Below are 44,573 nucleotides of genomic sequence, written 5' to 3'. Positions count from 1 at the left end.
GCCACACTGCCCGGTGCCACACTGCCCGGTGCCACACTGCCCGGTGCCACACTGCCCGGTGCCACACTGCCCGGTGCCACACTGCCCGGTGCCGGCCATCGTCCGAACGGGGAGAAGGTTCGGACGTTTGGCGGTGCGGCCGTCCCCGGAGGAGCGGCCCCGCAGGCGTCTGCCCAGCCACGGACCGAGGAAGGCCGCGGCCCAGCGCAGCTCACCGTGGACGGCATGCCATCCCGCGGGCGGAGGGCTCTCCGGCGGCAGGGAGTGTGTCCAGGAGTCGTCGCTGCCGGGCAGGGCAAGGGCGTGCGCGACCGCGGCGGCGATCCGCTGGTGGCCGAGCGGGCCGGCGTGGAGCCGGTCCTGGGACCACAGGCGGGGATCGGTGACCACCGGGTGGTGGCTGGTCTCGGCGACGATGACCCCGTGATCGCGGGCCGCGTGGCGGATCCGATGGTTGAGTGCGGTGATGCGGGAGCCGAGCGGGCGGGCGATGGGGATGATCCGCGTCATGTCGGGGAAGGTGAGCGTGGCGACCCGCGCGCCCTGCGCGGTGAGGGCGGCGAACATCGCCTCCAGATGTCCGGCGACCTCGTCGGCGTCGAACCGCGGCCGCATCAGGTCGTTGACCCCGGCGACCACCGTGGCCAGGTCGGGCTGGAGGGCGAGGGCGGGTGCGAGTTGCTCGGCGTGGACCTGTCCGGCCAGGCGTCCTCGTACGGCGAGGTTGGCGTACCGCAGGTCGGGGCTGTGCCGTACGAGCTGTTCGGCGAGCCGGTCGGCCCAGCCTCGCAGCCCGACGATGTCGTCGCCGTCGCCGAGGCCCTCGGTCTGGCTGTCGCCCAGGGCGACGTAGCGGAGGTAGTGCCGGTCAGTTCCGGACATGGGCGCCTTGCCTCTCTCGCAGGACGGCGGCCGCGCGTTCGCACCAGTCGCGGTTGCCGTGCTCGAAGGCGAGGCCGCGCAGGCAGGTGAGATAGGGACCGATGCGCTCGCCGTGGCGCAGGAACTCCTCTTCGGTGCGGTCGCCCCGCATGGTGTGCAGCAGCCTGCCGAACAGGTCGATCTTGGCCTGCGCGAAGGCGGAGCGCTCGGTCAGCCGCGCGATCAGCGTCTCGGTGTCGACGTGGTCCGCGGCCTGGACCTTGACGAGCAGGTCGTCGCGGATGAAGGAGGGCTTGGCGGCAAGGGCGGTGAAGTGCTCCAGCTCGGCCAGGCCGGCGTCGGTGACCCGGAACAGCCGCTTGTTGGGCCGGTTGTCCTGGACCACCTCCCGGCCCGTGACCAGCCCGTCCTGCTCCAGCCGGGTCAGCTCGGCGTACAACTGCTGCGGCTGGGCGTGCCAGAAGTTCGCCACACCCAGGTCGAACGCCTTGGTCAGCTGGTACCCGCTCAACTCCTCGTCGAGCAGCGCCGCCAGCACGGCATGCCGCAAGGCCATCGGATCGCCTCCCCCAGTGTCTATCAGCACCTTCTCAGATACTCATGATTCTGAATAGCCATATTCATGAGTACCAAGATGCCAAGACGATCACCTGCCCCGTCGAGGACCGTAAGGACTTCGGCACTTCAACGCGACCTGCCTGCCGGCCGGCCGGCGCCGCCGACGCCACGCGATGAGGCGGCCGGGGCCGGGTGGTGGCCGGAGCCTGACGCCGGAGTCCGCGGATGCGGGGGCAAGGGGCCGCGTTTTCGTTTCTCATGGAATCTCGGTGACCTCACGGTCGGACCGGGGAGCCCTCAGCGTGGGTCGATCGGCGTCAGCGCCCCGGCTGACGCCTCCACCACCTCGGCGGCGTCGAGGCACAGATCCTCGCGGAACCTCGGACCGATGATCTGCACGGCCTGCGGCAGGGCGCCGGCGGTCCCGACCGGCACGGCGACCGAGGGCAGCCCGAGAAGGTTGACCGCCACGGTCATGCGCATCGTGTCCGGCCAATCGGCCAGCCACCGGGGGTCGAGATCCGATCCGACCCGGAAGGCCGGACGCGTGCGGATCGGCGCGAGCACCAGCGGAGTGCGGCTCATCCACGCGCTCCACAGGCGCGCGATGGACGCCCGTTCCATCATCGGGTCGAACGCCTGCTCGCCCGCCGCTCGGGTCCAGATCGGCTCGTACACCTCCCAGAAGCGCACGAAGCCGGGAGACGCGATCGTCTCGACAGGAGGTTGCTCCCGATGCACCCGCCCGTGATTCGACATGATCTGCGTGTAGATCTCACTCGCGCGGGCGAGTGCCGGGGCCCGGCCCTCCTCGACGAGGTAGCCCGCGTCGGCCAGGATCGCGGCCGCGCGCGTCAGCGCGGCGGCCACTTCAGGGGCCGTCTCCGCTCCGTCGAGATAGGTCACCACGCAGACCCGGACCGGCGCCGGCAGGGGCGGACCGTGCAGGGCCACCGGCGCGTGCCAGGGGTCCCCGCCGGGCCGCCCGCACATGTGGCCGAACGCCAGGCGCAGATCCCTGACGTGCCGGGCGATCGGACCGTGGACGCCGAGCAACTGGAAGGCGAAGGGGGTCGGCCCCGACACCCGCTCCCCCACCTGGGCCACCCTGCCCAGCGAGGGTTTCAACGCGCTGACGCCACAACACTGGGCGGGCCAGCGCAACGAGCCCGCGCCGTCGTTCCCGATTCCGAGCGGGGACATCCCCGTCGCCACCGCGGCCGCCTCTCCGCCACTCGAGCCGCCCGGCGTGTGCTCGGCCGACCAGGGGTTGACCGTCGGGCCGTGCAGCGCGTTGTCGGTGTGCCAGCGCATGCCGAACTCGGGCATGTTCGTCCGCCCGATCGGGATCGCTCCCGCCGACCGCAACTCGGCGATGGGGGGCGCGTCCGCCGGCGCCCGCGCCTCCCGCAGCGCGACGATCCCCATCGTCGTCGCCGACCCCTCGACGTCGATGTTCTCCTTGATCGTCATCGGCACGCCACACAGGGGGCCGACCGCCTCACCCCGTGCGCGCGCCTCGTCGGCCGCGGCCGCCGCGGCGAGCGACTCCTCCCCCGACGTGACCGTGATCGCGTTCACCCGGGGGTTCACATCGTCGATCCGGCGTAGGTGCGCCTCGATCACCTCCCTGCACGACGCCTCCCCACGGCGGATGAGGTCCGCCAGATCCCACGCGCCCAATGCCCACAGCTCCGTCAACACGCCCTCCTCGGTGGCCGTGCCGGGAAATCTAGAAGCGAACGCCGGAAAAGAGCAGTCTTGTCTTCTTCGGGGGCGTCAGCCGTCCACCGCGAACCCCCGGATTCCCACCGGTCGGCGGGGACTCGGAACCATCGCGGTCACACCATGGCGATGCCGGGCCCGAGGCTCCACACTGTGGGAGTGACAGACCATCTGAAACGAATCAAGCTCGACATACCCGACGGACTCGAGTACGCGCCCGTCCACGACATGCACGGCCACGTGGTGACGGTCTTCGAGTCCACGGAGATCGACGGTCACCGTTCATTGAAGATCGGGAGCAGGACCCTTCAGCTCCGGAAAGTGGGAGTCGACAAGGAAGCGGAGATCGAGGTCTTCCGGGCCCAGTCCATTTCGGAGGCGTCCTACTGACGCCTCTCCCCTCAGTCGACCGGGAGTGAGGCGCCAAGGCGGTCGAGCGCGTCGCGCGCCCCTGCCGTCCAGAGCGGTGAGCCGGCCTTGTCCGCGATCGTCGACGCCTGCCGGTAATGGTCCGCGGCGTCGTCGCGGCGTCCGAGAGCCACGGCGAGATCGCCGAGGTGGAGCGCCACGGGGCCGAGGGTGAGCAGCCCGCTGCCCGCTCCGGCCAGTTCTCCGCCGGCAGGCCGCAGCCGGGCGTAGGCGTCCTCCATCGCCGGCCGGTCGCCGACGCCGATCGCTGTCAGGGCGGCAAGGCAGGTGCGCGCCTCGTAGAGCAGGTCGCGTGGCGAGTCGGGGATCGCCTTCGCGGCCGCTTCCGCTTCGTCGCGGCGGCCCGCAGCGAGCAGCGTCACAGGGCGGGCCCATCGCGCGTACGGGCCCCAGTCCGCCTCCTCGTCCGTCTCAGGTCGCCCGCCTTTCTGGATGCGCAGGCACAGCAGGGCCATGGGGAGGATGCCGTGCTCCACTCCCGGCATCCCGCTGCCGGCGAGGGCGGCGCTCGCGGCCCGGTAGGCGGCCTCCGCCTCGGCCGAGTGGCCGCCGACGGCCAGTCGCAGGGCGGCGTACCACCGGGTGAACACGCCCACGAGCGGGATGTCATATCTCTCGGCGAGACGGTCCACGGCGGCGGTGTGCGTGTCGGCCACGGCGAACTCGGCGAGCGCCGAGTGGGCCTGCACGAGGATGAGGTGGCCGAGCACCTCGAAGCTCACCAGGTGGTGCCGGGTGGCCAGATCGACCAGTTCGGCGCCGATCCGTGCGCGTTGCGGGGCCATTCCCGCCCGTTGGAAGGCCTGCATGAAGCGGCCGTTGAGGGCGAAGGCGAGCAGGGACGGATCTCCCAGCCGGCGGGCGATCGTCTCGGCCTCCCGCGCCGCCCGGCTTCCGCGGTCGGTGGGGATGCCCCGCAGTTCCAGGGCGAGCGTGCTCAGCAGGCGGCCGCGCTGTGCCTCCTGGCCCTCCGGGAGTGCGGTCAGCGTCCGTTCGATCGCATGGACGATCTGCCGGGCGAGGTCCTCGTCGTCGTTGCGGGTCCAGATCGCGGGCACGTCGAACGCACTGATCACCTCGGCGGTCACCTGCGGGTCGCCCAGTTCCTCCGCTGCGGCGATCGCCTCGGCGCGGTGCCGCCGGGCACTTTCCAGACCGCCGGTCACGGCCTGTGCCCTCACCATGCCCATGACCGCCTCCAGCCGGCCGCGCACGTCGCTCTGCCCGGCCCGGTCGTGGGCGGCGACGGCCTGGCTCCACAGTCGCGCCGCTTCGTGCGGGGCGAATCTCCGCTCGGCCTCGAGAGCCGCCGCGCGGGCGTAGCCGGCAGCCCTCACGGCGGTGAGCCGGCTCTCGGCGCGGCCGAAGTGATGCGCCAGGGAGGTGACGTCGCCGGGGTGCAGTCGTTCGAGCGTCTCGGCCACGGCCGCGTGCCAGCGAGCGCGGCGCGGCCTGGAGATGTCGTCGTAGAGCGTGTCGTGCACCAGCGCGTGGGCGAACCGCAGCCGGCCTGGTTCCCGTTCGGTCAGGAAGCCCGCGAGCAGCGCGGACTCCAGGGCGTCAAGGAGGAGGCCCTCGTCCTCCACCAGGGCGGCCAGCACGTCCACGTCGATGTCCCCGCCGATCACGGCTGCCTGCCGCAGCACTCCCTGTGCCGGTCGCGGCAACCGCGCCAGGCGATGGCGGATGACGTCCCGCACGCCGGGGGGAACGGCGTCGAGCGCCGCGCGTCCCTCGGCGTCGACCAGCCGCGCGAGTTCGCGGACGAAGAACGGGTTGCCGCCGCTTCGCCGGTGGATCACCTGCGTGGTCCGGGCGTCCACGTCTCGCCGGATGACGGCACGGACGAGTTCGTCCGTGGCCGCCTCGGGCAGGCCGCCCACATAGACCCGGAGCGGTTCCACGCGGGCGAATCGGGCGAGCGCCTCGGTCAGACCGGAAGAGATCTCGGTGGCCCGGTAGGTCCCGACGAGAAGCACCGGCCCGGCGGCGGATTCCGCGACCAGGGTGGTGAGCAGGTCCAAGGTCTCCTCGCCCGCCCGGTGCAGGTCGTCGAAGACCAGCAGCACCGGCCCCCGCTTCGCCACTTCGCCCAGGTGGGAGGCGGCCGCGTGGTGCGCACGGAACCTGGCCACAGCCCGGTCCGCGGACGTCGCGGATTCCGCGCCGGGACCGGGGCCTTCCGGCGAAACAGCCGGTGCGGGCTCGGTCCCGGCCAGGTCGCTGAAGATCTGGATCCACGGCCAGGCGCCGGGCGCCCCGTCGTGCTCGGGGCTGCGCCCCCACGCCGTCGTCCAGCCCCGCGCCGCCAACGTTTCCGACAGCGCCTCGGCGAGCGCGGTCTTCCCCGCGCCGGCGTCGCCGGAGATCAGGGCCAGCCCGAACCCGCCCTGCTCCGCGGCGGCCGCGGCCGCCGTCTCCAGACGCGTCAGCTCCTGCACGCGGCCGACGAAGGGCCGTCCGGCAGGTTCTGCGGTCGTCGTGTACGGCACCGCGACGTGCCGCGGGCCGGTGTCTTCCGCCCGGACAGGCGCGGTGAGGTGGGGTGCCTGGGCGAGGATGTCGCGCTCCAGCCGCCGCAGTCCGGGGCCGGGATCCACACCCAGCTCACCGGCCAGCACCTCCCTGGCCCGGCGCAGGACGGCGAGGGCATCGCCCTGCCGGCCCGACCGGTACAGCGAAAGCGCCAGCAGATTCCAGGCGTCCTCGCGCAACGGGTGATCCGCGGTGTGCGCCTCCATGTCGGGCACCGCCTCGGCGGGACGCCCCAGCGCGAGCAGAGCCTCAGCCCTCCGTTCCACCGCCAGCAGCCGCAGACCGTCCAGACGGGTGATCTCTCCGCGCGCCCACCCCTCCTCGGCGAACTCCGCGTACGCCGGACCCCGCCACAGGGTGAGCGCCTCCTCCAGACCGGTCAGCGCCTCCCCGGCCCGTCCCGCCGGCAACGACGAGCCCGCCTCGCTCACCATCGCCTCGAACCGCCAGGCGTCCACCGATTCCGGGGCCGCCCGCAACGCGTAGCCGGGTGGCGCCGTCACCAGGAGCCGGGCGGGCCGCCGGGGAGGCCGGTCGGGTTCCAGCGCCCGGCGCAGGGCCGAGACGAACGTCTGGATCGCCCCGACCGCCCCATCGGGGGGCAGATCCCACAGGTCGCCGACGAGCCGGTCGACCGGGACGACTCTGCCCTTGGCGACCAGCAGTCGCGCCAGCACCGCCCGGTGCCGGGGCCCCTTCAAGGGAATCGGCCCGTGCCCGTCCGAAGCCTCCAGCGGACCCAGCACGCCGAAGGTCACCGGTGATGCCCCCGTCTCCCCGGTCATGTCGCCCAATGTATCCGGGCGTCTCACGTGCGATCGGGTCCGGCGGACCTCCTCAGTCGCCGCTCAGTCTCCGCTCAGTCGCCGCTGATCGGCTGCTGAGCGCCGGCGCGCACGCTGGTTCCACGACCGGCGCACCGGCGCCGGCCCAGTGAAGGGACCTCGCGTGGAACCCAGGATCGACGGATTCGACTACCAGCGCGTCACCGTCGCCGACGGCGTGTCGCTCAACGTCGCCGCGGGCGGATCCGGCAGCCCCGTCGTGCTGTTGCACGGCTTCCCCCAGACCCACCTGATGTGGCGGCACGTCGCCGCCGACCTGGCCGCTGATCACACCGTCATCTGCCCCGACCTGCGCGGCTACGGTGACAGCGACAAGCCGGCCGACCCTGATGGGAACGCCTACTCCAAGCGCACCATGGCCGCCGACGTCGTCGCCCTCGCGCGCTCCTTCGGCCACGAGCGCTTCGCCGTGGCCGGCCACGACCGGGGCGCCCTGGTCGCCATCCGCGCCGGGCTGGACCACCCCGGCGCGATCACCCATCTCGCCTCGCTGGACGTCCTGCCGACGCTGGACATGTGGGACGTGATGCACGGCACCTCCGCCGCCGTCGGCTTCCATCTCTATCTGATGGCCCAGCCGTACGGCCTGCCCGAGCGGATGATCAGCGCGAGCGCGGACGCGTTCTTCGGCCACTTCCTCGACATCTGGACCCGGAATCCGGACGCGATCCCCGCCGACATACGCGCCGCCTATCTGAAGGCGTCCCGTGGAGCCGTCGACTCCATCGTCGCCGACTACCGGGCGTCCGCCGGCGTCGACGTCGAACACGACCAGGCCGACCGTCGGGCCGGGAACGGGCTGAGCATGCCGGTGACCGTCATGCAGCAGGACTGGGGCGCGGTCCTGGGCTTCGACGCCACAGCCCTGTGGGGGGCCTGGGCCCCCCACCTGGAACACATCCCCGTCTCTTCCGGCCACTTCATGGCCGAAGAAGCCCCCGCCGACGTCGTCAAGGCGCTGCGCGATCTCCTGGCCAGGTAGGGACGGCCCGCGCCTTCAGGACCTGACGTCGTTCCAGGCCGTGCTGTTCAGGAAGTAGGTGTCGTAGAGGTCCTGGACCTCCAGCAGGCTCTCCGGCGGCACCTTCCCGTAGGCGATGCGCTCCAGATGCCGGAAGTACTCGAACCGCTCGACGCCCGGGGTGATGACGATGAGGATGTCGGCGTTCTCTCCGGGGGCGGCGGCGAAGGCGTGTGCGAGACCGGGCGGCACGATGACCAGGTCGCCGCGTTCGGCGGTCACGACCTGCTCACCGGACAACAGTTGCGCGGTGCCGTCCAGCATGTAGAACAGCTCGGCGGAGCCGTCGTGGCGGTGCGGCTTGGCGCCGTCGGCGCCGTCCAGCAGGCTGACCCGCTGGGTCGACAGCGCCCCGCCGGTCGAGCTGCTGTCGGCCAGCAGCCGGATGGTGATCGGGGCCTGGCCGATCACTTCGGCCTCTGCGGATCGGACGATGACGGACTCGTCGAACTTCGGCACGATCAGCGACATCTGGGTGACTCCTTGCTTGAGGGGGTTGCGTGCGGAGGACTGCGTCTCTCAGACGGCGAAGAGCAGGGCGGCGCTGATGAGGACGATCACGGCGGTGGCGAAGTGGATGCCGAAGGCGACCGCCTTGGTGCCGCCGTGACGCAGGACGATGAGGGTGTCGCCGAGGGGGACGAGGGCGACGATGAGCATGTACCAGGCTTCGGCGCGGGCACTCACGAAGGCGAGCAGGGCGAGGCCGAGCAGGCCGTAGGTCAAGTCGCGCAGGCCCTTGATGGTGAGGTAGGCGGCGTCGCCGTCCTCCTTGGCGGACACCCCGTAGCCGGCGGCCGAGGCACGGGGCACCACCAGGAACCGGACCCCGATGAAGATGATGAAGAGGTTGAGCAGGATGGCCAGTCCGTACGCGGTGGGGGTGAGCACGACGTTCTCCTTGCTAGCAGCGCTAGGTACAAGAGCGATACTAGCATAGCCTCGACAGATACACTAGCGGCGCTAGACTGACGCCATGTCCATACAGGCGCGCCGGGAGCGCGAGCGAGCTGAGCGTGAGCAGCTGATCGTCACGGCCGCGCGGGAACTGGCCGAATCGGAGGGCTGGGACGCGGTGACCACGCGACGGCTCGCCGAGGAGATCGAGTACAGCCAGCCCGTTCTCTACAGCCACTTCAAGGGCAAGGACGCGATCATGGCCGCGGTCGCCCTGGAAGGCTTCGCCGACCTCGCCGTCGAACTGCGTGCGGCCCGTACGTCGGAGACCGACCCTCGCCGGGCCCTCGCCGCCGTCGGCGCCGCGTACGCCGTGTTCGGCGAGCGGCGGCCCGCACTCTACGACGCGATGTTCACGCACGCCGTCGACCTGCGGTTCGACAATGCCGAGACGCCGCCCGCCCTACGGGAGGCCTTCGGCGAGTTCCTCGAGGCCGTACGGCCCCTGGCGCGAGACGACGACCTGGAGACGCTCACCGAGACCTTCTGGAGCGGGCTGCACGGGCTCCTCACGCTCATGCGCAACGGCAGGCTCAGGCGCGACCACCATGAGCAGCGGCTGGCGCTGCTCCTCAGCCGCTTCTCGGGCTGACCCCGCCGTCCGGCCGCCGTACGGAGACACTCCCCCGTTCCCATCCATGGGGGGAGACGAAGTAAGGTGGTTGGCCAGTGATCGGGACAGGGAGACCACACGTGGCGGGTGACGACGACATCTCCGGGTGATACCGGAAGTGATCGGCCACCGGCGGGCGCGCAGGAGCGTCGCCGCCGTGGCCGCTTCGTCGTTCCATGAATCCCTGTTCCCCTGCTGGGCGTCCCCGGCACGCCCGCATCACACTCGAGGGCCTCTCGCATGTCCGACGCGTTCATCATCTGCTCCAACCTCTCTTTCTCCTGGCCCGATGACACCCCGGTCTTCCAGGACCTGTCCTTCACCGTGGGCGGCGGCCGTACAGGGCTCGTCGCACCGAACGGCGCGGGGAAGAGCACTTTGCTCAAGCTGATCGCCGGCGAGTACCGGCCCGGCGGCGGAACCGCATCCGTCAAGGGGGTGCTCGGCTACCTCCCGCAGAGCCTGCCCCTCGTCGGCGACCTGACCGTCGCGGAGGTCCTCGGGATCGCTCCGGTGATCAGGGCGCTGGACGCCATCGAGTCCGGAGACGCGAGCGAGGAGCATTTCACCACTGTCGGCAACGACTGGGACATCGAGGAGCGCACCCGCGCCCAGTTGGACCGGCTCGGCCTCGGAGACGTCACACTCACCCGGCACCTGCGCACCCTCAGCGGCGGCCAGGTCGTCTCCCTCGGCCTGGCGGCGCAACTGCTGAAGCGGCCCGACGTCCTGCTGCTCGACGAACCGACCAACAACCTCGACCTCGACGCCCGGCGCAAGCTGTACGGCGTGCTGGAGGACTGGAACGGCTGCCTGCTGCTGGTCAGCCACGACCGGGCGCTACTCGACCGCATGGACCGCATCGCCGAACTCGACCGGGGCGAGGTCCGCTCCTACGGCGGGAACTTCACCGCTTATGAGGAGGCCGTGCGCGCCGCGCGGGAGGTGGCCGAGAAGAACGTCCGCAACGCCGAGCAGGAGGTCAAGCGGGAGAAGCGGGAGATGCAGCAGGCCCGCGAGCGGGCCGAGCGCCGGGCCGGCAACGCCGCCCGCAACCTCAAGAGCGCCGGCCTGCCGAAGATCTTCGCCGGGAATATGAAACGGGGCGCCCAAGAGTCGGCGGGCAAGTCGAACGAGACGCATGCCGCGCGGGTCGGTGACGCCAAGGCCCGGCTCGACGAGGCAGGCAGAGCTCTGCGCGAGGAGCAGAAGATATCGCTGGAACTGCCCGCGACCAACGTCCCGGCCGGACGGACGGTCTTCCTCGGCGAACGGATACAGGTCCACTACGGTGACCGGGCCCTGTTCACCGGTGAGGGCGCCGACCTGGTGATCCGGGGGCCCGAGCGGATCGCCCTGACCGGCCCCAACGGTGCCGGCAAGTCGACCCTGCTGCGCGTGATCAACGGTGAGGTGGAGCCGGAGGGCGGCGGCACCAGGCGGGCCGACGGGCGGATCGCCTCCCTGTCCCAACGGCTCGACCTGCTGGACCTCGACCGGACCGTGGCGGAGAACCTGGCCGAGTTCGCGCCCGGGAAGCCGGAGGCGGAGCGGATGAACCTGCTCGCCCGATTCCTGTTCCGGGGCTCCCGCGTTCATCTCCCTGTCGGAGTGCTGTCCGGAGGCGAGCGGCTACGCGCGACCCTGGCCTGCGTCCTGTACGCCGAGCCGGCACCGCAGTTGCTGCTGCTGGACGAACCCACCAACAACCTCGACCTGGTCAGCGTCGGTCAGCTGGAAAGCGCGCTCAACGCCTACGAAGGCGCGTTCGTGGTGGTCAGCCACGACGAGCGGTTCCTCGCGGAGATCAAGGTGGGCCGCTGGCTGCGGCTCGCCGACGGCCGCCTGATGGAGACGGGAGCACCCGGCGGCGGCTGAGGCACGCGCGGACGGCCGCTCGGCGCTTAGAGTGACGCCGTGGCGGACGTCATCACCGTGGACAGGGCTCACTGGCTGGGCTTCAGGTGGCGGGGGCACGGCCTGGACGGCCGTTCCCACACGGACGTGCTCGACGACCTCCTGCTTCTGGGATTCCAGGACAGTCGGCAAGGCGGCGCGAAGCAGTCGCTGATCCAGCGCACGAGCAGAATCGGGTCGACGGGCGTCGCCACGGCGATCTCTCCCGATGGGCCGCTGGTCAGTCTGTGGTCGGTGCGTGGGGCCCCGCACGCGCACCGGGCGGCCCATCTGGACTTCGTCCGCGACGCGCTCGGCCCCCGGGAATCGGACGAGGGCGGCGCCGCCCATGTCGAGGCGGTGGAGGCGGTGGCCGCCGCCCTGAAAGCCGTGGTCACCGCCCCGACGTCGAAGGCGGAGGCCAGCAGCGGGGTGGCCGACCGTGTGCCGGCCGCGCTGGTGGATTGCCCAAGCTGCAAGGCTCGCCATGTTCCTGACGCGTTGTTCCGCGCGGCCGGGCGTCAGGCGCAGATCGTCCTGGGCCCCCAGGAGCAACGGGCGACCATGCTCCACCCGGCTCCGGATCACCCGCAGGAGAGGATCGGCCACCCGCGACTGGCGTTGCTGAACGCCTACCTCCGGGTGAACGGCCCCACCGGCAGGACGCTGTTCCGCGACTGGATCGAGGGCGGCACCGAGGCCGTCGCCGGCCTGTGGCAGGAACTGGGCGGCGGCCTGGTCCGGGTCCAGATCGACGGCCGGCGCTACGACCTGCCCGAGGCCCTCGTGGACGCGGTGCGGACGGCGCCCGAGCCCTCGGGGGTCGTCCTCGTCCCGCCCAACGATCCCTACCTGCGTCAGGTCGACAGGACCTTGCTCGTCCCCGACAGCAGGCGCCGCAAAGAGGTGTGGCGGGCCATCTCGGGCCCGGGAGCGCTCCTGGTCGACGGTGAGGTGGCCGGGACCTGGCGCTACCGCCGCGGCGACCACGAGGTGACCATCACTCCCTTCACCGGTCTGGCACCCGCGCAGCGTGTGAAGGCCGGCAAGAGCGCCGATCTCGTCGCCGAAGCCTCCGGCGACGATCAGCCGGCGGTCACCTGGGCCTGAGCTCCCGTGTGGTCGGTGACGTAGCGGTTCAGGTGACCGGCGCCCTCCAGCATGGCGGCGGCCGTCCGGGTCAGGGCGGCCCGGCGATCGGCGATGGCGGCGCGCAGCGCCTCGCTGCTGCCGGTACGGCGCAGGCCCTCGAGGACGGCCCCGATCTGGGCCAGGCGGTATTGCCCCTGCCGCAACATGCCGACCATGCGGGCGTCCCGTACATCGGCCGGGTCGTAGCGTCGGTATCCGGTGCCGGCCTCGCGCCGCGGCGTCAGCAGACCGGCGGCCTCCCACACCCGCAGCGCCGACGTGCGCACGCCGAGGTGGGCGGCGACCTCTCCGATACGCATGCCGGAGTACGGCGCCGCCGAGGCGTCGGAGGCCTGCCCCGCGACCGCTTCGAGCGCCTCACCCGTCGCCTGGAGTGAAAGGCGCTGCTCATGCAGCACGGCGTGACAGGCGTCGACGAGGGCCAACGCCCGCGGAAGGTCGCCGGAGTGCAGGGCCAGCATGATCGAGCGGGCGGCGTCCCACCCGTATCCCTTCGCCAGCGCCCGATAGGTGAGCAGCGCGTCGCGATGCCGTGCGTCGAACACGCGGTAACCGGCGGAGGTCCGCCCCGTGGGCGGCAGGATGCCCGTGTCGGCGTAGTTGCGGATCTGCTGGGTGGAGACGCCCGCCGCCCGCGCCAGGTCGACCGGGCGCAGCGCCGCACGCGTCATCTCGCCGACAGGGTCGGCACCGCGATTTGAGGGTTGAGCGCCCATGTCCCCACCATATGCGAGTGATCATCATCGGAACTCTAAATAGCCAAGTTCAATGAGACGCTTGAAGGCATGGATGCAGGTGACAACGACCACAGGCCAGGAGACCCCGTCCGTCCACTCCCCCCGAGTCAGGGCGCCGAGCCGGTCATCGAGACCCACGGCTTGCGCATGCGCTACGGGTCCGCCGACGTGCTCCACGGGGTGGACCTCCGCGTGCACCAGGGCGAGGTGGTGGCCCTGCTGGGCCCGAACGGCGCGGGCAAGACGACGACGATCGAGATCCTGGAGGGGTTCCGCCGGCGTTCGGCCGGCGAGGTGCGCGTGCTGGGCGTGGATCCCGACGACGGAGACGAGGCGTGGCGCGCCCGGCTGGGCATCGTGCTGCAGTCCTGGCGCGACCACGGCAAATGGCGGGTCCGCGAGTTGCTGGACCACCTCGGCCGCTACTACACGCCGTACGGCACGCCGCGCCGCGCCCGGCCGTACGACGCCGGCGAACTGCTCGGCCTCGTGGGTCTGACCGACCGTGCGGACGCGGTGGTCGGCACTCTGTCCGGCGGGCAGCGACGCCGGCTCGACGTGGCCATCGGACTGGTGGGCCGGCCGGACCTGCTGTTCCTCGACGAGCCGACCGTCGGATTCGATCCGCAGGCCCGGCGCGAGTTCCACGAACTGGTGCAGCGTCTGTCGGATCTGGAGGACACCGCGATCCTGCTCACCACGCACGACCTGGACGAGGCGGAGAAGCTCGCTGACCGGATCGTGATCCTGGCGGGCGGCCGCATCGTGGCCGACGGCAACGCGGCGGAGCTGGCCGGACGGGTCTCCGGCAAGGCCGAGGTCCGCTACAGCAGGGACGGTGAGCACCATGTCGAGTCCGTCGAGGACGCCACCGGCCACGTGCGTGAGCTGTTCGCCACGTACGGCGAGGCGATCGGCGACCTGGAGGTGCGCAGGATCAGCCTGGAGGACGTCTACATGACGCTGGTGCACGAATTCGAGTCCGGACGGCGCACGGAGGCGCCGAGCGAGCTGACGGAGGTCGCCCGATGAGCTCTCGCATGGTCGCCGTCCGCGCGGGCCTGCAGCGCGGCTGGATCGAGTTCCGGCAGAGCACGACCAACGGGCAGGACCTCTGGTCGGTGATGTTCTTCCCGATCATCTCGCTGGTCGTCATGTTCCTCCTGCGGCACAACACGGTGCCGGGGACCGGTTTCTCCCTCGGCTCGCAGTCGATCCCCGGCATCTTGGGGATGAACGTCGTGCTCAACGGGATGGTCGCCCTGGCCCTGTCCCTGACCATGGACCGCGAGGACGGCACGCTGCTGCGCGCCAAGGCGACGCCGAACGGGATGATCGGCTACCTCACCGGCAAGGTGCTCAGCAGGACGGGCACCGCCGTGGTGGGGCTGCTCATCCCGCTGATCCCGGCACTGTTCCTGTTCGACGGGCTGGAGTTGGGCGGCGTGTCGTCGTGGGTGACGCTGGTCTGGGTGCTGGCACTCGGCCTGGTCGCGCTGCTGCCGATCGGGGCCGTCCTCGGCTCGGTGTTCAACACCGCTCAGGGCATGGGCTTCGTCACGCTGCCGATCATGATGCTCATGGGCGTCTCGGGCGTGTTCTACCCGATCAGCGCGTTCCCCGAATGGCTGCAGTGGCTCGCCCAGGTCTTCCCGCTCTACTGGCTGGGCCTGGGACTGCGCTCGGCGATGTTGCCGGAGACGCTGGCCGCCACCGAGGTCGGCGAGTCCTGGCGGCACCTGGAGACGATCGGCGTCCTGGGCCTGTGGGCGATCGCGGGACTCCTGCTCGCGCCGGTCGTGCTGCGCCGGATGGCACGCCGTGAGTCGGGCTCCGCCGTCGCCGTACGCCGGCAGAAGGCGATGCAGCGGACGATGTGAGGGACGAATCCCTAGGAGATGAGCTCGCGTAGCTTGGCCACGGCGTCGTCGGACGGGTTGTCCCTCAGGGAATGGCAGACCAGGATGGTCTGTCCGGGTGCGCTGCTGATCGGCAGGGTCTCGTAGGTGAGCTTCAGGTCGCCCAATTCGGAGTGCCGGAGGCAGACCAGCCCGCGACTGTTGGTCCCGACATCGTGCCGCGCCCACATGCGGCGGAATTCGTCACTGCCGGAAAGCTCCTCGATCAACTCGAGGAGGAAGGGGTCGTCGCTGTGCGGTCCCGCGGAGGCGCGGAAGTGGGCCACCCACTTGCCGACCGCACTGTCCCAGTTCTGGTAGAAATCGGGCTCGTAGAAGGCGTGCCGCAGCAGGTTGTCGGCGTATTCGGGATTGCCGTAGGCACAGATGCTGGCGGCCAGCCGGTTCTTGAAGATCACGTCGAGTCGGCGGTTCAGCACCAACGCCGGGTAGGTCCAGCTCAGCATGAGCTCCATCAGGGCCGGGTTGATCTGGTCGGCGCGGTCGGCGGGTACGACCCTGCGCTTGCGAGGACGTACGAGATCGTGAAGGTGTTCGGTGGCCTCGGGGCAGAGCTGGAAGACCCGCGCCAGAGCTTCCAGCACCTGCTCCGACGGATGGCACTCTCTGCCCTGCTCGAGCCGCATGTAGTAGTCGATGCTGACGCCGGCCAGCTCCGCCACCTCACTGCGGCGCAGTCCCGGCGTCCGGCGGCCGTCGAAGTGGGGCAGCCCGACCTGATCAGGGGTCGTGGCTTGGCGCCGAGCGCGTAAGAATTCCCCCAGAGCGCTCATCCAGACAGGTTAATTATTAATAGGCCAAACCCATGCAAAGCGATCCAAAATTCGTCGCCTCGGCCGGGGATGAGACCGGCTGCACCTCCCCGGAAGGTCGCCCACTGCGGCACTCCCTAACTGAGTGGGCCGGCGATGCGGTAGCCCACACCGGGTGTGGTCGTGATGATCGAGGGGTCGCCGAGTTTGCGGCGCAGGCGGCCGACGGTGACGGTGACGGTGTTGGTGAACGGGTCGGCGTGTTCGTCCCAGACCTGTTCGAGCAGGTCCTCGGTGCTGAGGTGGGCGGGGGCGGCGCGGAGGAGGGCCTCGAGAAGGGCGAATTCCTTGACCGACAGGTCGAGCCGGCGGCCGTCGCGGGTGGCCGTGCGGCGCAGCGGGTCGAGTTCGACGCCTGCCGCGCGCAGGGTCCGGGCGCGGGCGAAGGGCTGGCGGCGGGCCAGCGAGCGGATGCGCACGACCAGTTCAGGAAAGTGGAAGGGCTTGGCGAGGTAGTCGTCGGCCCCCAGGGTCAGGCCGCTGACCCGGTCGCCGGGCGAGCCGGCCGCGGTCAGCATCAAGACCATGACCCGGTCGTCGCGTTCAGTGATCATCTGGCAGAGGGTGTCGCCGTGGATCCCGGGCAGGTCGCGATCGAGGACGACCACGTCGTAGGCGTTGAGGTCGAGTTTGGCCGCGGCCTCCAGGCCGTCGTGCGCCACGTCCACGGCCATGCCCTGATCGCGTAGGCCCTCGACCAGGACGGCGGCGAGGGACCGCGCGTCCTCGACCACCAGCACCCTCACGCCGGGACGCCTGCCTGCGCGGCCGCCGAAGGCAGGGAGACGGTGACCCGGAGCCCGCCTTCTGGCCTGGCACGCAGGTCCAGACCGCCGCCGTGCGCTGTGGCGACGGCCGCCACGATCGACAGTCCGAGCCCGGAGCCGGTGTCGGAGCCGGTCCGGTCCGCGCCGAGCCGCTGGAACGGCTGGGCGAGCAGTGCGAGCTGCTCCTGGTCGAGAACCCGTCCGCCCGTCTCCACGACGAGCCGCGCCGTCGCGCCGTCGGCGGTGGCGGCGACCCGGATCCAGCCGCCGTCGTGGTTGTGGACGATCGCGTTGTCGATCACGTTCTCGACCATGCGGGACACGAGCGTCCGGCTTCCTCGTGTCCAGGCGCCGTCGTGGACGTCGCCGTCGTGGACGGTCAGGCTCCTGCCGGCGATGTCGTCGGCCCGGGTGGCCAAGGCCGTGGAGACCACGCGGCCGAGCGAGATCGTCGCGCGGTCGGACAGATCCCCGTGCTGGGTGCGGGCGAGCACGAGGAAGCCTTCCAGAAGCCGGTCAACCTGGTCGAGCTCGGTGCGGAGCCGGTCGGCGAGCGCGACCGTCTGCGCCGGTACGGGCTCCGGCTTGGCCACGGCCACGTCCAGCGATGCCCGCATGGTCGCCAACGGGGTGCGCAGTTCATGGGAGGCGTTGGCGACGAACCGGCGCTGCGCGGCGAAGGAGCCCTCCAGGCGTTCCAGCAGACCGTCGATGGTGTCGGCGAGGTCCTTCACCTCGTCGGCCGGGCCCGCCACGGCCAGCCGCTCGTGCAGGTTGTCCGCGGAGATCCGCCGCGCGGCCGCGGTGATCGTCCGCAACGGGCGCAACACCCGGCCGGCGACGACCCGGCCCAGCAGGATCGACACGACGGCCATGACGGCGAGCGCCACCGCCGAGCCGATCAGAAGCTGGCGCGACTGCACCGCCTCCATCTCCGAGAGCCGGCTCTGGAGCAGGGCGATGTGCTCCTGGGCGGCCGCGAGCGTGGGCTGCCCGGCCGGGGGGTTCCCTCCGAAGGAGCTGACCCGCGATCCCAGGCTCACGATGTTGGTGATGGCCAGCAGCCCCACGGCGGACAGGAGGAACAGGACGCCGTAGAGGGCGGTGAAGCGCTGCCGTACGGTGCGGCCCGGCGGGCGTCGCGGATTCCTCATCAGTCCTCTCCTGTTCCGTGCTGACCACCAGGATGCCGCCCCTGACCTACGCGTGAGACGAGAACTGCACGCGGAGTGGACCAAACTGCGCACCACGAGAGGCACGGGCGGGCTGCTTCTCGGGATCATTGCGCTGACCCTCGCCGTAAGCGCCGCGGCGGTCGCCTCCGTGTCCTGCCCGGAGGCGGGCTGCGCCTACGACACCACCAGGATCAGCCTCTTCGGAGTCCAGGTGGGCCAGGCGATCGTCGCCGTCCTGGCAGTGCTGGCGATCACCGGCGAGTACGGCACCGGCATGATCCGCACCACCCTGACCGCGATGCCGCGCCGGGTCGCCGTCCTGGCCGCCAAGGCGGCCGTCCTCACCGGCCTGACGCTCGCCGCGGGAACGCTCGCCGTGCTCGCGTCCGTGCTGGCCGGGCGGCTCATCCTGCCCGGCAACGGCTTCACCGCCGCGCACGGTCACCCGCTGATGTCCCTGGCCGACGGCCCCACGCTTCGGGCCGCCGCCGGGTCGGTCCTCTACCTCGCGCTGATCGGCCTGCTCAGCCTCGGCGTCGCGACCGCCGTGCGAGAATCCGCGGCGGCCATCGCGGTCGTGCTCGGTCTGCTCTATCTCTTCCCGATCATCATCACCCTCGTGGTCTCCGGTCAGGACTGGCAGCGCCTCCTCTGGCAGATCTCGCCGACGAACGCCGGGCTCACCATCCAGGCCACCACCCGTCTTTCCAGCCTGCCCCTCAGCCCGTGGGCGGGTCTCGGCGTGCTCGCCGGGTGGGCGGCGGCGGCACTCCTGGGCGGCGGGCTGCTCCTGAGCCGGCGCGACGCGTGAACATCAGGAGCAGAAGTCCGAGATGGTGCGGGTGAGAACGTCGGTGACCTGATGCAGCGAGGCGATGTCGGCCCATTCGGTCGCGGAGTGCGCTCCCCCGCCGTCGACGCCGAAGAGCAGGCAGGGGATTCCGGCGCGGTCCAGGAGAGCGCAGTCGGTCCAGAAGGGTTCGGCGCGGATCACGGGTGGACGCCCGAGGACCGCCTCGGCATGACGGGTCAGCGTGCGCACGATGGGCGCCTCGGGATCGGCTTCGAACGGCTCACGGTGCAGATCACGGTGGAGTCGATAACGGAAGCCGGGGACACCGGCGGACAGGCCGTCGAGGATGGCGGTGAGTTCGGCGTGCACGGTGTCGGCGCTCTCCCCGGGCACCGTGCGGCGCTCGATGGTGATCCGGCACGACGCGGGATACGTGGAGGCCTCCTCGCCTCCGCGGATGACGGAGGCGTGCACGGTGCCCGCTCCGAGGAGAGGATGCGGCGCCCGCGCGAGACGACGGCCCCATTCCTCCAGCGCGACGAGGAAGTGACCCGCCTTGGCGATGGCGTCGACGCCGAGGTCGGGCCGGGAGCCGTGGGCGGCGCGGCCCTGGATCTCCACGTCCAACCAGGCGAAGCCCTTGTGCGCGAGGGTCACCTCGAGGTGGCTCGGCTCGGTGACGACGGCCGCGTCGGCGGTGAACGCCTCCAGCACCTCCTCGGTGCCGGAACTGGCGTGTTCCTCGTCGGCGACGCACGCGAGGATGACGTCTCCGCGCAGCCGGCCCCGCTCGACGGCACGGGCGGCCGCGGTCATCATGGCCGCGATCCCGCCCTTCATGTCGAAGGCGCCCCTGCCGTACATCCTGCCGTCGCGGATCTCCGGCTCGAGCGGATCGCCGTCGTAGGTGCTGAGGCCGACGGTGTCGAGATGACCGTTGAGCATGAGCGAACGGCCTCCCCCCATGCCCCGGGCGACCGCGACCAGGGAGGGGCGTCCCGGCCGCTTCTCCAGGCGGTGCACGTCGAACCCGCGTGGCGCGAGCCATCCGGCGCAGAAGTCGGCGATGCGTGTCTCGCCCGCGCCTCCGGGCACCAGATCGGGGTTGACCGAATCGATGCCGATGAGGCGCGCGAGGAGCGGCACCGGGTCCGGGCTGTTCAGGGACGTCACCTGGGCTCCTTCAGTTCAGACGGTGTGCGGGTTGGCGGCTGCGCCTTCGGTGCTGAGCAGGACCACGATCGTGTGCGGTCCCACGGCCAGAGCGGCCCGGCGCTCGGCGCTCCCGGCACCGGTGAGTGCGGCGCGCACGCCGGCCAGGGACGCGGCGCCGCACGGACCGCAGGACAGGCCGAGGGCTCCGAGGTCGCGGGCCGCGGCAGCACTGCCGGCGTCGGTGACCGCCACCGCGGCGTCCAGGCCGTCACGGAGGTACGGCCAGGCGAGGCTGGAGACCGTGCCGCAGTTCAGGCCCGCCATGGTCGTCGTCCCCGTCTCCACGCTGACCGGCTCGCGCATGGTCAGGCTCGCCAGGACGCAGGCGGCGGTGCCGGGTTCCACCGTCAGCACGGCGGGAGCGGGGAGGGATGCCGGGCGGCCGCGGTAGTGGGTGACGGCGGCCTGGGCCAGTGACCCCACTCCGGCGGGGACGGCCACCAGGCCCGGCGATCCCGCACCGCTCAGCTGCACGTCTATCTCGGAGAAGAGGGTGGAGTAGCCCTCGACGATCCATCCGGGGATCTCCTCGTAGCCGGGCCAGGCCATGTCCTGGACGAGCACGGCGTCCGGCTCGTCCGCGGATCGGGCCGCCTGCCGTACGGCCTCGTCGTAGCTTCCCCGGATCCGCTCTATCAGCGCGCCTTCGGCGCCGATGGCGGCCACGGCCGACTCGTGCACACCGTCGGGGACGAAGACATGTGCGCGGTGCCCCCGCATCCGGGCCGTCCGGGCCACCGCCCGGCCGTGGTTGCCGTCGGTGGCGGTGACCAGCCGGACCCGGGCGCCGGGCGGCCGTTCCGACAGCACCCGGTGGATCGCCCAGGAGGCGCCCAGCGCCTTGAACGCGGGCAGGCCCAGCCGCAGCGACTCGTCCTTGACGAACACCCTCCCGACACCGAGCTCGGCGGCCAGGGACGGAAGCTCGGTGAGCGGGGTGGGCGCATACCCCGGCAGGGACGCGTGGAAGTCGCCCACATCGGCCGGAGCCGGGGCGCAGGTCCAGAGACGGGCCGCGGGACGGGCGAACCACGGAAGGCCGCGCCGCACGCCAGTGGAGGTGATCACACGTTCACGGTGCCCGTACGCCCTGCCGCGCGTCCAGTGATCGGGCGGGACTGTGATCTCCGGGGCCGGCCTCGTCGACGCCCCGGGTCATGCCAGGAGGGTCAGCGCGGTCTCCCACAACCGCTCGGCGTTGGCGGGGTCCAGGGCGAACGGGGCGACACCGCCGCCGAACAACGGCGGACGCTCGTGCACGACCTGCGACTCGGCGCAGTCCTCGAAATAGCGGCCCCCCACACCGGCCAGCAGGGGCGAGGCGGCCACGAGCACCGATGTCGCCGCACCCTGCTCCACGCTCTTGCGGCGCTCGGGCGGCGTCTGCAGGCCGCCGGTGTGCTTCTGCAGGTTCGTGGCGATGGCTCCAGGGTGTACGGCATTGGCCACGATCCCCTCGCCCGACCATCGCCGGGTGGCCTCGACCGCCAGCAGCACGACCGCCGTCTTCGACTCCGCGTACGCCCCGATGGGGTGGTAGAGCCGGAAGCGGTAGTCGAGATCGTCGAAGACCACCGGGGCGTACAGGTGGGCGTTGGAACTGACCGACACGACGCGGGCACCCTCGGCTCGGGCGAGTGCGCCGTGCAGCCCGAGGGTGAGGGCGAAGTGTCCGAGGAAGTTGACCGCGAACTGCATCTCCCGGCCCTGCGGCGTACGGGTGAGCTCCGGCAGTGCCATGATCCCGGCGTTGTTGACGAGCATGTGCAGCGGCCCGTCCCAGGCGCCGGCGAACGCGCGGACCGAGCCGACGTCGGCGAGATCGAGGTGGCCGACGCTGACGGCCGGGTTGCCCGTCGACTCCGAGATCCGGGCGGCGGTCCGCCTGCCCGCGTCGACGTTCCGTACGCCGAGGACGACGTCGGCTCCGGCGGCGGCCAGGGCGCGAGCGGTCTCGATGCCGACGCCCGAAGAGGCGCCGGTGACCAGGGCGCGGGTGCCGGACAGGTCCACGCCTGCCAGGACCTCGTCCGTGGTCGAGGCGAATCCGAAGGGTGTGTGCGAGCTTTCAGTCATGGTGGCGACGATGCCGCGGACCGTCACCATGAGTAAGTCCCCGCCGGCACCGGTACCCGCAGGGACAGGATGCGGCAGGCTCGCCTGATGGCCGTCCATCGGGCGAGCCTGCGGGAGCGCGGGTGCCGATCAGCCGTTCGGCGGGCGCCACATCGGGAACATCGGCGGGCCGTCGGGCAGGATCATCGGCGTCGTCTCGAGGTCGCGGTAGCCGTGGCGCAGGTAGAGCTCACGGCTGCGGGCGTTGCTCGCCTCCAGGTACGCCGCGACACCCGCCTCGTCGAGCCTGGCGTGGTGCTCGGCCAGCAGTCGGCTGCCCAGCCCCTGCCCCTGCCTCTCCGGCAGCACGGCGAGTAACGACAGATAGTGATGCGGGTCGTGCGGATGGTGCTTGGCCATCTCCTCGTCCAGTTGCGCGAGGCGCGACGCGTGCCGGCCGGCGAAGGCCGCCACCCGCTCGGCCTCGTCCGGGATGTCCGGCGGCGGCGCGACGTCGTTGTGGAACCACACGGCGACCGCCGCCATGTCGGCCGTCGCGTAGACCTCGCCGTAGGTGAGGGCGTGCTCGGTGAGCATGGTGAAGAAGGGCGGCAGGACGCGCCGGCGGTCGTCGTCCGGCGGGACGAGCCAGGCCGAGACCTCCAGGTCGTGGAACGAGGTGCCGATGACGGCGCCCACCGCCTCGGCGTCCGTCATCCGGATGATGTCGGTCATCGCGCCACCTCAGGGGTCGCCTCGGCGCCCATGCCGATGTTGGCGTAGACGTCGGGACGCCTGCCGCGCAGAGCCAGCCCCCACACGACGCCGAAGACGACGGCGACGAAGTACACGCCGGGCAGCACCCACCGGAGAAGGGAGTCCGGAGACACGCCCAGCACGGTGTCGAAGTTGACCAGGGCGAGCGCGAGCACGACGACCAGCAGGACCGCCGAGATGGCCGGCGCGATCCGCGTCCGCCAGGCGGTCTCGGTCCCGGGGTTCTTGGCGAAGTACGCGAACACGGCGACGGAGGTGGCCGCGAGCAGCAGCAGGATCCCCAGGCCGCCGAAGGAGCCGACGGTGAAGAAGAGTTGCACGAGCGGGTCCGCGCCGGTGGCGGCGTAGATCGCGATGACGGCCAATCCGACCACGCTCTGGGTGATCGAGCCGATGGCCGGCGCACCGGTCGGCTGGGAGGTGCGGCCGAAGACCGCGGGCAGCACCCTCTCCCGGCCGAGGGCGAAGATGTAGCGCGCGATCGTGTTGTGGAAGGCGATCAGCGCCGCGATGACGCTCGTGACGAACAGGACGGAGCCGATCGTCGCGACGGTCGAGCCCAGGTGCTCACCCGCCAGGCCGAACAGCAGGCCCGGGCCCTGCTCTCGCGAGGCGTCGGCGACCTTGTCCGAGCCGACGGGAACGGTCATCGCCCACGAGGACAGCGCGTACAGCCCGGCGATGATGGCGAGCGCGACGTAGGTCGCGATCGGCACCGTACGCTTGGGGTCCTTGGTCTCCTCGGAGAACACGACCGACGACTCGAAGCCGGAGAAGGCCGCCACGCAGATCGCGACCACGCCGCCGATGCCGGGGACGAACAGACTCGACGGGCTGAAGACGTCGAGGCTGTAGCCGGAGGCGGCCGGGTGCAGCAGGTCGGCGATGTCGAACACCACGATGACGGCGATCTCGGTGACCAGCAGGACCGACAGCACCTTCCCGTTCACGTCGACCCGCATGAGGCCGAGGATCCCGGTCAGCGCCCACAGGACCAGCGCGATCAGCCACCAGTCCGGGGAGATCCCGAACCAGTCGGCGAGCAACGGCTGGGTCGCCGAGCCGATCACACCGTAGAGGCCCACCTGCAGGGCGTTGTAGGCCAGGAGCGCGACCCAGGCGGTGGCCACGCCCACCGGACGGCCGAGCCCCTTCGCGGTGTAGGCGTAGAACGCCCCCGCGTTGACGACATGACGGGCCATCGTCACGTACCCGATGGCGAACACGGCGAGGATCGCACCGAGCAGGATGAAGGCCAGCGGGACGCCGGTCACGCCCGTCGCGGCGTACGCGGTGGTCACCACACCCGCGACGACGGTCAGCGGGGCCGCCGCGGAGATGACGAAGAAGACGACGGACGGTATGCCGAGGCGGTCTCCGGCCAGTGCCGCCGAGACGGCGACCGGCCTTTGCTCTGTTTGGGACATCAGGGAACTCCCGGAGGGGTGGGGGGTGGGTTCACCGGCGGTTTCTGAGTGATCAGTTCCTGGAGCGGAGCCGGAAGGACGGCGATTGAGATCGACACACCGATCCGCGGCCGATCGGCCGGGGATGCAATCGCACCTGTCCCGTCATGTCGCCAAGGATGAGGAAGAACGGATCATCGGCCGACCGACGCCCCGCAAGATCAGCCTCAGTCACGGATGGTGATCGTAAAGCGAATTCGTGCGCATGTCATCAGCGAACGCGGTTCTCGGAAGAAGACGGCGACCGTGCCGTAGCCTCGCGAGAGAAGGCGCTCGGCTCCGACGCGACCGCCTGCGCCGGTCAGCACGGGGAATCGAGGAGCGGATGGACGCGGTGGTGCGGACCTCTGCCGGGCGGGTGCGCGGCGTCACCCGGGACGGCGTCGCCGCCTTCCGGGGAGTCCCCTTCGCGGCCGCGCCGGAAGGGCCGCTGCGCTTCCTGGCGCCCGCTCCCGCGCCGGCATGGGACGGCGTCAGGGACGCCGTCACCTTCGGCGCCGCGCCGCCCCAGTCGCCTGCCATGCCGGGGATGCCGGCGATCTGGCGGCCCGGCGACGGACTCGACTGCCTCACGGTGAACGTCTGGACGCCGGCCCTCGGCGCCGCGGGCCTGCCGGTCATGGTCTGGATCTACGGCGGCGCGTGGTTCTCCGGCTCGGCGAGCCAGCCCGAATACGACGGCGCCCTGCTCGCCGGTGCCGGGGTCGTGATGGTCAGCTTCAACTACCGCGTCGGTTTCGAGGGCTTCGGACTGCTGCCGGGGACCCCGGCCAACCGCGGGCTGCTCGACCAGGTCGCCGCCCTGAAGTGGGTGCAGGCGGAGATCGCGGTCTTCGGCGGCGACCCAGGCAACGTCACCGTCTTCGGCGAGTCCGCGGGCGCGGGCTCGGTGGCCGTGCTCGTCTCCGCGCAGGCCACCCGGGGCCTGTGCCGGCGGGCGATCGCGCAGAGCGTGCCCGCGGGGCCGCTCACGGCGGATGAGGCCGAGCAGGTCACCGGGCTCATGGCGGCCGAGGCCGGGATCGAGCCCACGAGGGAGGGCTTCGCCGGGCTCTCGCCGGAGGGGATCCTGCGGGTCCAGGACGTGCGGCTGCCCGGACGCGACGCGGGCATCCCCCCCTTCGGCCCGGTCATCGACGGCGAACTGGTCGCCGGCCAGCCGTGGGAGGCGATCGGCGACGGCCGCGACGTGGATCTGATCTGCGGGTTCACCCACGAGGAGTTCCAACTGTTCGCCCCGGCCGTCGTCGATCTCGCGGCTGAGGCCGCCTCGCTGGGGCTCGGGCCGGACGCTGCCGGGGCCTACCGCGCGGCCTACCCCGACCTCGGCGAAACCGCACTGTTCTCGGTGATGATGTCCGACGCGCTGTTCCGGATGCCGTCGACCTGGGTGGCCGAGGCGCACGCCCGGGCGGGCGGCCGCACCTGGCTGTACGACTTCGCCTGGCGGAGCCCCGCTTTCGGCGCCTGCCACGCCCTCGACGTGCCGTTCACCTTCGGCGACGGCGAGACCCCGTTGGCCGCTTGGCTCCTGGGCTCACCGCCGCCCGCCGACTTCGCCGTCCTGTCGGAGCAGATCAGGAGGGCCTGGACGGCCTTCGCCGCCACCGGCGACCCGGGGTGGCCGCGCTTCGACCTCGAACGCCGCCGTACCAGGATCTGGGACGTCCCGCCCTCCGACGTCCCCTATCCCCTGGCCGCCTCGGCCGAGATCTGGGGTCGCGATGGACGGTAGTGCCCCCGATCGCCCCCGTCAGTCATCGGCGATCGCCGGGCCGAGCCGTACCTGGGGCGTCTGACCGTCCGAGCCGTCACGGAACGCGGGTCTGGTGCCGATGACGGCGGTGGCGTCCAACTCGCGCGAAGCGGCCACCCGCGGCACCAGGCCGCTGCCCGCGACGGCCTCGGCGGCACGCTGGGCCTGGCGCTCACTCGTCTCCACGAGCAGGTGCCCGCCCGGCGCCAGCCATAACTGCGCCGCGGCGATCACCCGCCGTACGACGTCGAGCCCGTCCGCGCCGCCGTCAAGGGCCATGTGCGGCTCGTGGACGCGGGCCTCGGGCGGCAGCGACCCGATCGCCTCGGTGGGCACGTAGGGCGGGCTGGCGACCAGGACGTCGACGCGGCCCCGCAGAGAGACGGGCAGCGGGTCGTAGAGGTCGCCCTCGTACACCTGGCCGCCGTAGCGGGCGAGGTTGCGGCGGGCGCACAGCACCGCGGCGGAGTCGATGTCGGCGGCGTGCACCTCCGGCCGGTCCAGGGTCGCCGCCAGTGCGGCGGCCATCGCGCCGGAGCCGCAGCACAGGTCGACGACGACGGCGCCCGCAGGGGCGAGGGCCGCGGCCTGGCGGATGAGGAACTCGGTGCGCGGACGGGGCACGAAGACCCCGGGATCCACGGCCACGCGCAGGCCGCAGAACTCCGCCCAGCCGAGGACGTGCTCGAGGGGCAGGCCCGCGACTCGCCGGTCGACCATGGCGACGACGTCGTCCGGTGTCCGGGCCGTGGAGACGATCAGTTCCGCCTCGTCCTCGGCGAAGACGCAGCCGGCGGCTCGAAGCCTGGTGACGATGACGGAAAGCGGAAGGGAGGAAACCGACATTGGGGAGCCTTTCGGGATGCCGACGGGGCTCCCTCGGTCACCTGTCCCAGGATGACCGTGTGTCCGTGGGAGGGAGCACCCGACCTGATACAGCGGTAATGGGTCTCACCTCCTCGGAGCGATCAACGGTGATCAGTGCGATCACGGCCACGCTACCAGAGCCCTCCGAAGCGCCGGATTCCGCCCGGCCTCACCACGGCGGCCGCCGGCATCGCGCGTGCCTGGCCCGCCGGGCGGATTGCGGGTCCGAATCCCGCCGCAACTGCTGGTCCGATGCCCGCCAGGGCCTGACAGCGGGTTCGTCCTAGGTTTGCCGTCATGAAGATCCCCATTCCGACCGGATGGGGTCTGACGAGGGAGAGGAACCCCCATGGATCTGCAGCTTTCCGGCCGCGTGGCGGTCGTCACCGGCGCTTCCAAGGGCATCGGCCTGGCCGTCACCCGCACGCTGCTCGATGAGGGGGTCAGGGTCGTGGCCGCCTCACGCAAGAGCACTCCGGAACTGGAGGCGCTCGGCGACGGCGCGCTGATCCACGTGCCGGTGGACCTGATGGACCCCGAAGCGCCCGGCCAGGTCGTGGCACGCGCCGTCGAGGAGTGGGGCGGACTCGACATCCTGGTGAACAACGCCGGCGGTCCGCCCCCCGGAGTGGCCCTGCCGCGGATGTCGTTCCTCGCCCCCACCGACGACGACTGGCGGGTGATGTTCGAGTTCAACCTGTTCTCGATCGTCCGTGCCGTCCGCGCCGCCATCCCGCCGATGCTCCGCCGCGGCGGGGGCTCGATCGTCAACATCTCGTCGGGGAGCGCCCGGCTGCCCGCCCCGATGAACGTCGACTACAACGCGGCCAAGGCGGCCCTGAACAACCTGACCAAGGCGCTGTCGGAGGAGTTCGCTCCGCAGGGCGTCCGGGTGAACGCCGTCTCCCCCGGGCCCGTCCGGACGGCCTGGTGGACCGAGGAGGGAGGCGCGGCCGACATCATCGCCGCCCAGGCGGGCACCGACCGCGACAACGTGATGGACAGCGTCGCACCGGAGATGATGAAGCTGTCCACCGGGCGCCTCGTCGAGCCGCAGGAGGTCGCCGACGTGATCGCCCTGCTCGTGTCACCGCGTTCGGCGAGCACGACCGGCGCGGACTTCGCCGTCGACGCCGGATTCCTCAAGGAGATCTGACCCGGCGGCGTCATCCCCCGTGCGCCGTCACTACCAGTGGGCGGGACGGGCCAGGGCCTGGGGCAGCTTCGTCGCGGCGTCGCCCCTGGCCGCGTTGAGCTGGGACTGAGTGAGGAAGATGCTGCCCGTCAGATCGGCCCCGCCGAGGTCCGCGTCGCGGAAGTCGGCCCCGATCAGGTCGGCCGCCCTCAGGTCCGCGTTCGTGAGATCGGCCGCGATGAGATAGGCGCCGCGGAGGTTCGCACCGCGCAGATCGGCGCCTGCGAGGTTCGCCCCGATGAGGTCCGCTCCCCTGCGGTTCTTCTTCCGCCCGGGGACGCCGGCCCGGACGAGTTCGCTCGTGCGCAGCAGCAGGGCGTTGACACCGTCCCGGTGCGCGGCCACGTCCAGCTCCGTGAGCTCCTCCGGGAGGCCGAGAGTGAGGCGCTCCGTCTCTTCGAACGCCTTCCGCAGGTCGTCGCGGACGGGCCGGGCGGGAGGCAGGGTCAGCGCCTCGGCCAGATACCAGAGGAGCTCATGAAGCTGCCGCATGACGGGGAAGACGGCGAACATCTGGCGGGCCGTGCCGGGCGCCCCGCGCCAGTCCCGTCCCTCGAAGGTGATCTGGGAGACCTTCTGCCCGGCGCCGAAGCAGTCGAAGACGGTGCAGCCGGAGAAGCCCCTGTGCCGCAGCTCGGAGTGGACGCCGCAGCGGAAGTCGGCCTGCAGGTTGGGGCAGGGGTCTCCCGCCCTCTTGCTGATCGCGAAGTCGGCCGACGCCGCGAACGGCAGCGCGACGCAGCACAGGGCGAAACAGCTTCCGCAGTCGGCCTGCAGGTCACGGCGGACCCGGGCTTCGGGCTTGTCTGACAACGTGCGTGCTCCCCGTTCCCGACACGGTGCTCAAGATGGGACACCATTCTCCCAGCTCCGTGTTCTCCCATGAACGGGGGACGGGCAGGGGCGCCGTGTCCACAACGGCGTCCCTGCCCGGCTGGGGCGCCGTCGCCGGCTTTGGCCGGCGCCCCGGGAGAAGGCGGATATCCGCCGGTCAGAAGCCTCGGGCGAGGCGGTAGTAGGCCTGGTTCCAGCGCAGCTCCTTGGCGAGCGAGCGCGAGGTGGTGTCGGCGTCGATGAGGACCAGTTCCACGCCGAGCATGTCGGACAGATCGGTGAGCTCCTCGGCGCCGACCGCTGCGGACAGCACGGTGTGGTGCGGGCCGCCCGCGGTCAGCCAGGACTCGGTCGAGGTGCGCAGGTCGGGCTGGGGACGCCAGACCGCACGGGCGACGGGCAGGCGCGGCAGCGGCTCCAGCGGCGCGACGACGTCGATCTCGTTGGCCACCAGGCGGAACCGCTCACCCATGTCGGCCAGGCCCACGACCACGGCGGGGCCGGGCGCGGCGTCGAAGACGAGCCGGACCGGGTCCTCCCTGCCGCCGATGCCCAGCGGATGGATCTCGCAGGACGCCGTGCCGCCGGCGATGGACGGGCAGACCTCCAGCATGTGCGCCCCGAGGATGAGCTCCTCGCCCGGCGTCAGGTGGTAGGTGTAGTCCTCCATGAAGGACGTGCCGCCGGGCAGCCCCTCCGCCATCTTCTTCAGCGTGCGCAGCAGCACCGAGGTCTTCCAGTCGCCCTCGCCGCCGAAGCCGTAGCCGTCGGCCATCAGGCGCTGTACGGCCAGGCCCGGAAGCTGCCGCAGCCCGCCCAGGTCCTCGAAGTTCGTGGTGAACGCCTTGAATCCGCCGGCGTCCAGGAAGCCGCGCAGTCCCAGCTCGATGCGGGCGGCGTAGCGCAGGGAGTCGTGCCTGTCTCCCCCGGCGCGCAGCTCCGGCGCGACCTTGTAGAGCTCCTCGTACTCCTTGACCAGCGCCGTCACGTCCGCGTCCGCCGTGGCGTCGACGGCCTCGACGAGCTCGTTGACGCCGTAGGTGTTGACCGAGACGCCGAACGTGATCTGGGCTTCGACCTTGTCGCCTTCGGTGACGGCGACGTCGCGCATGTTGTCGCCGAACCTGGCCAGCTTCAGGGAGGCCACCTCGGCCCGGCCCGCCGCCGCCCGCGCCCAGGTGCCGATCCGCGCCGCCACCGACGGGTCGCTGACGTGGCCGGCGATGGTCTTGCGTGCCACGCCCAGCCTGGTCTGCATGTAGCCGAACTCCCGGTCGCCGTGCGCGGCCTGGTTCAGGTTCATGAAGTCCATGTCGATGGAGCTCCACGGCAGCTCGCGGTTGGCCTGGGTGTGCAGGTGCACCAGAGGCTTGCGCAGCGCGTCGAGCCCGGCGATCCACATCTTGGCGGGCGAGAACGTGTGCATCCAGGCGACCAGGCCGATGACCTCGTCGTCGGAGTTGGCCTCGAGGCAGAGCCTGCGGATCGCGCCCGCGCTGGTGAGCACGGGCATCCAGACCACCTCGACGGGCAGCGCGTCGTTCAGCTCCTCGGCGATCCGCCGGGACTGCTCGGCGACCTGGCGAAGCGTGTCCTCACCGTACAAGCCCTGGCTGCCGGTCAGAAACCAGATCTTCAACGCGAGCTCCTCTGCCCGTAGACGTTCTGATAGCGGTCGTACAGACGATCGACGTCGTCCTGCTTGATCGGCAGAGGCTCACCGAGCTGCCTGGACACGTGCACGGTCCTGGCCACGTCCTCGCACATCACGGCGGCCTTGACCGCCGCCTTCGCCGAGGCGCCGATGGTGAAGACCCCGTGGTTCTGCATGAGCACGGCGGGCGAGCGGTGGCCGGAGAGCACCTTCACGATCCCCTTGCCGATGTCGTCCCCGCCGATGAGCGCGAACGGCCCGATGGGGATCTCGCCGCCGAACTCGTCGGCCATGGCGGTCAGGACGCAGGGGATCGACTCTCCCCGTGCGGCCCAGGCCGACGCGTAGGTGGAGTGGGTGTGCACCACTCCACCGACCTCCGGCATGTGGCGGTACACGTACGCGTGCGCGGCGGTGTCGCTCGACGGGGCGTGCGCGCCCTCCACGACGTTGCCCTCCAGGTCGCAGACGACCATCGACGCCGGGGTGAGGTCGTCGTAGGAGACGCCGCTCGGCTTGATGACGAACAGGTCCTCACCCGGCACGCGGCCGGAGACGTTGCCCGCCGTCCATGCGACGAGGTTGTAGCGCACCAGCTCGGCGTGCAGACCGCAGACGGCCTCCCGGAGCTGCTCGATCATGCCGTGGCCTCGTTTCTGATCGCGCGGAGGCGGTGCAGCAGCCCGCCGTCCGCGAAGTGGTCGTGCAGCCGGCGGTACTCGGCGTACAGCCGGTCGTAGGCGTCGGCCCGGGTGGAGTCGGGGACGTAGGCGTTCTGCGTGCGCTTGCCCATCGCCGCGGCGGCCTCGGTGATGTCGGCGTACGCGCCCGCCGCCACCGCCGCGTGGATGGCCGAGCCCAGGGCGGGCCCCTGCTCCGACCCGATGGCCGACAGCGGACGGCGGAGCACGTCGCTGTAGACCTGCATGAGGAAGGAGTTCTTCAGCAGCCCGCCCGCGACGACGAACTCCCCGACCGGCACTCCTGCCGCCTCGAAGGTCTCCACGATCACACGGGCGCCGAACGCGGTCGACTCGATCAGCGCGCGGTAGACGTCCTCCGGCCTGGTGGCGAGGGTCTGGCCGACGATGACGCCGGACAGGTTGTGGTCCACGAGCACCGAGCGGTTCCCGCCCTGCCAGTCGAGCGCGACGAGCCCGTGCGCGCCGACCGCCTGCCGCTCGGCGAGCGAGGTCAGGTATTCGTGGACGGTCATCCCCGCCTCGGCGGCGCGCTCGGCGTAGAAGCCGGGCACCGACGTCTCGACGAACCAGGCGAAGATGTCGCCGACGGCCGACTGGCCGGCCTCGTATCCCCACAGGCCGGGCACGATCCCGTCGCGCACCACGCCGCACATTCCCGGCACCTCGGCGAGTTCGTCCGAGGGCATGATGTGACACGTCGAGGTGCCCATGATCGCGACCATCTGGCCGGGCCGTACGGCGTCCGCGGCCGCGGCGGTGACGTGCGCGTCGACGTTGCCGACGGAGACCGCGATGCCCTCGGGCAGCTTGGTCCACAGGGCCGCCTCCGCGCTCAGCCGGCCGGCGAGTCCGCCGAGGGGGGCGAGGTCCTGTCCGAGCGTGGCGGGGAAGCCGGCGAAGTCGGGGTTCAGCGCGCTCAGGAAGTCGTCACTGGGGTAGCGGCCGTCCTGGTGGATTCCCTTGTATCCGGCGGTGCAGACGTTGCGGGACTCCACTCCGGTGAGCTGCCAGACGATCCAGTCGGCGGCCTCGATCCAGCGGGCCGCGGCGCGGTAGGTCTCCGGGTCCTCCTCGAGCACCTGCAGCGCCTTGGCGAACTCCCACTCCGACGAGATCTTCCCGCCGTAACGCGGCAACCACGTCTCGCCCCGCTCGGCGGCGACGGCGTTGATGCGGTCGGCCTGCGGCTGGGCGGCGTGGTGCTTCCAGAGCTTCGGCCACGCGTGGGGGCGGCCGGGGTGCAGCTCACTGAGAGGGACGCCGTCGGCGGTGGTCGGCAACATCGTGCAGGCGGTGAAGTCGGTGCCGATGCCGATCACGTCGGAGGCGGGGACCCCCGCGACGGCCAGCGCCTTCGGCACCGCCACACGAAGGACGTCGCGCCAGTCCTCGGGCGACTGGAGCGCCCAGTCGGGTCCGAGCCGGATCGCGGTCCCCGGCAGTCTGTCCTCGATCACTCCATGCGTGTATTCGTGGACGGCGCTGCCCAGTTCGGCGCCGTCGCTCACCCGAACGACGACGGCGCGTCCGGACAAGGTGCCGAAGTCGACACCGATCACGTAGCGGTCGTTGTTATCGCTCACTTCAACTCCAACGGGGGACGGGGGTACGGCCGGCGCTGCTCCGGGAGCGGCGCCAGGTAGCCGGACGGGGGGTCATGCGCCCGGCGGAGCGCTGCTCCCCCGGACGACGAGGTCGGGCGGCACGACGAAACGTTCCAGCACCTCCGCCGCGCCCTCCTCGATCTGCCCGAGGAGCACGTCGATGCTGTGCCGGCCCACGGCCCCGAAGTCCTGCCTGACGGTGGTGAGCGGCGGTGAGAAGAACTCCGACTCCGGGATGTCGTCGAAGCCCACGATGCTGATCTGGTCGGGCACCCGCACGCCTTCCTCGGTGAAGGCGCGAAGGACGCCGAGCGCCATCTGGTCGTTGGCGACGAACACGGCGCTGATCTGATCGGCCATCCCGGCCAGGTGCTTGCCCGCCGTGTAACCCGAGCGCGGGCTCCAGTCTCCGGGGAGGACGTCGGGGATCTTCCTGCCGGCGGCGGTCAGGACGTCTCGCCAGCCCTCGATCCGCCCCTCGGCCTCCAGCCAGTCCTGCGGGCCTCCGATGTGCCAGACGGTCTCGTGCCCGAGTTCGAGCAGGTGGGCCGTGGCGAGCCTGGCGCCTTCCGCCTGGTCGACGCAGACGACCGGCACCCGGCCGGTATGCCCGCCCTCCACCGCCACGATCGGGATGCCGGGCGACAGGTCCTCGAGCGCGCTGGCCGCCGACCTCTGCGGCGCGACCACGACGATGCCGTCGACGCCCTGCTCGATCAGATAGTTGACGGCGTCGCGCATCCCGGCCCGGTCGATCGTGCGCAGGCTGACGATGCTGACGAAGTATCCCGCGTCCCTCGCGGCCTGCTCGATGCCGTAGACGGTGCTGGCCGGGCCGTACAGGATGGTGTCGAAGCTCACCACGCCCAGGGTGCGGGAGTGCCGGGTCACCAGGGCTCGGGCGACCATGTTGCGGCGGTAGCCGAGCCGGTCGATCGCCTCCAGAACACGGGTGCGGGTCTCCGCCCGAACGTTCGGGTGGTCGTTCAGCACCCGAGAGACGGTCTGGTGCGACACACCCGCCGCCTTGGCCACATCGGCCATCACCGGCGGGCGGCCCCCCGTGCTCGATCCCACGCGCACTCCTCTCCTTCTTCCCAGAGAACGACTGTGAGCGTTAACAACCACCAGCGTCAAGAAGACTTTTTATAACGTTCCAGTAACGGCACCCCGTACACGGGTGATTACCCCCTTGTTACGGCGACGTTATCGGCGTCTATTGACAGTGAGAATGTTAGCGATAACACTACCGAACTCAGGGTCAGACGACTGACCGGGGCGGAGCTCTGCCTTCGCGACCTCCTACCGGGCCCGGCCGTCTCCTCGTGCCGCATCAGGCCACCCCCATGCGCAAGGAGAAAAAATGAGATTTCGACGATTGGCGGCGGTGGTCCCCGCCGTGGCCCTTGCTGTGCTCGCCACGGCGTGCGGCTCGAGCGAGAAGACGGCCGACACCGAGGCCACGTCCGGCAACACCGCCGGGGCCCTCGTCGGCGTCACGATGCCGACCAAGTCTTCCGAGCGGTGGATCCACGACGGCGACAACGTCAAGGCGGGGCTGGAGAAGCTCGGCTACAAGGTCGACCTGCAGTACGCGGAGAACGACATCCCGACTCAGGTCAACCAGATCGAGAACCAGATCACCAAGGGCGCCAAGCTTCTGATCATCGCCTCGATCGACGGCACCGCGATCACCACGCAGCTCCAGGAGGCCGCGGACAAGAAGATCCCGGTCATCGCCTACGACCGGTTGATCCGCAACAGCCCGAACGTCGACTACTACGCGACGTTCGACAACTTCAAGGTCGGCGTCCAGCAGGCCACCTCGCTCCTGGTCGGCCTGAAGCTGAAGAACGAGGACGGCACGGACGGCTCCGCGAAGGGGCCCTTCAACATCGAGCTGTTCGGCGGCTCGCCCGACGACAACAACGCGACGTTCTTCTTCAACGGCGCCATGTCGGTGCTCCAGCCCCTGATCGACAGCAAGACGCTCGTCGTGAAGAGCGGCCAGACGGACTTCAAGACCGTCGCCATCCTCCGGTGGGACCCCGCCACGGCGCAAAAGCGCATGGAGGACCTGCTCACCAAGACCTACAGCAGCGGCGGCGCCAAGGTCGACGGTGTCCTGTCCCCCTACGACGGCCTGTCGATCGGCATCCTGTCGGCCCTGAAGAGCAACGGTTACGGAACGGCCGACCAGCCCTACCCGATCGTCACCGGCCAGGACGCCGAGCTCGCCTCGGTCAAGTCGATCATCGCAGGTGAGCAGTACTCCACCATTTACAAGGACACCCGCCAGCTGGCGGACGTTACGGTCAAGATGGCGGATAGCGTACTCAAGGGTGGTAAGCCCGAAGTCAACAACACCAAGGACTACGACAACGGCAACAAGGTCGTCCCGTCGTACCTGCTGGAGCCGGTGATCGTGAACAAGACGAACTACCAGAAGGAAGTCGTCGACACCGGTTACTACACCCAGGCCCAGCTCGGCGGCTGACCCCCGTATGAGGTGCGGCCCTGAAGAAAGGGCCGCACCTCCTCCACAGCTCACCGAGAGGCCATGAGCGAGAATGACCGATGACATCCTGCGGATGCGCGGGATCACCAAGACGTTCCCCGGAGTCAAGGCGCTCCAGGACGTGAACCTGTCCGTGCGGCGGGGTGAGATCCACGCGATCTGCGGGGAGAACGGCGCCGGCAAGTCGACCCTCATGAAGGTCCTGTCCGGGGTCTACCCCCACGGGTCCTACGAGGGCGAGATCTCCTTCGACGGAGAGCCCTGCCGGTTCGCCGACATCCGGGACAGCGAGCACCGCGGGATCGTCATCATCCACCAGGAGCTGGCGCTTTGCCCGCAATTGTCGATCGCGGAGAACATCTTCCTGGGTAACGAGCAGGCCACGCGTGGCCTGATCGACTGGAACCGCACCAACGCCGAGGCCACCGAGCTGCTGAGCCGGGTCGGCCTGCACGAGAACCCGGTGACCACGATCTCCGACATCGGAGTCGGCAAGCAGCAGCTCGTGGAGATCGCCAAGGCGCTGGCCAAGAAGGTGCGGCTGCTCATCCTGGACGAGCCCACGGCCGCGCTGAACGACGAGGACTCCGAGCACCTGCTCGACCTGCTGCGCGGGCTGCGTGACGAGGGGATCACCTGCGTGATCATCTCGCACAAGCTCAACGAGGTCATGGCGATCGCCGACTCGATCACCATCCTGCGGGACGGCCGGTCGATCGAGTCGCTCGACATGGCGACCGACGAGGTCAGCGAGGACCGCATCATCTCCGGGATGGTCGGCCGCGCCCTGGAGAACCGCTTCCCTCCGCACGAGCCGCAGATCGGCGAAGAGGCGCTGCGCATCGAGAACTGGACGGTCTACAGCCCGACCCAGCGCGGCAGGGAGGTCGTCAGCGACGTCAACCTCACCCTGCGCAAGGGCGAGATCGTCGGCCTCGCCGGCCTCATGGGCGCCGGCCGCACCGAACTCGCGATGAGCGTCTTCGGCCGCACCTACGGCACCAACATCTCGGGCCGCCTCTTCAAGGAAGGGCGGCCGATCGAGGCGCGCACCGTGCGCGAGGCGATCAGCAACGGCATCGCCTACGCCACCGAGGACCGCAAGCGGTACGGCCTCAACCTGATCGAGGACATCAAGCGCAACGTCTCCGCGGCCGCGCTGTCGAAGCTCGCCCGCCGGGGCTGGGTCAACGACAACGAGGAATACCGCGTCGCCGACGAGTACCGCGCCAGCATGAACATCAAGGCGCCCAGCGTCTCGAGCGTCACCGGCAAGCTCAGCGGCGGAAACCAGCAGAAGGTCGTCCTGGCAAAGTGGATCTTCACTGACGCGGACGTCCTCATCCTGGACGAGCCGACCCGGGGCATCGACGTCGGCGCCAAGTACGAGATCTACACGATCATCAATCGCCTCGCCGACTCCGGCAAGGCCATCCTCGTCATTTCGTCTGAACTGCCGGAGCTGCTGGGTCTGTGCGACCGGATCTACGCGCTGTCGGCCGGCCGGATCACCGGTGAAGTCCAGCGCAGCGACGCGACGCAGGAACGGATCATGCAGTACATGACGAAGGGACTGGACTAGATCCGATGAGCAGCACCTCCCCCTCTGACGCGGCCCTCGCGCCCGGCGCGAAGGACACGCCCGCACCGGGCACGCCCGGCAGGTCCTCCGGCCTGTCGATCAACGTACGGCAGAGCGGCATCTACATCGCCTTCGCGCTGATCGTGGTGCTGTTCACGATTCTCACCGACGGGGCGCTGCTCCAGCCGCAGAACATCTCGAACATCATCGTTCAGAACTCCTACATCCTGATCCTGTCGATCGGGATGATCCTGATCATCATCGCCGGGCACATCGACCTGTCGGTCGGCTCGGTCGTCGCGGTCACCGGCGCCATCGCCGCCGTGTTGATGGTCAACTATGGAGTGCCCTGGCCACTCGCCCTGCTGATCACGCTGATCGCGGGTGCGCTGATCGGCGCCTGGCAGGGCTACTGGATCGCCTACTTCGGCATCCCGGCCTTCATCGTCACGCTCGCCGGCATGCTGCTGTTCCGCGCGCTCACCCTGACCGTCCTGGGCAACCAGGGCATCGGCCCGTTCCCCGACGCCGTTCGCACACTCTCGAACGGCTTCACCGACGGGTACTTCGGCAACATCGGCCTCGGCCCCCTGGGCGGCGCCGACCTGTTCAGCATCCTGCTCGGCATCGTGGCGGTCGCGGGCATGGCGATCGCCCAGTGGCGCACCCGCGCGGCTCGCCTGGGGTATCGCCAGGCCGTCGACTCGCTCCCGGTGTTCCTGCTCAAGATCGTCCTGGCCGCCGCGGTCATCCTCTTCGTGATCGTGCAGCTCGCCCGGTTCAAGAACCTGCCCTGGGTGCTCGTCCTCCTGGCGGCGCTCGTGCTGGGCTACTCGCTGGTGACCAACCGGGCCGTCTTCGGCCGGCGGATCTACGCCATCGGCGGCAACCTGCAGGCCGCGCTCCTGTCCGGCATCAAGGTCAAGTCGGTCATCTTCTGGATCTTCGTCAACATGGGGGTCCTGTCCGCGATCGCCGGCATCATCTTCGCCGGCCGCCTCAACCAGGCGGGCCCCACCGCGGGCAACTCCTTCGAGCTCGACGCGATCGCGGCGGCGTTCATCGGCGGCGCGGCCGTCCAGGGAGGCGTCGGCAAGGTGGTCGGAGCGGTCACCGGTGGCCTGATCATGGGCGTCATCAACAACGGCATGTCCCTCATCGGCTCACCGAGCGAGCGGGTCATGCTCGTGAAGGGCGCCGTCCTGCTGGCCGCGGTCGCCTTCGACGTGTGGACCAAGCGCCGGGCCGCGTCAGCCTCGCGCTGACCCCGGATACGTCAGCGGCCGGGCCGCATGCGGAGGTGATCACGCCTCCGCATGCGGCCCGGCCGCTTTTCGCCTTTCAGCTTGGGCATCGTCAGGCGGACCTCTGGCCGTGTCCCCGTCCGCCGTCCGGCCGTTCGCGCGGCACCAGGGTCGGGTTGACGTTGTCGAGCACGGTGTCGCGGTCGATCACGACCCGGGCCACGTCGTCCCGGCTCGGCACCTCGTACATCACGTTGAGCAGGATCTCCTCGAGGATCGCGCGGGTCGCCCGCGCACCCGTACGGCGGAGCAGCGCCTGTTCGGCGATGGCGGAGACCGCGTCAGCGGTGAACTCGAGTTCGACGCCGTCGAGGTCGAAGAGCCTCTGATACTGCTTGATCAGCGCGTTGCGCGGCTCGGTGAGGATGCGGGCCAGCGCCGTCCGGTCCAGCGGGCGGAACGTCGACACCACGGGAAGCCGGCCGACGAGCTCGGGGATCAGCCCGAAGGCCAGCAGGTCCTGCGGCATGACCTCGGCGAGGACGTCCCGCTCCTCCGGACCGCGGAGCACCGCGCCGAATCCCGCTCCGGCGCGGGCCGTCCGCCGCTCGATGACCTGCTCGAGGCCCGCGAACGCGCCGCCGAGGATGAACAGCACGTTGGTGGTGTCGATCTGGAGGAACTCCTGGTGCGGGTGCTTGCGGCCGCCTTGCGGAGCGACGCTCGCCGTCGTGCCCTCCAGGATCTTCAACAGCGCCTGCTGGACGCCCTCGCCGGAGACGTCCCGGGTGATCGACGGGTTCTCGCCCTTCTTGGCGATCTTGTCGACCTCGTCGATGTAGACGATGCCCGTCTCGGCCTTCCGGATGTCGTAGTCGGCGGCCTGAATCAGTTTGAGCAGGATGTTCTCGACGTCCTCCCCCACGTAGCCGGCCTCGGTCAGCGCGGTGGCGTCGGCGATCGCGAACGGCACGTCGAGCATCCGGGCGAGCGTCTGGGCGAGGTGGGTCTTGCCGCAGCCGGTCGGCCCGATCAGCAGGATGTTGGACTTGCCCAGCTCGACGGGCTCGCCCCGCGCGCTCTCTCCCGCTCCGGGCCGGATGCGTTTGCAGTGGTTGTACACCGCCACGGACAAGGCCTTCTTGGCGTCCTCCTGGCCGATGACGTACTCGTCGAGGAACGCGTGGATCTCCCGCGGCCTCGGCGGTTCGCGCGGCTCGCCGACAGGGGGTTCGCCGAGTTCCTCCTCGATGAGCTCGTTGCACAGGCCGACGCATTCGTCGCAGATGCAGATCCTGCCGGGGCCCGCGATGAGCTTCCTGACCTGCGTGTGGCCCTTTCCGCAGAAGGTGCACTTCAGCGGATCGGCGTGGTCGGTGCGTGCCACTCGGGGAACGCCTCCTCAGCGATCGTGCGGGGTCAGAGGGTGACGGGGAGCGACGTCAGCCGCCACGTCCCCGGGTCGAGGGCGCGCACGTCATCGGCGGCGCCGACCGGTGCCAGAGCGGGGAAGCGGCGCAGCAGCGACGTGAGCGCGACCTCGGTCTGCACCCGGGCCAGGGACGCTCCGAGGCAGAAGTGCGGGCCGTGTGAGAAGCCCAGATGGCCCGCCGATCCCGCCGCCCGGCCGACGTCGAGCCGGTCGGGGTCGGTGAACGCGCGCGGATCGCGGTTGGCGGAGGCGACCGCCGCGGTCACGGCATCACCCTTCTGGATCCGTGTGCCGTATAACTCGACGTCCTCCCGCGCGAAGCGCGGAATCGCCAGCAACGTGGGACCGCACCAGCGCATGAGCTCCTCGACCGCGCGCGGCATGAGCGCGGGATCCTCGCGCAGCGCGGCGAGCTGAACGGGGTGGCGCAGCAGGGCGTGCACGGCGTTGGCGATGAGGTTGGTCGGGGTCTGACCGGCCAGGACCAGATTCCAGACGAGCGTCACCAACTCGGTCTCGCTGAGACGGTCCCCGTCCTCGGCTTGAGCACGGATGAGGTCCGACAGCAGGTCGTCGGCGGGTTCCTCGCGCCGGCGTGCGATCGCCGCCTTGGCGCCCTCGATGATGCCCGGTACGGCCGAGGCGAAGCTCTGGCCTGAGGCCGCCACGATCGTGGCGCCGTACTCGCGCCAGCGGTGGCGGTCGGGCCCGGGTATGCCGACCAGTTCGCAGATGACGTCCATCGGCAACGACCGCGCGAAGTGCCGCAGCAGGTCCACCACACCGTCCTCGGCGAGGTGGGGCAGGTCGTCGAGCACTGTGTCGACGATCGGCTCGATCCGCGGCCGGAACTCCGCGGCGCGGCGTGCCGTGAACGCGGGGGCGACCAGCCTGCGCAGCCGCAGATGCTCCTCCGCGTTCATCTCCGCCATCGACCGCATGTACGGCAGGCAGTCGCCGGGCACGTCGGGACGGATGAAACTGCTCGCGTTCAGCTCGAACCGGGGGTCGGCCAGCAGCGCACGGGCCTCCTCGTGCCGCGTCACGGCCCACATCCCGCCGAATCCGGGGGCCGACAGACGCGCGATCGGCGAGCGCTCCCTGGCGTTCCCGTACGCGGTGAAGGGATCGCGCATCACCTCGACGTCCGACAGATCGATCTCGGGGACACCGCTCACTGTCTGACTGACACCGGCCATGGACACTCCAGCATTCGAATGGTGTGATCAGATGATCTCATCATGTGAATGGCCACGGTATCTTGCTCCGGAACGAACGGCAACGCCGCGACGAGGGGGATCATGAGCCGGCTCACCAGGGCGGAGACGCAGGAGCGCAACCGCGCCAAGGTGCTGGCCGCCGCGAGGGCCGAGTTCACCGAGCGGGGTTTCCGCGACGCCAAGATCGACCGCATCGCCGAACGGGCCGAGCTCACCCGCGGCGCGGTGTACTCCAACTTCCCCGGCAAGCGGGCCCTCTACTTCGCCGTGCTGGCCGACCTGGCCGAACGTACGCCCGAGCCGTCACATCCCGAGCCCGGCCGCACGGCCAGGCAGGCGCTCGGCGCGTTCGCCCGCGCCTGGGTGACCCGGCTCCCCCTCGCCACGGACGCCGAGCACGGCATGGCCGGGCTCGGCAGGGACCTCATGCCCGAGGTCCTCGCCGACGAACGCGTCCGGCGTCCGTTCGCGCAGCTCATGATGCTCGACGCGATCCTGCTCGGCCTCGCCCTCGAACGGCTGGGCCCGAGGACGCCCGGCGGCCGTCTGGTGCGCACCGCGGAGGTCGCGCTCACGACCCTGCACGGCGCGAGCCAGATGGCCGCCGCCGCGCCCGGTTTCGTGGAGCCCTTCAACGTCGTGCGTGCCTGCGAGCAACTCGCCGACCTCGACCTGGGCGACCGGTGGCCGCCCCCGGCCATGGTCCCGCCCACCCGGGAAACGGACGAGGCGTGGTCGCCGCCCCCCGCGTCCGACATGGTCAGGGACGAACCCGCCCGCCTCACCGGAGACGGCGTGGTGACGGTCCTCGGCCTGCACCGGCTCTCGGCCGTCGAGGATGCGGTCCGCGCCGCGCCGGCGGGGGCGGACGTCACCGCCGTCCTCGTGACGGGCTCGCCCGGCGAGCTGGGGCAGCTGGCCCGGCTCGCCATCGCCGACTTCCGCGTGTGCCTGCACCAGGCGTTCCCGATGGCGGCGTGGCCTCGCGTGCAGGTCGTGTGCGACGAGACGGGCGCCCTCGCCGAGGCGGCGGGCGTCCCCGCGATCAGCGACGGGACCGAGACCGCCGTCCGCGTCGAGGCGGGCCGGATCGTCGCCCGCGCCGAGGGCTTCGGCGCGGGCCACGCGGCGGCGTCGATCACGCGGGGCTAGCTAGCCCGCCAGTTTCTTCATCGACGAGACCGACCAGGTCAGCGTCAGAGCGCCGAGGGCCAGCGTGAGGCCGAAGGCGAGCGGGATCGAGCCGTCGGTGAAGTCGCCGTCGAACAGCGAACGGCCCGCCTCGACCGCGTGGTAGAGCGGGTTGAAGTGGGCGACCGTCTGCATCCAATGCGGAGCCAGCGACATCGGCAACATGATGCCGGTGAGCAGGATCAGCGGCAGCGCGAAGAACTGCATGATCTGGCTCATCCCGTTTTCGTCCCGCAGCGCGAGCGCCAGGCCGTAGGAGAGCCCGGAGGCGAGCAGGCCGGTGGCCGCCATGAGCACGAGCATGACGAGCACGCCAGGAGCGCTGGCCCGCATGCCCATCAGAAAGGCCAGGCCGATCACGAGAAGCGCCTGGACGACCAGCACGAGCATGTCGCGCATGGTGCGGCCGAGCACGATCGCCGGTCGCCAGGCGGGGCTGACCGCCAGCCGTTCGAGGTAGCCGTTGCGAATCTCGTTGATCATGCCGAAGCCCACGAACAACGATCCGAACAGGGCGATCATCATCAGCACACCCGGCGTGAACAGCCGGAGCGTGTCGCCCATCGTGCCGCCGACGGTCGTGTTGGCCACGAGCGGCGCGAACAGCAACAGGTAGAGGATCGGCTGGAGGATGCCGAACAGCGGCCACACCGGATTGCGCAGGGTGAGCTTGAGCTCGTAGCCGAGGAACAACATCGTGTGTCGGAACATGGGGGTCCTATCGGTTCTTGGCCGAGTCCTGAAGTCTCAGTCGGCGTCGCGGAGGGATCGGCCGGTGTGACGGAGGAAGACGTCGTCGAGCGTCGCCCGGTCGAGGGAGATGGACTGGATGCCGAGCCCGCCGGCCTCCAGGGCGCGCAGCAGGTGCGGCAGGTTGTGCTCACCGTCGTCGACGTAGACGCGCAACGTCTCGTCCTCGGTGCGCACCTCCCTCACGTACGGCTCGGCGGACAGGAGCGCCTGGGCCGGCTCGTTCGCGGCGTCTCCCAGCCTGAGCGTGACGACGTCGCCCGCGATCTCCTTCTTCAGGTCGTCGGGCCTGCCCTCGGCGACGACCAGGCCGTGGTCGATGATGACCAGCCGGTCGCAGAGCGCGTCGGCCTCCTCCAGGTAGTGCGTGGTCAGCAACACGCTGGTTCCCTGCTTGCGCAGGGCGCGGACCTCGTCCCAGAGGTTGGCGCGGTTCTGCGGGTCGAGACCGGTGGTCGGCTCGTCGAGGAAGAACAGCGGCGGCCGGTTCACGAGCCCGATGGCGAGGGCGAAGCGACGCTTCTGTCCGCCGGAGAGCGTCTTGATCGGCCGGTCGGCGAACTCGGTCAGGCTGAAGGAGGTGAGCAGTTCCTCACTGCGGGACTCCGCCTGCTTCCGGGACATGCCTCCGAGCCGCGCGGCGAGGACGAGTCCGTCCCGTCCCGGGGCGTTCTCGTCCACGCCGCCGGCCTGGCCGACGTAGCCGATGTTCTCCCGCACCTTGCCGGGCTCCTTGGCCACGTCGTGGCCCGCGACGGTGGCGGTCCCCGCGGTGGGCGGGATGAGTGTGGCGAGCATCCTGATCGTGGTGGTCTTGCCCGCGCCGTTTGGACCGAGCACGGCGAAGATCTGCCCTGCCTCGACCTCCAGGTCGACGCCCCTGACCGCCTCGACCTGCTCGGTCTTGCCGCGACCCCGTTTGGCGGTGAACGTCTTGCGCAACCCGTGCGCTTCGATGATCACTGGTTCCTCTCCGTTCTGAGAGCCCTCATGCCGTCGGCCGTGCCGACGGGCGAAGGGGTGAATGGGCAGTGGCCGGCACCTGTCGTGGGCCCGGGCCGGCCGGCCGAGCCAAGTCTGGAGCCTCCGGCACGGGAAGAGTCAACCGAATTACGGATGATCCGTCGTGGAATCACCGGCCCCGATGGTGGTTCCGAGCATACGATGTGCCCTCAACTTCCCTAACCTTCCCTTATATGCAATCCTGTTGAGGAAGTTAAGGGATAAGGGGATGTAACGGTGCCCGACCAGCTCTATTCGGTGGACCAGGTGGCCGATCTTCTGGGCCTCCACGTGAAGACCGTTCGCGGCTACGTCCGCGACGGGCGCTTGAAGGCGGTCCGCATCGGCAGGCAGTACCGGATCGCCCGCGAGGACCTGGAGGCGTTCACCGGACATCCGGTGCCCAAGCCCGCACGGGAGGACGCGCCGCGTCACCGGCGCACCGAGGTGACCAGCGTCGTGCAGATCGACGCCGTGGACAGGGCCACGATGAACCGCCTGAGCACCTTGGTCACGGCATCCGTCGCCCATCCCCGCGACGGCGAACGAGTGCACGTCGAGATCGTCTATGACGAGGAGAGGGCCGGATTGAAGATCATCCTCCTGGGCGGGCTGGACACCACGGCGGACCTGCTCAAAATCATCGATGTCATCGTGGGAGAGCGGCCATGAACTCCCTGTACACCTCGGC

At 70.6% G+C, this 44,573-nt stretch carries 41 protein-coding genes (1 of these 41 only partly in view); 16 read left to right on the top strand and 25 right to left on the bottom strand.

All coding sequences use genetic code 11. The features are described from left to right. The 3 genes from Pmi06nite_RS24775 to Pmi06nite_RS24765 all read right to left on the bottom strand — a co-directional run. On the bottom strand, window positions 1-882 hold an 882-nt coding region (locus tag Pmi06nite_RS24775; RefSeq protein WP_203955498.1), incomplete at its 3' end, for an SGNH/GDSL hydrolase family protein. Further along, window positions 869-1,438, bottom strand: a complete 570-nt coding sequence (locus Pmi06nite_RS24770; protein WP_203955497.1) for a PadR family transcriptional regulator — start codon at window positions 1,436-1,438, stop codon at window positions 869-871. The genes Pmi06nite_RS24775 and Pmi06nite_RS24770, both read right to left, overlap by 14 nt. A gap of 299 nt (window positions 1,439-1,737) precedes the next feature. Continuing rightward, window positions 1,738-3,141, bottom strand: a complete 1,404-nt coding sequence (locus tag Pmi06nite_RS24765; protein WP_203955496.1) for an amidase — start codon at window positions 3,139-3,141, stop codon at window positions 1,738-1,740. 183 nt (window positions 3,142-3,324) lie between these two features. On the opposite strand from Pmi06nite_RS24765, the gene Pmi06nite_RS24760 reads away from it, so the two are divergent. Continuing rightward, window positions 3,325-3,555, top strand: coding sequence for a hypothetical protein (locus tag Pmi06nite_RS24760; RefSeq protein WP_203955495.1), 231 nt, complete (start codon window positions 3,325-3,327; stop codon window positions 3,553-3,555). An 11-nt stretch (window positions 3,556-3,566) separates the two neighbouring features. On the opposite strand, the gene Pmi06nite_RS24755 is transcribed toward Pmi06nite_RS24760, so the two are convergent. Further along, window positions 3,567-6,914, bottom strand: coding sequence for an ATP-binding protein (locus Pmi06nite_RS24755; RefSeq protein ID WP_203955494.1), 3,348 nt, complete (start codon window positions 6,912-6,914; stop codon window positions 3,567-3,569). A gap of 163 nt (window positions 6,915-7,077) precedes the next feature. On the opposite strand from Pmi06nite_RS24755, the gene Pmi06nite_RS24750 reads away from it, so the two are divergent. After that, entirely contained in the window at window positions 7,078-7,956 is an 879-nt protein-coding gene (locus Pmi06nite_RS24750) for an alpha/beta fold hydrolase (RefSeq protein WP_203955493.1), read from the top strand. A gap of 15 nt (window positions 7,957-7,971) precedes the next feature. Here the strand turns inward: Pmi06nite_RS24750 and Pmi06nite_RS24745 are convergent, their stop codons facing one another. Together Pmi06nite_RS24745 and Pmi06nite_RS24740 are read right to left on the bottom strand one after the other, a co-directional pair. Next, window positions 7,972-8,466 carry a cupin domain-containing protein gene (locus tag Pmi06nite_RS24745; RefSeq protein ID WP_203955492.1) on the bottom strand — a complete coding sequence of 165 codons (495 nt, stop codon included), beginning with the start codon at window positions 8,464-8,466 and terminating at the stop codon, window positions 7,972-7,974. 48 nt (window positions 8,467-8,514) lie between these two features. Next, the gene (locus Pmi06nite_RS24740) at window positions 8,515-8,886 is read right to left on the bottom strand and encodes a DUF4267 domain-containing protein (protein ID WP_203955491.1); all 372 of its coding nucleotides are present in this window, start codon (window positions 8,884-8,886) and stop codon (window positions 8,515-8,517) included. Between the two features lie 85 nt (window positions 8,887-8,971). Here Pmi06nite_RS24740 and Pmi06nite_RS24735 point away from each other — a divergent pair, with 85 nt between their 5' ends. The 3 genes from Pmi06nite_RS24735 (at window position 8,972) to Pmi06nite_RS24725 (ending at window position 12,571) form a co-directional block, all read left to right on the top strand. Next, complete coding sequence (locus Pmi06nite_RS24735) at window positions 8,972-9,544, top strand: TetR/AcrR family transcriptional regulator (protein WP_203955490.1); 573 nt, start codon at window positions 8,972-8,974, stop codon at window positions 9,542-9,544. Window positions 9,545-9,805: 261 nt separating this feature from the next. Further along, the gene (gene abc-f, locus Pmi06nite_RS24730) at window positions 9,806-11,443 is read left to right on the top strand and encodes a ribosomal protection-like ABC-F family protein (RefSeq protein WP_203955489.1); all 1,638 of its coding nucleotides are present in this window, start codon (window positions 9,806-9,808) and stop codon (window positions 11,441-11,443) included. A gap of 39 nt (window positions 11,444-11,482) precedes the next feature. Then, window positions 11,483-12,571: a DNA glycosylase AlkZ-like family protein gene (locus Pmi06nite_RS24725; RefSeq protein ID WP_203955488.1), complete on the top strand. Its 1,089-nt coding sequence runs from the start codon at window positions 11,483-11,485 to the stop codon at window positions 12,569-12,571. Here Pmi06nite_RS24725 and Pmi06nite_RS24720 read toward each other — a convergent pair. Further along, the gene (locus Pmi06nite_RS24720; protein WP_239114181.1) at window positions 12,547-13,329 is read right to left on the bottom strand and encodes a MerR family transcriptional regulator; all 783 of its coding nucleotides are present in this window, start codon (window positions 13,327-13,329) and stop codon (window positions 12,547-12,549) included. The genes Pmi06nite_RS24725 and Pmi06nite_RS24720 overlap by 25 nt on opposite strands. Before the next feature lie 69 nt (window positions 13,330-13,398). On the opposite strand from Pmi06nite_RS24720, the gene Pmi06nite_RS24715 reads away from it, so the two are divergent. Beyond that, window positions 13,399-14,382: an ABC transporter ATP-binding protein gene (locus tag Pmi06nite_RS24715; protein ID WP_203955487.1), complete on the top strand. Its 984-nt coding sequence runs from the start codon at window positions 13,399-13,401 to the stop codon at window positions 14,380-14,382. Then, the gene (locus tag Pmi06nite_RS24710; protein ID WP_203955486.1) at window positions 14,379-15,230 is read left to right on the top strand and encodes an ABC transporter permease; all 852 of its coding nucleotides are present in this window, start codon (window positions 14,379-14,381) and stop codon (window positions 15,228-15,230) included. The genes Pmi06nite_RS24715 and Pmi06nite_RS24710 overlap by 4 nt, the downstream gene beginning before the upstream one ends. 11 nt (window positions 15,231-15,241) lie before the next feature. On the opposite strand, the gene Pmi06nite_RS24705 is transcribed toward Pmi06nite_RS24710, so the two are convergent. From Pmi06nite_RS24705 to Pmi06nite_RS24695, 3 genes are all read right to left on the bottom strand, one after another. Beyond that, entirely contained in the window at window positions 15,242-16,042 is an 801-nt protein-coding gene (locus Pmi06nite_RS24705; RefSeq protein WP_203955485.1) for a helix-turn-helix transcriptional regulator, read from the bottom strand. A 116-nt stretch (window positions 16,043-16,158) separates the two neighbouring features. Next, entirely contained in the window at window positions 16,159-16,827 is a 669-nt protein-coding gene (locus tag Pmi06nite_RS24700; RefSeq protein WP_203955484.1) for a response regulator transcription factor, read from the bottom strand. Continuing rightward, entirely contained in the window at window positions 16,824-18,002 is a 1,179-nt protein-coding gene (locus Pmi06nite_RS24695) for a HAMP domain-containing sensor histidine kinase (RefSeq protein ID WP_203955483.1), read from the bottom strand. The genes Pmi06nite_RS24700 and Pmi06nite_RS24695 overlap by 4 nt, the downstream gene beginning before the upstream one ends. Before the next feature lie 52 nt (window positions 18,003-18,054). Here Pmi06nite_RS24695 and Pmi06nite_RS24690 point away from each other — a divergent pair, with 52 nt between their 5' ends. After that, entirely contained in the window at window positions 18,055-18,834 is a 780-nt protein-coding gene (locus tag Pmi06nite_RS24690; RefSeq protein ID WP_203955482.1) for an ABC transporter permease subunit, read from the top strand. A gap of 3 nt (window positions 18,835-18,837) precedes the next feature. Here Pmi06nite_RS24690 and Pmi06nite_RS24685 read toward each other — a convergent pair whose 3' ends face one another. From Pmi06nite_RS24685 to Pmi06nite_RS24665, 5 genes are all read right to left on the bottom strand, one after another. After that, on the bottom strand, window positions 18,838-19,989 hold the full coding sequence (locus Pmi06nite_RS24685) for an ArgE/DapE family deacylase (protein ID WP_239114180.1): 1,152 nt from the start codon (window positions 19,987-19,989) through the stop codon (window positions 18,838-18,840). A gap of 15 nt (window positions 19,990-20,004) precedes the next feature. Beyond that, complete coding sequence (locus Pmi06nite_RS24680; protein WP_239114179.1) at window positions 20,005-21,099, bottom strand: diaminopropionate ammonia-lyase; 1,095 nt, start codon at window positions 21,097-21,099, stop codon at window positions 20,005-20,007. Window positions 21,100-21,186: 87 nt separating this feature from the next. Beyond that, complete coding sequence (locus Pmi06nite_RS24675; protein WP_239114178.1) at window positions 21,187-22,107, bottom strand: SDR family NAD(P)-dependent oxidoreductase; 921 nt, start codon at window positions 22,105-22,107, stop codon at window positions 21,187-21,189. Window positions 22,108-22,236: 129 nt separating this feature from the next. After that, entirely contained in the window at window positions 22,237-22,821 is a 585-nt protein-coding gene (locus Pmi06nite_RS24670) for a GNAT family N-acetyltransferase (RefSeq protein ID WP_203955480.1), read from the bottom strand. Next, the gene (locus tag Pmi06nite_RS24665) at window positions 22,818-24,290 is read right to left on the bottom strand and encodes an APC family permease (RefSeq protein WP_203955479.1); all 1,473 of its coding nucleotides are present in this window, start codon (window positions 24,288-24,290) and stop codon (window positions 22,818-22,820) included. The genes Pmi06nite_RS24670 and Pmi06nite_RS24665 overlap by 4 nt, the downstream gene beginning before the upstream one ends. A 364-nt stretch (window positions 24,291-24,654) precedes the next feature. On the opposite strand from Pmi06nite_RS24665, the gene Pmi06nite_RS24660 reads away from it, so the two are divergent. Further along, window positions 24,655-26,064 (top strand): carboxylesterase/lipase family protein, encoded by a 1,410-nt coding sequence (locus Pmi06nite_RS24660; protein WP_239114177.1) that lies wholly within the window; start codon window positions 24,655-24,657, stop codon window positions 26,062-26,064. Between the two features lie 18 nt (window positions 26,065-26,082). Here Pmi06nite_RS24660 and Pmi06nite_RS24655 read toward each other — a convergent pair whose 3' ends face one another. Next, a complete protein-coding gene (locus Pmi06nite_RS24655) occupies window positions 26,083-26,931 on the bottom strand; it encodes a putative protein N(5)-glutamine methyltransferase (protein ID WP_203955478.1) in 849 nt (282 codons plus the stop codon). Between the two features lie 370 nt (window positions 26,932-27,301). Here Pmi06nite_RS24655 and Pmi06nite_RS24650 point away from each other — a divergent pair, with 370 nt between their 5' ends. After that, window positions 27,302-28,108 (top strand): SDR family NAD(P)-dependent oxidoreductase, encoded by an 807-nt coding sequence (locus Pmi06nite_RS24650; protein WP_203955477.1) that lies wholly within the window; start codon window positions 27,302-27,304, stop codon window positions 28,106-28,108. A gap of 30 nt (window positions 28,109-28,138) precedes the next feature. Here Pmi06nite_RS24650 and Pmi06nite_RS24645 read toward each other — a convergent pair whose 3' ends face one another. From Pmi06nite_RS24645 to Pmi06nite_RS24625, 5 genes are all read right to left on the bottom strand, one after another. Beyond that, window positions 28,139-28,960, bottom strand: coding sequence for a pentapeptide repeat-containing protein (locus Pmi06nite_RS24645; RefSeq protein ID WP_203955476.1), 822 nt, complete (start codon window positions 28,958-28,960; stop codon window positions 28,139-28,141). Between the two features lie 178 nt (window positions 28,961-29,138). Continuing rightward, the gene (gene araA / locus Pmi06nite_RS24640) at window positions 29,139-30,620 is read right to left on the bottom strand and encodes an L-arabinose isomerase (RefSeq protein WP_203955475.1); all 1,482 of its coding nucleotides are present in this window, start codon (window positions 30,618-30,620) and stop codon (window positions 29,139-29,141) included. Then, window positions 30,617-31,276 carry an L-ribulose-5-phosphate 4-epimerase gene (locus Pmi06nite_RS24635; RefSeq protein WP_203955474.1) on the bottom strand — a complete coding sequence of 220 codons (660 nt, stop codon included), beginning with the start codon at window positions 31,274-31,276 and terminating at the stop codon, window positions 30,617-30,619. Before Pmi06nite_RS24635 ends, araA begins: the two co-directional genes overlap by 4 nt. After that, on the bottom strand, window positions 31,273-32,922 hold the full coding sequence (gene araB / locus Pmi06nite_RS24630) for a ribulokinase (protein ID WP_239114176.1): 1,650 nt from the start codon (window positions 32,920-32,922) through the stop codon (window positions 31,273-31,275). Before araB ends, Pmi06nite_RS24635 begins: the two co-directional genes overlap by 4 nt. Before the next feature lie 72 nt (window positions 32,923-32,994). Continuing rightward, a complete protein-coding gene (locus Pmi06nite_RS24625; RefSeq protein ID WP_203955506.1) occupies window positions 32,995-33,987 on the bottom strand; it encodes a LacI family DNA-binding transcriptional regulator in 993 nt (330 codons plus the stop codon). Window positions 33,988-34,306: 319 nt separating this feature from the next. Here Pmi06nite_RS24625 and chvE point away from each other — a divergent pair, with 319 nt between their 5' ends. The 3 genes from chvE (at window position 34,307) to mmsB (ending at window position 38,308) form a co-directional block, all read left to right on the top strand. Further along, on the top strand, window positions 34,307-35,440 hold the full coding sequence (gene chvE / locus Pmi06nite_RS24620) for a multiple monosaccharide ABC transporter substrate-binding protein (protein ID WP_203955473.1): 1,134 nt from the start codon (window positions 34,307-34,309) through the stop codon (window positions 35,438-35,440). A 73-nt stretch (window positions 35,441-35,513) separates the two neighbouring features. Next, a complete protein-coding gene (gene mmsA, locus Pmi06nite_RS24615) occupies window positions 35,514-37,043 on the top strand; it encodes a multiple monosaccharide ABC transporter ATP-binding protein (protein ID WP_203955472.1) in 1,530 nt (509 codons plus the stop codon). A 5-nt stretch (window positions 37,044-37,048) separates the two neighbouring features. Beyond that, window positions 37,049-38,308: a multiple monosaccharide ABC transporter permease gene (gene mmsB / locus Pmi06nite_RS24610; RefSeq protein WP_203955471.1), complete on the top strand. Its 1,260-nt coding sequence runs from the start codon at window positions 37,049-37,051 to the stop codon at window positions 38,306-38,308. 91 nt (window positions 38,309-38,399) lie between these two features. Here the strand turns inward: mmsB and clpX are convergent, their stop codons facing one another. Continuing rightward, the gene (gene clpX / locus Pmi06nite_RS24605) at window positions 38,400-39,674 is read right to left on the bottom strand and encodes an ATP-dependent Clp protease ATP-binding subunit ClpX (RefSeq protein WP_203955470.1); all 1,275 of its coding nucleotides are present in this window, start codon (window positions 39,672-39,674) and stop codon (window positions 38,400-38,402) included. Window positions 39,675-39,706: 32 nt separating this feature from the next. Continuing rightward, a complete protein-coding gene (locus tag Pmi06nite_RS24600) occupies window positions 39,707-40,918 on the bottom strand; it encodes a cytochrome P450 family protein (protein WP_239114175.1) in 1,212 nt (403 codons plus the stop codon). 102 nt (window positions 40,919-41,020) lie between these two features. On the opposite strand from Pmi06nite_RS24600, the gene Pmi06nite_RS24595 reads away from it, so the two are divergent. Next, window positions 41,021-42,091 carry a TetR/AcrR family transcriptional regulator gene (locus tag Pmi06nite_RS24595; protein ID WP_203955504.1) on the top strand — a complete coding sequence of 357 codons (1,071 nt, stop codon included), beginning with the start codon at window positions 41,021-41,023 and terminating at the stop codon, window positions 42,089-42,091. Here Pmi06nite_RS24595 and Pmi06nite_RS24590 read toward each other — a convergent pair whose 3' ends face one another. Both Pmi06nite_RS24590 and Pmi06nite_RS24585 read right to left on the bottom strand, forming a co-directional pair. Beyond that, on the bottom strand, window positions 42,092-42,841 hold the full coding sequence (locus Pmi06nite_RS24590; protein WP_203955469.1) for an ABC transporter permease: 750 nt from the start codon (window positions 42,839-42,841) through the stop codon (window positions 42,092-42,094). A gap of 36 nt (window positions 42,842-42,877) precedes the next feature. Further along, window positions 42,878-43,843, bottom strand: a complete 966-nt coding sequence (locus Pmi06nite_RS24585; protein ID WP_203955468.1) for an ATP-binding cassette domain-containing protein — start codon at window positions 43,841-43,843, stop codon at window positions 42,878-42,880. A gap of 276 nt (window positions 43,844-44,119) precedes the next feature. Here Pmi06nite_RS24585 and Pmi06nite_RS24580 point away from each other — a divergent pair, with 276 nt between their 5' ends. Beyond that, window positions 44,120-44,554 carry a helix-turn-helix domain-containing protein gene (locus Pmi06nite_RS24580; protein ID WP_203955467.1) on the top strand — a complete coding sequence of 145 codons (435 nt, stop codon included), beginning with the start codon at window positions 44,120-44,122 and terminating at the stop codon, window positions 44,552-44,554. Further along, a protein-coding gene (locus tag Pmi06nite_RS24575) for an alpha/beta fold hydrolase (RefSeq protein WP_203955466.1) crosses the window boundary here: on the top strand, window positions 44,551-44,573 show its 5' portion. Its footprint extends 835 nt past the window's final position; only the first 23 of its 858 coding nucleotides appear in the window; its start codon is at window positions 44,551-44,553; its stop codon lies beyond the right edge, outside the window. Before Pmi06nite_RS24580 ends, Pmi06nite_RS24575 begins: the two co-directional genes overlap by 4 nt.

The sequence above is a fragment of the Planotetraspora mira genome (genome assembly GCF_016863275.1).
Lineage (GTDB): Bacteria > Actinomycetota > Actinomycetes > Streptosporangiales > Streptosporangiaceae > Planotetraspora > Planotetraspora mira.
This window is presented reverse-complemented; position numbering and strand designations above follow the sequence as displayed.

Excerpts from the sequence above, each read along its gene's own strand:
- Pmi06nite_RS24755 (WP_203955494.1), bottom strand. The coding sequence starts at position 6,914 with ATGACCGGGGAGACGGGGGCATCACCGGTGACCTTCGGCGTGCTGGGT.
- Pmi06nite_RS24600 (WP_239114175.1), bottom strand. The coding sequence starts at position 40,918 with ATGGCCGGTGTCAGTCAGACAGTGAGCGGTGTCCCCGAGATCGATCTG.
- Pmi06nite_RS24675 (WP_239114178.1), bottom strand. The coding sequence starts at position 22,107 with ATGACTGAAAGCTCGCACACACCCTTCGGATTCGCCTCGACCACGGAC.
- Pmi06nite_RS24595 (WP_203955504.1), top strand. The coding sequence starts at position 41,021 with ATGAGCCGGCTCACCAGGGCGGAGACGCAGGAGCGCAACCGCGCCAAG.
- Pmi06nite_RS24720 (WP_239114181.1), bottom strand. The coding sequence starts at position 13,329 with ATGGGCGCTCAACCCTCAAATCGCGGTGCCGACCCTGTCGGCGAGATG.
- mmsB (WP_203955471.1), top strand. The coding sequence starts at position 37,049 with ATGAGCAGCACCTCCCCCTCTGACGCGGCCCTCGCGCCCGGCGCGAAG.
- Pmi06nite_RS24715 (WP_203955487.1), top strand. The coding sequence starts at position 13,399 with ATGGATGCAGGTGACAACGACCACAGGCCAGGAGACCCCGTCCGTCCA.
- Pmi06nite_RS24710 (WP_203955486.1), top strand. The coding sequence starts at position 14,379 with ATGAGCTCTCGCATGGTCGCCGTCCGCGCGGGCCTGCAGCGCGGCTGG.
- chvE (WP_203955473.1), top strand. The coding sequence starts at position 34,307 with ATGAGATTTCGACGATTGGCGGCGGTGGTCCCCGCCGTGGCCCTTGCT.
- Pmi06nite_RS24745 (WP_203955492.1), bottom strand. The coding sequence starts at position 8,466 with ATGTCGCTGATCGTGCCGAAGTTCGACGAGTCCGTCATCGTCCGATCC.
- Pmi06nite_RS24735 (WP_203955490.1), top strand. The coding sequence starts at position 8,972 with ATGTCCATACAGGCGCGCCGGGAGCGCGAGCGAGCTGAGCGTGAGCAG.
- Pmi06nite_RS24770 (WP_203955497.1), bottom strand. The coding sequence starts at position 1,438 with ATGGCCTTGCGGCATGCCGTGCTGGCGGCGCTGCTCGACGAGGAGTTG.
- Pmi06nite_RS24660 (WP_239114177.1), top strand. The coding sequence starts at position 24,655 with ATGGACGCGGTGGTGCGGACCTCTGCCGGGCGGGTGCGCGGCGTCACC.
- Pmi06nite_RS24590 (WP_203955469.1), bottom strand. The coding sequence starts at position 42,841 with ATGTTCCGACACACGATGTTGTTCCTCGGCTACGAGCTCAAGCTCACC.
- Pmi06nite_RS24670 (WP_203955480.1), bottom strand. The coding sequence starts at position 22,821 with ATGACCGACATCATCCGGATGACGGACGCCGAGGCGGTGGGCGCCGTC.
- Pmi06nite_RS24705 (WP_203955485.1), bottom strand. The coding sequence starts at position 16,042 with ATGAGCGCTCTGGGGGAATTCTTACGCGCTCGGCGCCAAGCCACGACC.
- Pmi06nite_RS24625 (WP_203955506.1), bottom strand. The coding sequence starts at position 33,987 with ATGGCCGATGTGGCCAAGGCGGCGGGTGTGTCGCACCAGACCGTCTCT.
- Pmi06nite_RS24695 (WP_203955483.1), bottom strand. The coding sequence starts at position 18,002 with ATGAGGAATCCGCGACGCCCGCCGGGCCGCACCGTACGGCAGCGCTTC.
- mmsA (WP_203955472.1), top strand. The coding sequence starts at position 35,514 with ATGACCGATGACATCCTGCGGATGCGCGGGATCACCAAGACGTTCCCC.
- Pmi06nite_RS24635 (WP_203955474.1), bottom strand. The coding sequence starts at position 31,276 with ATGATCGAGCAGCTCCGGGAGGCCGTCTGCGGTCTGCACGCCGAGCTG.
- abc-f (WP_203955489.1), top strand. The coding sequence starts at position 9,806 with ATGTCCGACGCGTTCATCATCTGCTCCAACCTCTCTTTCTCCTGGCCC.
- Pmi06nite_RS24655 (WP_203955478.1), bottom strand. The coding sequence starts at position 26,931 with ATGTCGGTTTCCTCCCTTCCGCTTTCCGTCATCGTCACCAGGCTTCGA.
- Pmi06nite_RS24665 (WP_203955479.1), bottom strand. The coding sequence starts at position 24,290 with ATGTCCCAAACAGAGCAAAGGCCGGTCGCCGTCTCGGCGGCACTGGCC.
- Pmi06nite_RS24650 (WP_203955477.1), top strand. The coding sequence starts at position 27,302 with ATGGATCTGCAGCTTTCCGGCCGCGTGGCGGTCGTCACCGGCGCTTCC.